Genomic DNA, 56,653 nt, shown 5'->3' on the forward strand with positions numbered 1-56,653 from the left:
GACGTCCCACGCGTGCACGCTCACATGCGGGAGGAAGCGCGCCAGCACGATGGCGATACAGCCGCTGCCGGTTCCGATATCCAGAATGGAGATGTTTTTGTCCGGCTCCGCATAGTCGCGCGTCACCATTTGCACCAGCTCTTCGGTTTCGGGGCGGGGAATGAGTACTGCCGACGAAACGCGGAATTCGAGGCCGCAAAACTCCGTGGAGCCGATAATGTGCTGCACCGGCTCATTGTTGTTGAGGCGCTTGATGATATTGTCCCAGTCGGGCTGAGCCGTCGTATCGGCGATCGGCCGGTCAACCAGCACATCGATGTTGCGAAGCCTCATATAATGCTCCAACAGCATGAAAGCGATTGCCTGCGCTTCTTTGTCCGGGTAAACTGTGATGTTTTTAACTATATATAAATAAAGCTGGCGTGCTGAAGTCATTTTCACTGATTTTGATCCAATGTCGGAAAGTTAGCAAATTACGGGGACTCGCGAAAGTTGAGTTTGAAACCGCATTTGTATTTTTGCCACATGGAGACGGACAATCAATGGATGGAGCGGGCATTGCAGCTCGCCGGATACGGCCGCGGGGCGGTAAGCCCCAACCCGATGGTGGGCTGTGTGATCGTTCATGACGGCCGCATTATCGGCGAAGGCTGGCACCGTGCATACGGCGGGCCGCATGCGGAAGTACGCGCGATCGAGGATACGGACGCGCGCGGCAATTCGCATTTACTGCCACAAGCTACCGCCTACGTAACGCTGGAACCGTGCTCGCACACGGGAAAAACGCCTCCCTGCGCCGACCTGCTCGTGAGCCGGCGCCTGAAAAGAGTGGTGATCTGCAACAACGACCCGAATCCGCTGGTTTCCGGCAGGGGTATCCGCCGCCTGCGCGAGGCGGGCATCGAAGTGGAATGCGGCGTGGCCGAAGCCGCAGGGACGGAGCTGAACAAGCGGTTTTTTACGGCGATGACGCTCCAACGGCCGTATGTGATCCTGAAATGGGCCGAAACCGCCGATGGGTTCCTGGGTTACCAGGCCGGCAGCCCGTTGCAGATCAGCGGCACATTGTCCAACATGCGGGTGCATCAGTGGCGTACCGAGGAAGACGCGATTATGGTGGGTTACAAAACCGCGCTGATGGACAACCCCCGCCTGAACGTCCGGCATTGGGCAGGAAGAAACCCGGTAAGGATCGTGACCGACCGACATTTGCAACTACCTCCGCAACTCCATTTGTTCGACCAATCCCAAAGCACTGTCGTCGTCAGTTATGATCTCGAAACGGACATTCCGTCCGATCCGGAGCGGTATTTGGCTCCGACAACGGCCTACATGAAAATCGAGCCAAAGGTCGAAGAAATTCTACAAATTCTACAAGGTTTACACCGTCGGAAAGTACAATCCTTGCTGGTCGAAGGCGGCGCAGCGGTGATTAATGCGTTCTTCGAATGCGGTTTGTGGGACGAAATACGGCGTTGCCAGGGCGGGATTACGATCGGAAATGGCGTAGCTGCACCTGCCCCCAAGGGGATTTTCAGGGGTTCTGAGCGTGTTGGAGACGATTTGTGGACGTTTTACAGCAGGATTTAAATACTCCAGAGATTTTCTTCGGTCGTCCAGATATCCCAGGCCTTTTCCGCCTGCAATTCCAGCATTTTCAGGCCATTCATCGTCGCAGCGCCTTGTTCCGTGCCCTTTTTAAGAAACAATGTCTCGGCTGGATTATAGACGAGGTCGTAGAGATAATGGCTGCGGTTGACCCACTGGTAGGGGATCATCGGGCACTCTTCGGTGTTGGGATAAGTTCCCAACGGGGTGGTATTGATGATCAGCCGGTGGCTTCCCATCATGTCTTGTGTAAGTTCCTCATAGGGCAGACAATCGTCGCTTTTCTGGCGCGAAACCTGCATATATCCGACGTTGAGGTCGGTCAATGCTACCTGCACCGCCTTCGCCGCGCCGCCATTTCCGAGGATCAATGCTTTGAAATTGGCACAATTTTCACCCCGGCGGTCGAGCCATTCTACGAGTGATTGCTGGAATCCGTAATAGTCTGTATTAAAGCCTTTTGTGCTTCCGTCAGCGTAGATTTTGATCGTATTCACCGCACCTATTCGCTCGGCTGATGCGTCATCGAGGTCGTCGAGATAGGCGATTACATCCTTCTTATAGGGGATCGTCACATTCAGTCCGCGCAAGTCCTGCTTTTTTTTCAGCAATTCCGGCAATTCTTCCAGCGATTTCATCTCAAAAAGCTCATAGCTGCTCTCCTTGATTTTCTCGCGCAGGAATTTGTCAGTGAAATATCGCTTCGAAAAAGAGTGTGTCAGCGGGAATCCAATCAGGCCGTATAAGTTCATAGGAATGCTTAGAGATTAAGATCGCTAAGTTAAACCAGCCACCAGCTAATTACAAATCACATAAAATGAAACGCCTCCTAGTTTTGCGTATAGGGACGGCGGTGATGTTGATAGGGGCTTCTATTCGCTTGTATATCAATTAGTTTATCGTTACGGCTAATTTGTATTCGACTATAAACGAATTAATTTGTATTATTAGCGCAAATGGAGTAGAATTACCTATCCTTTATCTGTACCAGATTTTATGAAGTGGAAAAATCTTTACTACACACTATTGCTGACTAGCTCACTGATCGGCAATGCAACTGCGCAGCAGCGCAAAGACTACGAAATCCTCCTGCGAAGCGGCTCTTTTGTGCCGCAGCAAAACGTCGCGTCCGCCGGCAGTCGGACCAGCGCGGCGTTCAGGCTCGCCAACGATGGCCAGAAGTCGTTCGTGATTATTCAGTTCGACGATATTCCGACCGAGGACGAGCGGCGCGAGCTGAAACGGGAAGGGATAGAGCTGCTCGAATATCTGCCGAACTATGCTTACACCGCCACAATCGGGGCGGGAAGCAATCCCGGCGCATTGGCCAGGACCAGGGGACGGGCCATTATCGAGCTCAATGCCGAACAGAAAATGGAGCCCTCACTCGCCAATGGCCGCATTCCTTCCCACGCGTTCGTCAGCCCCACAACGGTAGACTTGTGGATCAGCTATCCCAGGTCGTTCAGCTATGAGGAAATTAAGGCAGCTTTGCAGGCCCGCGGCGTTGAGATTGTTGCCGACGACTTCAAAAAATACCAGGTGCTCACCGTGCGGATTCCCGCAAAAGAGCTCAAAAGCCTCGCCAGCCAGCCTTTTATCCAATATGTGCAGGCATTGCCGCAGCCCGACCGTCAGCTGAACAGCAAGAGCACGGTCAACGGCCGCGCCAATGTTCTGAAATCGGCCTTACCCGGGAACCGTAACCTTTCGGGTGCGGGCGTAGTAGTCGGCATTGGCGACGAATCCAACCCATTGCGGCATATTGACTTCAACACGAGGATCATCAACCGCGCGCCGATCGACGGCGGGTCGCACGGGCTTCATGTGATGGGCACGATGGCGGGCGCCGGCATTATGGAAGAGCGAAATGCAGGTTATGCACCCAAAGCGACGGTTGTAGCGCAAAGCTATTCGTCCATTTTGGCGTATTCTCCGCAATATGTGCAGGATTTCGGTATGGTGATTACCAACAATTCCTACGGTTCGGATGTGGTAACCTGCGAGACAAACGGCGTTTATGACCTGTACTCCTACATTCTGGACCAGCAGGCATTTGATATGCCGTACTTGCAGCACGTTTTTGCGGCAGGTAATAGCGGAAAAATCACTTGCGCCCCTTTCGCAGCGGGATTTGCCACGGTTCTCGGCGGGTATCAGACGGCCAAAAATGTGATTACGGTCGGTGCAACCAATGAAACCAGTGCCATTTATTCCGAATCGAGCCGCGGGCCGGTGAAAGACGGACGGGTAAAGCCCGAGATTACGGCACAAGGTTCGGTAATCGTTTCAACTGTACCTACAAACTTATATACCAACGGCAGCGGCACGAGTATGTCTTCGCCGGCTGTGTCGGGTGGTCTGGCGCTACTGTACGAGCGCTACCGCCAGCTGAATGGGAACCAGAACCCAAAGAATGGCCTGATGAAAGCCCTGCTCGTGAACGGGGCAGTGGACCGGGGTAATGAAGGACCGGATTACCGTTTCGGATTCGGCTGGCTCAATCTGCTGCGATCGGTGAAAATGCTCGAATCGCAGAGTTACAAAACGGACCAGGTGTCGCACCAGGGAATCAACAATTTCGCTATTGATGTGCCCGCGGGTACGGCTCAGCTAAAAGTAATGCTGTACTGGAACGATCCCGCCGGTTCGATGCTCGTATCCAAAAACCTTGTCCACAACCTCGATTTGCAGGTTATTAATCCTTCGTCCAATGCAGTGAATCCGCGGATACTCAATCCCGCCGCGGCTCAGGTGAATGCGGTTGCCGGTACGGGTGTGGATAATGTGAATAATATGGAGCAGGTAGTGATCAACAACCCGGCGCAGGGAAGTTATACGATTTCCGTCAAAGGCAGCACCATAGGACAGTCGCCGTCACAGGAATACTTCGTTGTTTATGACATTATCCCCAATTCCATCACCCTGACAAACCCCGTTGGAGGCGAGCGCATGAAAGATGGTGACGCGACTCTCATCTCCTGGGATGCATTCGGGAATAGCAACAGCACATTCACGGTCCAATATAGCGTGAACGACGGACAGAACTGGACGAACATTTCAACCTCGGTAGCCGCAGGAACGAGCCAGCTCAACTGGGTGGTGCCAGCCGGTACGAAATCCGAGAAGGTGCGCGTGCGCGTTACCCAAAACAGCACCGGGGCGCAAAGCGTTTCTGAGCCATTTACGGTGATCGGCGTGCCCGGCGTTACCCTTTCCAGCTTGCAATGCGAAGGCTATATTTCGGTAGACTGGACGGCGGTTTCGGGCGCCACAGACTACGAGGTGATGGTGCTAAAGGGCAGCGAAATGGTGCCGGTAGCCACCACCACGGGCGTTAATTATACATTCAGCGGACTGTCAAAGGACTCCACGCATTATGTTTCGGTGCGGGCGCGGATCAATGGAAAGCCAGGCAGAAGAGCCCTGGCTATTTCTCGCAAGCCGGACACCGGAACCTGCGCAGGATCGATTTCCGATAATGACCTGAAAGTGGAATCGATTCTGACACCGGCGTCTTCGGGGCGGAAAAATACTTCGTCGGCACTCACCAGCGCCGTTTTTGTGAAAATCAGGATCAAAAACCTCGATGATGTCGATTTTAACGGGCCACTCGATGTCGGATATCTGCTGAATGGCATGGCCGTTCCGGTTGAAACCATCAATCCTTTTATCGAAAAAGGAAAGACTTACGACCACACTTTTGCGGTAGGGGCGAATCTGGCCGATGTCGGAAACTACACTTTCAAAGTATATATCCACGGAAACCAGGACCTGGTTGCGGCGAACGATACAATCACGAAAACGTTCAGGCAGTTGCCTAATGATCCGATTGCACTGCCGTATGAAGACAATATGGAAAACCTGCCCGTTCAGAGCGTAACCCTCACCCAAATGGGCCTCACCGGCGACGGGCGCTACGATTTCAGCGCGAGCAGCAACGACGCAGGAAGGATCAGGACGTTTGTCAACTCCGGTTTCGCGGCCTCCGGCCAGAAGGCGCTCACACTCGATACCAACCGGCCATTTCCTGTCGGCAACACGACCTATCTCACCGCGACCTACAATTTGGGCGAATACGATATCAACACACATGACCTGCGCCTGGTATTTTCGTATAAGAACCATGGTCAGAAGTCAAATGACAACAACAGAGTATGGATAAGAGGAAAGGACTCCGATACCTGGATTGAACTGTACAATCTTTTTGCAAACCAAAACCTTTCTACCGAAGGCTACAAAACCACGGTGCCGCTGGAAATGAGCGGACTGCTTGCCGCGAATGCCAAAAACTTCTCTTCCAGCTTTCAGGTGCGCTGGGGGCAATGGGGCAAAATGCTCACTTCCGATTACAGCAACGGCGCCGGCTACTCCTTCGATGACATCCGTATCATTTCGGTAACGGACGACATTCAGATGATCAGCCTGCTCGCTCCGCCCACGGAAAGCTGCGGCCTCGGCAATGCCGAATCCATCGCCGTGAGGATTCGCAACAGCTCCGCACGAGACATTAGCGACATTCCGCTGGTACTATCGCTGCCCGACGGCACCGTGATCCTCGACACCATTCCGCTGATCGCGAAACGAAGCACGATCGATTTTACATTCAACCAAAAAGCGGATCTCTCGGAAATCGGCGCTTTGGACATCAAGGCCTGGGCCGCATTGCCGACAGACAGTTTCCGCGACAACGACACGCTTTCCGTGAAAGTTTTCAATGCACCGGTACTGAGCACATTCCCTTACCTGGAAGATTTTGAAAACGGCGACGGCTTTTGGAGCGCCAAAGGAACCAACAGCTCATGGCAATACGGAACGCCGGTTTCGAGCGTGGTAAACAAGGCTGCGAGCGGTACGAAAATCTGGAAAACAAATTTGTCCGGCGGACATAACGACAAGGAAGAATCTTACCTGTATTCCCCTTGCTTCAATGTAAGCAGTCTCACGTCGCCTACATTGAGTTTCAGTGCGGCAATCGACCTCGAAGTGTGCGAGCCTACGCCCTGCGACTATGTATATGTGGAATATTCGGGTAACAACGGTCCCTGGACGCGCCTCGGTGCGGTAGGCCAGGGTACCAACTGGTATAACAAAACATATTCGGGGAAAGGCGCGTGGGCGTTGCAGAACTATGTGCGCTGGCACGTGGCGAGCATGGCCCTGCCTACCGGTTTTACCAACCTGAAAATACGCTTTGTATTGATTTCAGATGGCTTCACGCACCGCGAAGGCATCGCGCTGGACGACATTCACATTTTCGACAACGTGTCGCCTATCCACGACAGCAGCAACGGCGTGGCGACCCAGCAGGTATCGGGTTCGGGATGGGTCAATTTTGTCCAGAATGGCAAAATGCTGGCCTCCATCAATGCAAATGGCCAGAGTATGGGCAATACGGAGGTACGGAGCTATGTGAACACCACGGGAGTGAGAAACGGAAATGGCCATTACTACCTCGACCGGAATTTCACGATCAAGCCGGCCAATGCCAACCTTGCCAATTTCGCGACAGTAAGGTTTTACTTCCTCGAAACCGAAAGCGAGGCGCTGATTAATGCCGTGGGCTGCGCGAGTTGCGGCAAACCGGCGAACGCATTCGAATTGGGTATTTCTCAATACAGTAACCCGATCAACACTTCCAAGGAGGACGGCTCGCTCATTAACAGCACCGAAGGCGGCTGGACCTACCACCCCGCGGAAGAAGTAAAGCTTGTGCCTTACGACAAAGGATACTATCTCGAAATGAGCATGAAAACTTTCTCGGAGTTCTGGATTGCCAAGGGATTTGTCGGAAACCCGGGGGCTCTGCCGGTGGAACTGGTGAATTTCAATGCGCGCAAAAAACAGGATGCTGAGCAGTCAAAAGATGTGATAGTGGAATGGGAAACGGCTTCCGAAGAGAATTTCGACCATTTCGCCATCGAAGTTGCGGCTGGTGACGACGCGTACCGGCAGGGGCGTTTTGTGCCATTGGTCCAGATAGCTGGCGGCGGCGGACTGAAAGACGGCAAAAAGTACGAATATACCGACGAGACGCCAGGCAAGTGGGGCAACAGGTATTACCGCCTCAAAATGGTCGATATTGATAGCACCTATCAGTATTCCCGTGTACGTACGGTCGCTTTCGATGCGCAATCGCAATGGGCTGTTTATCCTAACCCGTCGAAGGGAGTTTTCTACCTGGGCAATGAAGTGCCGTCGGGGCAAGCGACTTCGGTGAACGTTTACGACTTGTACGGCAGGATACTCAAACAGGTAAAAGGCGAGTCGCTGAATGCGGAGGCGAAGCGGAAAATTGATATTTCAGGGCAGGAATTCGGTGAAGGAATTTATGTATTGGAAGTGGTAAATGGCGAAACAAAACAGGCATTTCAGGTGTTGAAAAACTGATGTAACCCTTCAAACCCGCTTTAAAACGCCTTCCATGCAGCATATCAGGAAGGAAAAGCGAATAGTTTTTACAACAGATCGCATTTGAAAATGAATGTCATGAACAAAATTCTATTGCTCCTTTGCCTTTTTGGATTAACCAATACTTACGCTCAAAACAGTGGAACCATCAACTCGCTCATCCTCGATACCGACATCGGGCCCGACTATGACGATGTGGGCGCGATGGCAGTCATGCACGCTCTGGCCGACAAAGGCGAGGTGAAGCCGCTGGCGGTTATTTCTTCCAATAAAAACGAGCTGGTAGTGCCTACGATCGAGATATTGAACACGTATTTCGGTCGCCCGGAGTTGCCGACAGGCGCGCCGAAGGGAAAAGGGCCGGATTTTGGTGCCACGCAGAAATGGCCGGAAATGCTGGTCGAAAAATACCCGCACAAGATCGCCAAAACTTCCGACGCGCCCGATGCCGTGGAAACTTACCGCCGGATACTGGCCAAGCAACCCGACCAGAGCGTTACCATCGTGACCGTTGGCTTCCTGACCAACCTCGCCAACCTGCTCGATTCGGGACCGGACGGCCATTCGCAGCTATCGGGCAGCAGCCTTGTACGTAAAAAAGTGAAACACCTCGTTTCCATGGCCGGCGGATTTCCCGCTTTCCGCGAGTACAATGTTCTGGTGGACTCCGTGGCGTCGGCCAAGGTATTTTCAGAATGGCCTACCGAAATCCTTTTCAGTGGATTTGAGATCGGGAAGGAGATCAAAACAGGCAAGAGAGTGATTGCGAACGAGCATTTAAAAAGCCCGGTAAAAGACGTATTCGCTATGGCAATGCCGTTGTCCAAAGGAGATGCCGACGGCCGCATGAGCTGGGACCAAACGGCGGTGCTGGTGGCGATCCGCGGCGTACAGCCCTATTTCGGCGTGAAGCGCGGGAAAATCATCATCAATGGCGGCAACAACAGCTGGCAGGACGATCCCATGGGCCCGCACGCGTACCTTACTCCCCATATGCCCTTCGAACAGCTCACCGCGCTCATCGAAGGACTGATGATGTGGCAAGGCAAATAAACCATTACACGATCATAGCTTCACCATTTTCGGCAGCCGAATCACCGGCTGCCGATTTTATTTTGCGGAAATCGGCAGTCAGTTTTTGCACAAAAAGCGCCACGTCGAAACTGTGCACGACGATGTTTGCACCCTCTTTCATCCATTGAATCTGACGCTCCGGTTCCAGTGAGAAATGGATGCCGATAGCCAGTCCTTTGGCGCGGGTGGTGCGGATGATGTAGGAAACGGCCTTTTCAAAATCGGGGTGATCGTATTGTTCCGGCAGTCCGAGGCTTACCGACAAATCGTGCGGACCGATGAACACCGCATCGAGCCCCGGCACCGACAGCAATGCGTCGAGATTCTCCATCGCGGGCACACTTTCGATATTGGCAATGCAAATGTTTCCTGCATTGTAATGCGCGACGTATTCCTGTAAATTCTGAGGCATCGGGACGTCGCCGCTGAGATAACCTTGCAGGACCTGCCCTTTGAGCGGCCGGTATTTGGTAGCCCCCACCAGTTCCATGATCTGCGCGGTCGATTCGAGGTATGGTGCTACAATGCCCTTCGCGCCGGCATCAATGGCCTGACAGGCCAGGTAAGGATCTGGGCACGGAATGCGCACGATGGGCGTAATGCCGAGGTGCCTGAACTGCTGGCACAGCGCAGCAAGCTCAGTCCGGCCCAGCGGCACGTGTTCGGTATCCAGAAACACAAAATCGACGCCCGTTCGCTTCACCGCTGCGGGCCACATCGGGCTTGTGGAGGTAATGCAGGTGCCGTATACATTCTTGCCGGCTTTGAGTTTTTCGAGTAAGGTAGGTTCCATTCGAGACGTGTTATTATTGTTTCATCAACCAGATCTCCGTCACCTGCGAGCCGCGTTCACCTTCGCCGCAAGTCCATTCGAAGGTAACTTTACCATCCGCAGTCGAGCTTTTGGGAATGTTGAATTCAAATGTCGGTTGCTCGCCGGTTTGGATAAAATCATGGATCGTCATGCCGTCGTCGGTGGTCATTTTCATGCGCGAGCGGAAGCGGCCCGTGTAGGAAATGCGCATGCGGTACGTCGCATCGGGATCGAGGGTTTCGTAGCGGATGCGCAGCGGTTGGTCGTACAGCGTTTTGGCCTGCTTCATCCACACGCGGGGCGTGACCTGTCCTTTAAAGCCCGTCGCCTGAATTTCGTCCACCCACTCTTCACCCACCAGGCCCACCCCGAAGCCGATCCGCGGCGACTGTAAACTGCCCGGATCTTGTTCCCACGGCAGGCCGGGCACCACGCGGTACCAGCTCTCCGGATCGCCGAAATGGTCGTAAAAACCGCCCGGGCCGGGATCGGTGCGATGCAGGAGCTGGTCGATCTCCCGCAGCATTTCCGCCTCGCTGCTTAGTCTTTCTATTCTTTTGAACTGATCCAGCAAATAGGGCGCATCGTTCAGCGGCATGTTGATCAGATCCATAAAGTTCCCTCTTCCTGACATTGCACCGTGCTTCTGCATCGTCAGCTGCGCGCCGATGCTTTTGTACAGCGAGTCTGCCAGATTCTGGCATTTTTGCTGGTAATCGGGCAGGATACGCTCTTTCCAGGCTTTTTGCAAAATTTCATCCGCATCGCGCATTGCTTTCACTGCTCCCGACTTACCCGCCGAGGCTAATGCGCGCCGGGCTTGTTGTTCCAGTTCGGTTTCGTAAATGAGCCGCTGGCGGGTGTAAGCGTCGAAATAGGCGCGGATCAGGCCCATCTGGAAGCGCGGGTTTTGAAGTAGGTCCAATGGGGCATTGTTTTCCAGCAGCTGCCATTGGCGGAGCGTCATATCAATGGCGTCGTTGGTGAGCACTTCGCCGCGCCAGTTTTTTTCGAGCGCCGCGATGGCCTGAGCGCCTGCTTCTTTGTATTCAGAACCTAAAAACAAGCGGCTGTAATCGCGCAGCGTCTCCATTACCGGCATTTCGGGGTCCCAGTCCTGGTCGCTCCATACAAATTTGTTGACGTCGTCGTTGGTGCCCTCCGAATAGCTCACGCTGCCGATTCCATATTCGTCCAATGCATTGTGAATGGCTTTTTCGTCCATCGGGCGGGGATTAATGCTCTCGCGCCCGAGCGTCATCGCCCACGTGAGGTCCCAATGCGGTACCGGGTACTGCGCGGAGTAATTGTGGGTAATGTCGGGATAATGGCGAATTGGGATGGAAGGTTTAAGCATTTCGCGGATCTTCTGCACCGGGATTTTCACCCAGGGCCCGAAAACCACCCCGCCAAACCACGGATAGCCTTTATTGGCATGATTAAAAAACGCATCGAACCACTTTTGCGTGGGCCGGAAAACCTGGGGCGATACCCATATTTTGGCATTGGGATGGTATTTCTGCAACACCGCCGCTTCTTTTTCGAGCCAGGTGAAAAGCACGTCGGGTTCCAGTTCGCCCGGGTCGCCCGCGGGCACGAATACGCCATCGAGCCTGGGCAGGCTCGCGAACACCTGGTCGCGTTCCGCCAGTTCTTTCGCGACGGAATCCGGATGAACATAGTTTTTGCCCATGTTGGGATACCATATCGACACGTCCAGCCCGTAGGACCGGCAAATGCGCGATTGCTCGACGATCATTTGCGGGGCGGGGGTTTTCATGTGGCGGCTGGTCGCGTCGTCGTCCGTGCGGGGAGGGAGTATTTCTATGGTATTGGCACCAAATAGTGCGAGTTCGCGAATGTATTGGTCGAAAGCGGCAACCGTAAATGCATCGTAAGCGTTCGTTTTGGGGCGGTAACCGAGTTGGTGGCCGCGCATCGGGTAGCGCGGACTGGTACTGAGCGCAATGTTTTGGCTTACCTGCAACTTGCCGGGCGTCATGTCCGCTTTTCGCAGGAATCTTCCCACGCCGTACAGAATCCCCCGCGCATCTTTTCCCGCAATAATGATGGAATTGGCGGGCGCTACGGCAATTTTAAAACCTTCGCTTTTCGTTTCGGGCAATGGGGCTATCGCATTTCGGTATTGCGCGGGCAGCTGCGTGGCGTCGCTTTCGAGGGCTACTACGATAACATTGCCGGCTTTGGGAAGTTTTTTCGCTACGGATAGCCGGATGCCCGTCCGCTTTTCCACCTCATTTTGCAGTATTTCAATGCTTCGGAGCAGGGTAGCCTTGCCGGTTGGACTGTAAATCTGGCTTTTGGAAAGGTCAATGGACTGCGGAAGGGCAATGCCGGTCCGAAAGGTCAAGATCAGCAGGATGAGCAACCACTGTGGTGTTCCGTAACGCATGGGTCAGAGCTTGATGAAAATTCGTTTTTTGTACAGCAGGTAAACGGGGATGAAATTGATGCACACAAAAAAGAGTGCGTAAATCATGCTCGCCAGCCGCGGGTCCGGGCCGACTTGCGTGAGGATATGCACCGCGCGGTGGTTCAGGGTGTCGCCGCCGACGGGCATGATGTAGAAAATGAGCGCCAGCAAATCGGCCAGCACATATGCGGCAATGGCATTGGCCCCGAAAATGACGCCCGGCGCAATGCCCGCCGTTCGGCCGCGGATATCGATAAGGAAGTATAGCGCCCCGAACAGCATGGAAGCGAAGCCGGACGTTACCAGCACGAACGAGCTCGTCCAGAGGTTTTCGTTCACCGGGAAAATCAGGTTCCAGAAGTAGCCCAGCGCGGCCGTGGCGAAGCCGGCAGTGAGGAGGAAATTGCTTTTTTCGTTCGGAGAAAAGGGTAAGAGCATGAGCCTGCCCGCCAGGATGCCTGTGATGGTGGTGGCGATGGCCGGAAATGTGCTGAGAATACCCTCGGGGTCCCAGTTGCCCTGCCACATTTTACCCGGCAGATATTGCTGATCAACCCAGGCTGCAAGGTTCACGCCCGGTTCCAGCATTACTTTGCCGATCCCCGGGGTGGGAATGCCCGTTAATGCGAGCCAGTAGAGAACGAGAATGCCAACGGCAATACCGAGCTGCTGTTTCCAGCTGGTGTTCAGAAAGAGGATCGCGCACACGAGGAACACGATCGCGATACGGTGTAGGGTGCCGGTGTAGCGCAGGTCGGAAAAATTGAAGTCGGGCAGCATGTTGAGGAACATGCCTACCGCGAATATTTTAAGCGAGCGGATGACGATCTTACGGTACAATCCGCTTTTCGGCGCATTGGAAAGCCGCTTTTTGGAATAAGCCAGCGTGATCGACACGCCTACGATAAAAAGGAATGTGGGCGCAATGAGGTCGGTAAACGTGAGGCCGTTCCATTTCGAATGCCGGAGCGTTGGAAAAACGTAGTCCTCGTGCCCGGGGAAATTGACCATAATCATGGCCGCGATCGTGAAACCGCGCATTGCATCCAGCGAAAGTAATCTCGACGACGGGACCGAAGGATTTTCCATATCAACCGTTTAAGGGTTAAGTACGGACAAGGCCGCTGAATGGGCTATCCGTGACGCTTTTTGCACCCTTCACTAGTATATTTTGCGCAATTGTCAGTAATTAGGAAGTTGTATTCCGAACACCCGGAAAATCATCCAAGCCTTTTTGAACCCTATGAAGAAGTTATTCCCGCTTTCCCTGATCCTGTTTGGTGCACTGCTGTTGGCGAGCTGCAACAAATCGGGCAATGTATCCAAAGAACAGGCCGAAAAAATTGCGGTTTCCTGGAAGCTCGTGAGCAATTTTATCGAACCCGAGGGAAGGTTTGAAGCGCAGTTTACGATCCGTAACGGCAGCGATTTTACACTTGACGGCTCCAACTGGCGGCTGTTCTGGAACATGTCGCCGAGGCCCATTCAATCCAATCAAACACCTCAGCCGGCTGTGATCGAGCATATCAATGGCGACTGGTACCAGATGCTCGCGGCCAAAGATTTCAAACTCGCGCCGGGCGATTCGGTGGTGATCAAATACACCGGTACCGAAGGGGTGATTAAGGAAACGGACGCGCCGCTGGGCCTGTATTTTGTGTTTTACGACAATGAGGGCAAGGAAAAGGACATTGTGCAAGTGGCTGATTACACCATCGAGCCATTCACGACGAAGGAGCAGATCCTCCGCGGCAAAATGGATTTGAAAGAAGTCCCGACTGCCGAAACGCGGTTTAAAGCCAATGCCGGATTTACCAAAATAGGTGAGGAGCAGCTTCTGAAAATCATCCCAAGTCCTGTGAAGCTGATTCCGGGCGCGGGCACATTTACGATGACAGGCAAAACCAATGTGTATTACCAGGAAGGGCTTGAAACCGAGGCGAGATATCTGATCAGTAAATTGAAGACATTGACGGGAACAGACCTGCCCATTCAGGCGGGACTTCCTAACAAGCCTTCGTCGGAAGAGGCGGCCATTGTGCTGAAAACCGGCAAAGTGGCCGTGAACGGCATTTCCAGCGAAGCTTATACCCTGAATATCGCTCAAACGGGCATTACCATCGAAGGCAGCGACGCGGCGGGCGTGTTCTACGGCGTGCAAAGCCTTTTGCAACTCGCACCAACGGATTCGTACCAGAAACCCGTAGCGTCGATCGGCTTTGGGTTCGTGCAGGTACAGGATGCGCCGCGTTTCCAGTTCCGAAGCCTGCATCTGGATGTGGCACGTAACTTCCAGACGAAGGAATCGGTGAAGCGGATTATCGACCTGCTTTCGAGCTACAAGGTGAACCACCTGCTGCTTTATACCACGGAAGACGAAGGCTGGCGGATCGAGATAGACGGCTTGCCGGAGCTCACACAGGTAGGCGCGCAACGCCAGCACACATCGGGTATGAACGCGAATGCATTGCATCCGGGCTACGGGTCGGGGCCTGTTGCCAATGAGAAAGGCAAGCACGGAAGCGGCTATTATACCAAAGCGGATTTCATTGAAATACTCAAATACGCGCACGAGCGGCACATCAAGATCATTCCCGAACTGAACTTCCCCGGCCACGCGCTGGCGGCGATCAAATCCATGGAGGCGCGCTACGAGCGGTTGATGAAGGAAGGCAAGGAAAAAGAGGCCAATGAATACCGTTTGATCGACCCGGACGACAAGTCGGTTTACATTTCGGCACAAGGATATAAGAATAACGTCGTGAGCGTCGCGCGGGAATCGACCTACAATTTCTTTGTGAAAGTGGTAGATGAAATCGCGAAGCTCTACGAGCAGGCAGGTTTGAAAATGGATACATTCCACACTGGCGGCGACGAGGTGGCGGATGGCGTATGGACGAAATCACCGATGGCTGCCAAATTGTTGCAGGAACATCCCGAGATCAAAGGCCCGCGCTATTTGCAGAGCTACTTTTTCGGAAAACTGCTCCCGATGCTTGAAAAGCGTAACCTGAAGGTGCACGGCTGGGAAGAAATCGCATTGAATAAGACGGAGAAAGGCGCCTACCTGGCAAATCCCGAGTTCGTAGGGCACCAGGTGTATCCATATGTTTGGAACAATGTGTACGATGTCGATCTGGGTAACCGATTGGCCAATGCGGGTTATCAGGTGGTGCTTTGCAATGTGACCAACTTCTATTTCGACATGTCGTACAACAACGATCCGAAAGAGCCGGGCCTGTACTGGGGCGGATTCGTAGACACGCGCGATAACTGGGCATTTGCGCCATTCAATATGTTCCGTACGACCGAGGAAACCTCCATGGGCAAGCCGATGAAAGAGGAATTTGCAGGAAAGCAGGCGATGAAGCCCGAAGCCCGCAAAAATGTGTACGGCATAGAAGCGCAGCTTTGGAGCGAAACGATCAAAGGCCGCGATATGATGGAATATTCGATCCTTCCCAAACTGCTGGGCTTCTCGGAAAGCGCCTGGGCTGCCGAGCGGAAGTGGGAAAATGTGGCCGACGATGCCGCCAGAAAGGCGATGATGGCCGAAGGCTGGAATATTTTCGCCAACTCGATAGCCCAAAAGCACCTCCCGAGACTAAAGTATATAAACGGGGGCTACAATTACCGCCTGCCTCAACCCGGCGCGGTCATAGAAAACGGAATGCTGAAAGCGAATGTGGAACTGCCCGGCCTGGCGATCCGCTACACCACCGACGGCTCCGAACCTACCGAACAATCACAGCTGTATGAAAGCCCTGTGAAAGTTTCAGGTACCGTGACGCTCAAAAGCTTCGATCTGGCCGGACGATCGAGCCGCAGCAGCGTAGTCACAGCCCGTTAACTGAACAGATCGTATCACGCAGCTAACAGCTCAACTCCTCACCGTCGATGAACATTGGTGTAGATATCGGTGGCACGAACATCCGTGCCGGTATCGAATCGGGTGGCCATATTACCCGGCAAAATCAGACATTACTGGCCAACAAACATTCGCTGTCGGCAACGCTCGACCAACTGATGGACGTCATACGTCCGTTGACGGCCTTTCCCGTAAAGGGCATCGGAATCGGTGTGCCGTCGGTGGTGGATATTAGCAAGGGCATTGTGTACAACGTGCTGAACATCCCTTCGTGGGAGGAAGTTGCGCTGCGCGATATTGTGGAAAAGGAGTTCAATCTGCCGGTTTCGGTGAACAACGATGTGAATTGCTTCGTCCTCGGCGAGCATCGGTTCGGGCTGGCGCGGAAATTCCGGTCGGTGATCGGGATGGCAATCGGTACGGGGCTGGGCTCGGGCATTATCATCGACAATCATTTGTACGCAGGCAAGAACTGCGGCGCCGGCGAGATCGGGATGCTGCCCTACAAGGATTCGGTGCTCGAAAATTACGTCTGCAACCGTTTTTTCGAAGATTCACTCGGCATAGACGCCTATGCGGCGCACGAGGCGGCCTTGCAGGGGAATAGGAAGGCGATCGAAGTATGGGAGGAATTTGGCGTGCATTTGGGAGCGGTGATCAAGGCGATTATGTACACCTACGATCCCGAAGCCATCGTGATGGGTGGCTCCATTGCCCAGGCCAACCGGTTTTTCCAGGAAAGTATGCTGGAAAGTATCCAGGATTTCGCTTATCCCGAGTCTTTGAAGAAGTTGACATTGCTGATATCCGAAAACAAAAACATCGCTTTGCTCGGTGCGGCAGCATTGCTGGGCGATTGATGCAATCCGGATTTATACATAAACATTAGGTAACCAAATCAGGCGCTGCCCTATGCAAAGAAACATTTTCATCGTAATCCTGATCTTCCTGATCTTTTTCGTCATCTCATTCCTGACCAACATCCTCGGTCCGATTATCCCCGATATCGTCAAAAGTTTCGATCTGAGCATTGGTCTGGCTGGTTTCCTTCCGTTCGCATTCTTCGTCGCTTACGGCGTGATGTCGATCCCGGCAGGCTTGATGGTGGAGCGGTTTGGTGAAAAAGTGATGCTGATCGGTGCGTTTCTGTTAGCATTCGGCGGCGCATTACTCTTCGCGTTGATCCCGGGCTTTGCCATCGCATTGTTCTCGCTCTTTCTGATTGGCATTGGAATGGCCATTTTACAGGTGGTGATCAACCCTTTGCTCCGGGTTTCGGGCGGGGAAGAGAAATTTGCATTTTACTCTGTGCTGGCGCAGCTTTTCTTCGGCGCCGCGTCGTTTTTAAGCCCGCTGCTTTACAGTTATTTGGTTTTAAATGTCCATTCACCAAATGGCGATTCCGGTTTCCTGATCGGCACGCTCAATGGGCTGGTGCCGGAAAGCCTTAAATGGGTATCGCTATACTGGGTGTTTGCGGTGATTGCGCTGGCGATGGCCGCCGTGATCGCGATGGTGAGATTTCCCAAAGTGGAATTGCTGGAAGACGAGCGGATCGATGTCGGTAAGTCGTTTGCCGAGTTGGCGAAAAACCGGCTTGTTTGGCTCTTTTTTCTTGGCATATTCTGCTACGTGGGCACGGAGCAGGGCATTGCCAACTGGATCTCGCAATTTCTCCAAACTTACCACGGGGTAGATCCGGCCACGACCGGCGCTTCGGTCATATCCTATTTCTGGGGCTTGCTTACGATCGGATGCTTCCTGGGACTGCTGCTATTGAAAATCTTCGATAGCCGGAAAGTCCTCGTATTTTTTACTTGCGGAGCCATTGTTTCACTGCTAATGGCCTTGTTTGGGCCACGGGAAATGGCGTTTATCAGCTTCCCGATGGCAGGCTTTTTCGCTTCCGTAATGTATTCGGTGATATTCTCATTGGCGCTGAATTCCGTTCCGCGGCACCATGGCACCTTCTCGGGCATTCTTTGCGCGGGCATTGCCGGCGGCGCCGTAGTTCCGCTGATCGTCGGTGGGCTGGGGGAGCTGGTAGGGCTGCGTTTCGCGATGCTGTTCCTGCTCATTCCCCTCGGTTACATTGCAAGCATTGGTATTTGGGCCAAGCCGCTTGTAAATAATGAAACCGTTTCCAGTGTGAAGGAGCTGTTCAAAATGAGTTAATTGCAGGCGGGCAGTAACCTTTCCATTACTTTCTTCCGACTTCTATGTACAAAATCATACTCCTTCTCGATTTTGCCGAAGAATATAGCAAGAGCCTCATGAAGGGCATTAATGCGTATTCGAAGGAATTCGGGCCGTGGATTTTCTGCCGGATGCCGCTTTTCCACCGCGAAACGATCGGTATTGACGGTATTCTGAAATGGGCCCTCGAATGGGGCGCGGACGGGATCGTAGGTCAGTTGTACAACAAGGAAATCGACAAGATCCTGCGGGCTGGCATCCCGGTCATCGCGCAGGACTTCAAGGAACGCTTCACCGAAATCCCCAACATTACCGGCGCCTACCACGAAGCGGGGCAAATGGGGGCCGACTATTTTCTGAAAAAAGGGTTTACCAACTTCGCATTCTACGGTTTCAACGACATCGTGTGGTCACGCGAGCGTGCGGAAGGATTTGAAGAGCATTTGCGTAAAAAAGGTCATAAAGTGCATTACTTCGAGCATAAAAAGTCGCGTTCTACGGAGCTTTGGTATTACAAGCCAAGCTCGCTGAGCCGCTGGTTGAAATCGCTGCCGAAGCCGATTGGCCTCATGACCTGCGACGACAACCAGGGCCAGCATATCACCGAGGCGTGCCGGCACGTGGGTATCCGCATTCCCGAGGAAGTGGCGGTGCTCGGCGTGGATAATGACGAAATGATCTGCGACCTATCCGATCCGCCGCTTTCGAGCATCGCGCTGGATGTGGAAAAAGGAGGATACGACGCGGCTAAGCTGCTGGACCACATGATCAGGCACGGAACCGCCGGCTTTTACGATGTGGTGGTGCGGCCTACCCAGGTTATCACCAGGCATTCGACGGACATTTACGCCACCAACGACGACCATATCGCGTCTTCATTAAAATACATTCACCAAAACATCGAAAAGAACCTGCATGTGGATGAGGTGGTGAAACAGGTCCCGCTTTCGCGCAGGGCATTGGAAAAGCGTTTTTTGGAAATCACCGGTTACCCGATTTACAAGTACATTTTCAACCTGCGCATCGAGAAATTCACACAAAAACTGCTAGATACCGACATGTCGGTGTTCGAAATAGCGCTGGATATGGGGCTGGGGGATAGCAAAAATATAGCCCGCCAATTCAGGCAGGCCAAAGGATGTAGCCCGAGTGCTTACCGGAGCAAGTATCTGGCTGGTAAATGAAAAATAGTTGTATTGGTGTGATTAAGCTGTCAGGCTGACAAATTACCAGATCACGACCCGTGCGGAATCCGGCAATACCATTTTGCTTCCGGCACCGCAGCTCCATGCTGCCTGGAATTCTTTCAGATGCGGCAGCGGGCCGTTGATACGGTCGCGCGCCGGCGAATGCGGATCGGTTTGTACCTGGTTACGCAATGCCTCGTCGGTGGTGTTCATGTGCCATACTTGTGCCCAGCCGAGGAAGAACCGCTGTTTCCAGTTAAAGCCGTCGATCGGCTCCGGCTCTTTGCCGTTGAATGATTTTTCCAGCGCGTAGTAGGCCAATGTCAAACCGCCCAGGTCGGCTACGTTTTCACCGATGGTCAATGCACCATTGATCTTGAAACCGGGCAATGCTTCGATGCCGCTGAAATAGTCGATGTAACGTTTGGTAAGCTTGTCGAAGTTGGCGCGGTCAGACGCGGTCCACCAGTTTTTGAGATTACCCTCGTCATCGAACTGCGAGCCCTGGTCGTCGAAACCGTGCGTGAATTCATGGCCGATCACCGCGATAATGCCTCCGTAATTGATCGCATCATCCGCATTCCGGTTATAGAATGGCGGTTGCAGAATGCCGGCCGGGAACACCACCTCGTTGTTGAGCGGGTTGTAATACGCATTCACCGTTTGCGGCGTCATGAGCCACTCCTTCTTGTCTACTTCCTTCCCGATTTTCTCTACTTGCTCCTTATGCTGGAAGAGCGAGGCCGCGATGACATTCTCGAACAGCTTGTCGGGCGCTATTTCGATCGACGAATAGTCTTTCCATTTATCAGGATAGCCGATTTTGTAGGTAAATGCTTTGAGTTTTTTATGCGCTTTCGCCTTGGTGGAGTCGCTCATCCAGGTCAGCTTGTCGATGCGCTCGCCGTAAACCGAGCGTACGTTCTCGATCATTTCCGACACTTTCTTCTTGTCTTCTTCCGGGAAATATTTCTTCACGAATAACTTACCCAGCGGCATACCCAGCAAACCATCGGTTGAACGGATGGCGCGCTCCACGCGGCCTTTCTGCTGTTTCGTGCCCCGCATAACGGTTGCGAAGAAGCGGAAGTCCTCCTGATCGAACTTCTTGGGCAGGAATCCCGCAAAGCGTGATAGCAGCTGCCATTTGGTATACAGCTTCAATGTTGCAATGGGGGTCGCTTTGAGCAGTTTGTTCAGGTTTTGCAGGTAAGGTTTATTCTGAACAATGAGCGTGTCGGTTTTCACGTCCTGCTTGTCGGCAAATGTCCGCTGATCGAAATCGGGGATCAGTTTCTCGAAATCCGCGAAGGCCATTTTGTTGTAAGTCTTCACCGGGTCGCGGAGTTCGACGTTGGTGAGTTGCAGCTTGGCAAGTTTGGTTTCGAAGTCGAGAATGGTTTGTCCGGGCTTGGCGTCGGTGAATCCGGCCATCGTGAACATTTTGTCGATATGCTTCACGAACTCGCCGCGAACTTTCACGGTGCTCGAATCGGTGCGGTCGTAGTAGCTGCGCTCTCCAAGGCTCAGTCCATCCTGGCCCTGGTAAAGGATATTTACCTTGCTGTTTCTCAAATCACCTTCCACGCCGAAGCCGGTGACCGTTTCGACGCCCACTTTCTGCATCTCGCCGGCCACAGCCGCGAGGTCTTTCAGTGACGCCACCGCATTGATCTTGTCGAGGTAAGGCTTTAATGGTTCCAAAGCACGCTTCTCAACCGTCGCGGTGTCGAGGAACGACTGGTAGTAATCGGCGATCTGCTGCTCTTCGCTCCCTTTTTTGCGGTCTTTTGCCTGGGCGATTTCCTCGATAATGCCTTTCAGGCGTACTTCCTTGTTCTCTTTGTCAAGAATCCCGAATGCGCCCCAGCGGCTTTCGGTGCCCGGGATCGGGTTTTTCTTTTTCCAACCGCCGTTCGCGTAGGTATCAAAGTCGTCGCAGGCTTTGGCCGTCGAATCGAGCGAGCTGACATCGAAGCCGGGTACTTTGGTGGCGTCGGTTTCTTCCTTTTCTTTTTTACATCCTGCCAGGGTCACCACAAGGGCCAGCGCGGCAGCGCGGAATGCAGCTGATTTCATTTTTCCGGTGTATTTGTTTTTGAAGTATATATAATGATTTAGTGGATTCCTCCCATCCAGCTCTTGATCGGCTTCCAGAAGGCGAGCAATATGAGGCCGAAGACGGTGGTCACAATGGCGACCTGATTGAACAATGCCGGCATTTGCAGGATATTGGACTCGTCGAACCCTCCCGCGAATATTCCGGCGATGAGGTTGCCGAGCGATGCGCCCACGAACCAGATGCCCATCAGCTGGCTGAGGTAGCGCTTTGGCGCCAGTTTGGTATAAGAACTCAACCCTACAGGGCTTACGCAAAGCTCTCCGATTGTGTGCAGGAAATAGGTAAATGTGAGGAAAAACGGCGATGCCAGGTCCCCTTGTACGGCAATGTTGGAGGCCGCTACCATCACGAAAAAGCTCAATCCGAGCAATATCAGGCCCATCGCGAACTTGACGGGGATGGACGGGTTACGGTTCCGGGATGAAAGCGAAATCCAGAGACTCGCGAGTACGGGTGCAAAAATCAATACAAATGTAGGCTGGAAATTCTGAAACCAGCTCGATGGCACTTCCCAACCGCCGATGTTCCGTTGGGTGTGGCGTTCGGCGAAGATCTGTAGTGAGGTGCCTGCCTGTTCATAACCCGCCCAGAACAATGCGATAGCCAGGAAGAGAATGATCAGTACGCCCACGCGGTATTTTTCCACGCGTGTAAGCCCTCCCGCCACGAGAATGAACAGGAAGTAAGCGGCGGAAATGGACACGATGATAATGCCGGCTCCCTGTGCAAGGCCTTGCGCGGTCGTCATGTCAATGGTTCCCGACGATTGCAGCACTACCAGGAACACCACGAGCAGGGCGATCAGGCCGTAACCCAGCATTTTGTTGCCTCCCGACGGCGATGCGGCGGCTTGTTCGCCAGCCTCTTCCGCGGGCGGTACATCACCGAGCCCTTTCAGGTGGGTGGCGCTTCCATAACGGAACACGATCAGGCCGAGTAACATGCCCACCGCAGCCGCACCAAAACCCATATGCCAATTGACTTTCTCGCCAAGGTAGCCTACAATGAGGATGCCGAGGAATGAGCCCAGGTTGATTCCCATATAAAAGATAGAGAATGCCGCGTCGCGCCGTGCGCCGCCTTCCGGGTAGAGTTCACCCACAATGGAGCTGATGTTGGGTTTCAAAAGTCCCGTGCCGACGGCGACAATGCTCAATCCCAGAAAAAAGATGGCCGAGCCGGCCGGTATGGCCAGTATAATGTGGCCGAGCATGATGATGATCCCCCCGTACCAGATCGCCTTTTTCTGGCCCAGAATGTTATCCGCCAACCAGCCGCCGGGCAATGTGAGCAAGTAAACGGACGCCGTATAAAGTCCGTAGATAGCCGTGCCTTCGGCTGCACTCATTCCCATTCCACCCTTGATATTATCGAGTAGGAAAAGCAGAAGAATGGCCCGCATTCCGTAATAGCTGAAACGTTCCCACATTTCGGCAAAGAACAAGACATACAGTCCTTTGGGGTGTTTTTGGGAAATCTGTGAAGACATATAAGGAGAAGTGTTTTATTTGGTTTTTGGGGTCGTAAACGAATGTTTTTATCGTGCAAGATAGGAATTATGGGTAAATTTCAATCAATCATAAAAATAAAAGCGGCAGCAGTCTGAGTTGACTGCCACCGCTTTGCAAACGGGCCGAACGGCCGGATTATTTAACTGAAAACGATCCTTCGCCGATCGAAAAGCCTTCCGAATATAGTTCGATCGTATACTTGCCCGATGTGAATGGGGCATCGCGGTCGTACATGATACTTACGTCCTGGTTGTTGTTGGAATAGCTGATGTCCTTGCTGATGGTATAGCCTTGTTCCTGTCCGTTGTATTGGAACACGCCGGAGCCTGTTTTGGTGTCTGAAATGGTCGCGCCGCTCGGGTCGATGATGCGGAGATAGATGGTCTTGTCGTCGGTTGCGGTGAGCGGGTTCTTTTCAAGGATGAAGTCCACACGGACCTTATCTATTCTTTTGGATTTCACATTTTCGCCTTCACGCACTTTCCCTTTAGACGATACAGCGTACACTTTCACATTACGCGCACGCAATGCGGCAGCCATCGTCACTTTCGATTCGAGCTCGGTGTTTTGGGCCTGTACGCCGGTGAGTGAGTCGCGCACCGCCTGGCGACTGGTTTGCAATTCGTTGCGCTCCTGAGTAAGGCCTTCGTTCTGGCTGATGAGCTGCTGGTTTTCCTCACGCAGTTGAGCGATCTCGGTATCTTTCTGAGTCAGGAATTGTTCATATTCCTTGATTTTGCGGCCCATGGATGCATTTCCTTTGCGCAATGCAGCCCGGTCGCTTTCGAGGGAGGCTTTTACTTTTTGCAGCTCAGCTACATCCCCACCGAGGTTTTGTACTTCCAGTATGCGGGCATCGAGCTGCTTGGCAATAGAGTCCAGCTTGATTTCGGAGGCTGCCAGTTCCCGTACCCTTGTTTCGAGGTCGGTACCTTGCTTTTGTGTGATGTTGTGTTCTTTATAATAAAGGTATCCGAACACCGCCGCCAGAATAGTCATCAGGATCATTCCAACGACCAAACCGGTATTACTTTTTCTTTCCATAAATCATGTTTAGGTTTTGGTGATATAGTTTATGGTTTATGTACAAAAAAGCGTGCCACTAATATACGTAATGCCTTCCGGTATAAATGCGAAAGCGGGTGGAAGATAGGTTCCTTCCACCCGCTTTCGCATTCTGGTTTTCAAATGGTATGTATCAATGATTAATAGTCGCCGCCTGCGCCTCCTCCTCCGAAACTACCACCGCCAAAGCCTCCGAAGCCTCCGCCGTCGCCACCTCCGAAGCCGCCCCAGTTGCCCGATGAGCTCCCGCGGCCGGAATGTGTGGTGTAGGGGAAGAATATTGGCGGAATGCCTGTATTGCGATAGCCGCGGTTACCTCCTCCTCCGCCGCCCCTGTTGCGGAACATGATGATGAGGATAATAATGAATACGATCAGGACAATCAGCATGGGAGGGAAGCCGTCGCCTTCTCCGCTATTCTCCTTCGGATCGGCCTTGTATTCACCCGATGCGTATTTGAATATCATATCGACGCCATCACTCAGGCCCTGGTAGAACCGCCCGGCTTTGAACTGCGGCGTAATCACCTGCGAAACGATGCGTTTGGCAATGGCGTCGGGCACGGCGCCTTCGAGGCCGTAACCTGTGGCGATAAATACTTTTCGTTCCTTTGGCGCCCATAACAACACGATCCCGTTGTTTTTGCCTTTCTGCCCCACACCCCATGCGGTACCGAGTTTGAATGCATAGTCGGCAATGGGGTAATCGCCCAATGTGGGCACGGTCACGATCACGATCTGGGAGGATGTGGAGTCGTTGTAGGCCACGAGTTTCTGTTCCAGCATCTGCCGTTCGTTCGGACTGAGCTGATTGGCGAGGTCGTTCATGAGCCTCGGCGGATCGGGTTTGGGCGGAATATCCTGCGCCTGCACGCCGGCCAACGCCGCGATCACAAGCAGTAGGTAAATGATGAATTGCTTCATAGTTTAATGGCCGAACGAGATATCGTCCGGAAGTTCATTGATGTCGCCGGATTGGTAGGGAAAGTGTTTTTTCAGTTGCAGGCCCGCTTCCAGGATTCCGTGGCGAAGCCCTTCCTTGAACTCCCCGGCTTTGAAATGGTTGCGGAGCAGCTCTTTGGTACTGTCCCAAAAATCGGCGGATACTTTTTCGTTAATCCCCTTGTCGCCGAGCACGGCAAACTTACGGTCTTCGTAAGCAAGGTAAAACAGCACCCCGTTGCGCTCGGCTGTTTCGTGCAAATGCAGGAACAGGAACACTTCCTTGGCCCGTTCCACGGCATCGGGTGTAGGGCATTTCTTTTCGATATGCACTTTTACTTCCCCGGAAGTCTGCTTTTCCGCTTCCTGAATGGCAGCAATAATGTATTGCTGCTCTTCTTCCGTGAAAAATAGGGGTTCGGTTGCCATGGGGCGTTGTGGATACGGATTGGATAAAAACACAGCGCCGGGCTTTTGAATGGGCCCGGCGCTGATGGTTAGAATTGTACAGTCGGCGCTTTGTCGGACCCCGCGGCGGCTGTGAAGTAGCCTTTCTGAGCGAAACCGAATACCCCGGCGAAGAGGTTGTTCGGGAACGTGCGCACTTCCTGGTTGTAGTCTTTTACCACAGTGTTGAAGTTGCTGCGCGCTACACCGATCCGGTTTTCAGTACCTTCGAGCTGGGCCTGCAATTCGAGGAAGTTCTGGTTGGCTTTCAGTTGAGGATATTGCTCAACTGATACGAGCAGCCGCGACAGTGATCCGCTCAGTTGGTCCTGCGCCGCCTGGAACTTGGCGATGTTTTCCGGAGTAAGCTGGTCGGCGGCAATGGTTGTCTGGGTCGCTTTGCTGCGCGCCTCGATAACGGCCGTCAGGGTGCTTTTTTCAAAATCGGCTGCCCCTTTTACTGTATTTACCAGGTTGGGGATCAGGTCGGCGCGGCGCTGGTACTGGCTTTCCACCTGTGCCCATGATTCTTTTACAACCTCATCTTTTTGTACGAGGCCATTATATTTACCGCAGCCAACGAATCCGAGAATCAGAACAACGACGATAACTGCAATGAGTCCTTTTGACATTTTAATATTCAGTTTAGTGTTATTGAATGTGGTTCAAAGTTGACCAAAGCTAGCAAAATCTTTAAGAAAAACTACATAACCGGTTCCCAGAGCCAATATGGGCATGGCTGAGCGGGATGGCGGGTTTTGAAGTAAAATTCTGGTTAATTAGTCTTCACCCACTCCTGCGATATGGTTCCAGCGGCCCCAGTTCACAGATGCTTCGTAGTCCATCAGCAGGCTTTCGAAATACATAGCACCCCAGGTCCAGTTGATATCCAGGTCGTCCACCAGGTACCGCGCGGCCGACTCGCGTTCAGCGGCGGTAATGAAGCCGGTTGCGGTTAGCCTGCGGATGATGTCATTTATTGACTGGTCGCCGGTTTGCCCATTGATCCATTTTTCAAACGCTGCATTATCATTTTTCCAACGGCGGTTGAAATGATGTTTTACACCGCTGGGTTTGAACATCCGCGGGCCGAAACGGAGCAATGTCCAATGCAGGAATTCCCTTCTTAGCAGGTTGGTAATGATCGGATCTTCCACTACGGCGTGCGATTGCGCGGTTTTTACGCTGCGATAGATGTACGATGCCGAAACGCATCCCAGAGAAAGCCAGTCGGACAGGCGCGTGTCGGTAAGCGGCTCGGCGGAAGGGTAGGCGATGTCTTTTTTAACATATTCCTCCACATATTCTTTGAGAACAGCCAATGCACGCGCTTCACCTCCGGCCAAAGGGCCTGTTGTTCCCGCCGGGATCTCGTTCGGGTCGATACCCAGCTCGGGAAGGCCAGGAATGGCTCCTGCTTCTACGTCGGCGGGTAAAGTAATGCTTGCCGGCGTGGGAAACTGGTCTTTGATTTTAAGATCGTTGCTCAGCAGCCGCTCGAATTCCGCAAAGCCCGAGGGGAGCTTCGATACCGGAAACGGCAGGTCGGTTGCATTGATCATCGTGTCCATCCAGAACAGCTTAATGTCCACATTGGCTGTTTTGAGGTTTTTGCTCAATGACGATTCGATGCGCGTTTCCTGCGGCGCGATTTCCTTGCTTGTGTACACGTAGTCGGCATTGTAATCTTCGGCGAGCTGGGCTACGATGGCTTCGGGCGCGCCTGTGCGGATGATCAGATCGCCGCCCTTTTGCCGGATATTTTCGCGGAGTTCCGCCACGGATTCGATGAGGAAGCGTGCGCGTAATGCGCCCGTGCGGCGGAAGCCTAGTTTTGTTTTTTCAAATTGACGGGGATCAAAAACATACACCGGTATGATCTCGTCGGCGGAGCCAACGGCGGCAGAAAGCGCCTGGTTATCTTTTAACCTCAAATCATTCCTGAACCAATAGATAATGCGTCGGGCCATTTAAACTAACTGATAATTACACTTTGGGAAAAATAGAGATTGCAAGTATACAAAAAAGCCCGCTGCCAAACCGATCGGTTCGCAGCGGGCTTGCTATGGCTGGGGAAAATCAGTAACTCAGGATCGTGAATTCAGTGCGGCGGTTGCGCTGGTGTTCTTCCTCGGTTTTGGCGTTTGGAATGATGAGCTCTCTTTCACCGTAACCCTTGGCTTCCATTCGGTCGGCCTCGATGCCTTTGGAGTTGAGGTAAGCCACCGCCGATTCGGCGCGGTTTTGAGAGAGCGTCATGTTATAGGCATCCGTTGCGCGCGCATCCGTGTGCGAGCTGAGCTCGATGGTCATCGTCGGGTTGTCTTTGAGGATCTGCACCAGTTTGTCAAGCTCTATGGCCGCATCGGGGCGGATATTGTATTTGTCCAGATCGTAATAGATATTTTCCAGCACGAAGGTCTTGTTCAGTTCCAGCTTGTCGAGCTTGATCGTCACATTGAATGTCGTATCGGTCAATTCTTTTGTCAGGAATATCGGCGGGATGTTGCGACCGGCCATTGAGAATGGCTCGCGCTTGCTGATGTAACCTTTGCGCTGTACCAGCAATTGATACGATTTGCCTTCTTCCACCGACTGTTTGCCGAATTTCCCGTCTTTGGCCGTTGGGTACTCGGCGATTTGTGTGTCCGAGGTGTCGGGCAGAATGCGCACCACCGCCGAATCGATCGGGCTTGGGGTTTCGCCATTTTCCACCACGGTTCCGGCGAGGAAGTAGCGCACCACTTTCGGCTTGCCGTTGATATAATTCGGGTTGTTCGGATTGAGCGGGTCGTTCGGGTCGGTGTGTTTCGCGACGGTCGTGGTATCCTCGTCCTCCGGTGCGGCGAAGTAGTAAATGTCATCGTCACCTTTGCCGCCATCGCGGTTCGATGCGAAGAAGCCTTTTTTCAGGTTTTGGTAAAATACCAATCCGAAATCATCCTGCGGACTATTGAACGGCAGTCCCAGGTTTTCGATCGTGATTACACCCTGTGTTCTGGTGGCAGAGAAAAGGTCGAGCTTTCCAAGGCCGGGGTGGCCATCCGATGCAAAGTACAGTTTTCCGCCTTCTGCCACGTAAGGGAACATGTCGTCGCCAGGCGTGTTGATATCGCGGCCCATATTTACCGGGCGGCTAAACCGGCCCGAGGCATCCATGTTGGTGCGGTAAATGTCGATGCCGCCCACACCGCCTGCGCGGTTGGATGCGAAATAGAGTGTTTTGCCGTCACGCGAGAATGCGGGCGAGCCGTCCCAGGCGAGGGAGTCGTTGATCGGCAGCGGGGCGGGAGCCGACCACTGGCCATTGATGTTACGGCTCATGTAAAGGTCCACATCGGGCGATTTGTCCTTCTTTTTGCCGGTATTACTTCTGGCGAACACGAGTGTTTTGCCATCCGGCGAAAATGCGGGCGAAGCGTCGTGGGCTTCCGGTTCAAATACTTCCTGGCTGAACAGAACAGGGTTACCCTGCGTATTGCCGGGATCGGAAGCGATATTGATTTTATATAGCCCCAGCATTTGCTGGCCGTTGTTGGTATAAATCTTGTCTTTTTTGGAAGCTGAAAACACCAGCTCATTGCCTACCACGGTCGGAGCGAACTCGGAGCCGGCGGTGTTCAATGGCAAGTCTTTCAGTTCTACGTCCATTTTATTGGCTTTCAAACGGTCGGCAATGCGGATGATCTCGACTTCGCGCAATGCCCTTTCCTGCAAGTTTTGCGGGGCATTCTGGGTTTTGGCAAATTCAGAGAACTGCGCGGAGGCGTCGGCGTATTCACCGGTTGTTTTTAATGCGTAAGCATACTGGAAGCGGGCATCGGGATTGGTAATGCCGCCGTCAAGTGCTTTTTTGTAGTAGGGGATAGCTTCTTTGAAGCGGTTGGATAGCCTGTACGATTCCGCGATGAGATAGCTCGTCTGCACGGGCTCGATGTTGGCTTCGGCAGCTTTCTGGAAACCCTTGATCGCGAGATCATATTCGCCGTTTGCAAATTTCTTCTGGCCATCCTTGTAAGCCTGCATCGCCGAGTTGCAGCCAGACAAGTATAAACAGATCGCAAAACAAACTATGAGAGTAAAGTAACTCCGGAAAAGTTTCATAATGTAGAGTATAAAATCAAACGATTCGACGCGCACGCTGGGTTTCTGAAAAACAATACTAATAAACAACGTTTGGAAATAAAATTCGGGATACTATATAGGAAGAATTTTATTCGAAAAATGAGCATTTCACGATTTATATCTGCATTTGTGCCCCATAACCGCGCATTCGTCCGGAACCCAGCGGTTACTTCCCGACTATTTCCTGACGACTTCCTGACAACACCCGGCCACTAATGGTGCGAAACAGATAAAAAAGTCGTTAACGGTTTGTAAATCAAGGACGGTTTATTACTTTTGCAGTCCGATTTTTCGGGAAAAGTGTTTATATAACAAACGGCCGATTAGTTAATCGTGTCAAAATCAAATTGTTAAATGCCTACTATTTCACAATTAGTCCGTAAAGGTAGAGAGACCATTACATGGAAATCCAAGTCTCCGGCTTTGGATTCATGCCCTCAGCGCAGGGGCGTGTGCACCCGGGTGTACACTACTACGCCTAAGAAGCCAAACTCGGCGCTTCGTAAAGTAGCCCGTGTTCGTCTTTCGAACAACAAAGAGGTGAATGCCTACATCCCAGGTGAAGGCCACAACCTGCAAGAGCACTCGATCGTATTGATCCGCGGTGGTCGTGTGAAGGATTTGCCAGGTGTTCGTTACCACATCATCCGTGGTGCATTGGATACCGCAGGTGTTAACGGACGTAAACAACGTCGTTCCAAATACGGTGCTAAGCGCCCGAAACCAGGACAAGCTCCGGCAGCACCAACAAAAGGTAAGAAAAAATAAAAAGTAACTCTCTCTGCTTTTATTAAGTAATTCAATCTTATAAAAGGGAAGTAATCCTGATCATTACCTCAGGGTGAATAAGTTGCAAAACGAAACCTCGTTAAAAAAACAAGACAAAATGAGAAAGTCGAAACCTAAGAAAAGATATATCCTTCCTGATCCGAAGTTCAGGGACGTACAGGTTACCAAATTCGTTAACAACCTGATGTACGAAGGAAAGAAGAGCATTGCGTTCACTATTTTCTACGATGCATTGGAACTGGTTGAGAAAAAAACCAGCGAAAATGGTCTGGAAACATGGAGAAAAGCATTAAACAACGTGACTCCATCCGTAGAGGTGAAGAGCCGTCGCGTAGGTGGTGCTACTTTCCAGGTTCCTACCGAAGTTCGTCCTGAGCGCAAGCAGTCACTGGGCATGAAATGGTTGATCAACTACTCCCGCAAGCGTGGCGAGAAGACAATGGTTGACCGTCTGGCCGGCGAAATCATCGCTGCTGCGAAAGGTGAAGGTGCTGCTGTGAAGAAGAAAGACGATACGCACCGTATGGCAGATGCCAACAAAGCGTTCTCGCACTTCCGTTTCTAATCAGGAGCGCAGCCATATTTGGTCGGGAATCCGGTTTATCCGGGTTCCCGATTTTTATTTTAGTGGTTTTGAGAAAAATAACTTTCCCTTAATTGTTTTTATAATCAACAATTTATACTTTTGCGCTCTGAATTTTGAAAACCAGCGATTTGCGCTGAGCGAAAAATTCAAAACAGCTTCGCATTGAATTGCACTTTGAATATAAAAAAACACATCACCATCTGTCATGGCACGTGATTTAAGATTAACAAGAAACATAGGTATTGCTGCGCACATTGATGCCGGTAAAACGACTACAACGGAGCGTATCCTTTACTACGCTGGGGTTAGCCACAAAATCGGAGAGGTGCACGATGGTGCTGCTACGATGGACTGGATGGAGCAGGAGCAGGAGCGTGGTATCACTATTACTTCCGCTGCTACGACAGTTAACTGGAACTACCGCAACGAAAAATACCACATCAACATCATCGATACCCCGGGCCACGTGGACTTTACCGTAGAGGTAAACCGTTCACTCCGCGTATTGGATGGTCTTGTGTTCCTTTTCAGTGCAGTAGATGGTGTTGAGCCTCAGTCTGAAACAAACTGGCGCCTTGCTAACAACTATAATGTAGCACGTATCGGTTTCGTGAACAAAATGGACCGTTCGGGTGCTGACTTCCTGAAAGTTTGTACCCAGGTAAAAGAAATGCTGGGCAGCTACGCTGTACCTCTTCAATTGCCTATCGGTGCAGAAGATACTTTCCGTGGTGTGGTTGACCTCGTTAACTTCCGCGGTATCGAGTGGAACGAAGCTGATAAAGGTATGACTTTCACCGAGGTGCCTATTCCTGACGATATGCTGGAAGAAGCTACCGAGTGGAGAGAGAAATTGCTCGAAGCGGTTGCTGAGTTCGACGATACTTTGATGGAGAAATATTTCGAAGATCCTAACTCGATCTCGGAAGACGAAATCCTTGCTGCATTGCGCGCTGCAACTATCAGCATGAAGATCGTTCCAATGGTGTGCGGTTCTTCTTTCAAAAACAAAGGCGTTCAAACCATGCTGGATTACGTGATGGCTATCCTGCCTTCACCACTGGATCGCGAAAACATCGTTGGTACAGACCCACGCACAGGTGCTGAAATCAGCCGTAAGCCTTCTGAATCAGATCCGTTCTGTGCATTGGCATTCAAAATTGCAACTGACCCTTACGTAGGTCGCCTTTGCTTCATCCGTTCTTACTCGGGTGTACTTGAATCAGGTTCATATGTATTGAACAACCGTTCAGGCAACAAAGAGCGTATCTCCCGTATCTTCCAAATGCACGCTAACAAGCAAAATCAGATCGATAAGCTGGAAGCAGGTGATATTGGTGCGGTAGTAGGTTTCAAAGATATCAAGACAGGAGATACCCTTTCAGAAGAGAAATCACCGATTATCCTCGAATCAATGGTGTTCCCAGAGCCGGTAATCGGTTATGCGATCGAGCCTAAGAAAGCGGCTGACAGCGATAACTTCTCGAAAGCGATCACTAAACTGATCGAAGAAGATCCGACTCTTCAAGTTGAATCTAACGAAGAGACCGGTCAGACGATCATTAAAGGTATGGGTGAACTTCACTTGGAGATCATCATCGACCGTATGCGTCGTGAGTTCAAAGTGGAAGTAAACCAGGGTGCTCCTCAGGTTGCTTACAAAGAGATCCTTACCAAGAACTTCGAACACCGCGAGGTTTACAAGAAACAAACGGGTGGTCGTGGTAAATTCGCCGATATCGTATTCGAAATCGGACCACGTGACGATAACGAAGAAGGCAAAGAGCCGAAACAAGGTTTGCAGTTTGTGAACGAAGTTGTGGGTGGTGCTATCCCTCGCGAATTCATCGCTCCTGTACAGAAAGGTTTCGAAGCTGCGATGATCAACGGTGCGCTTGCAGGGTTCCCATTGGATTCGATGAAAGTGCGTTTGTTCCACGGTTCATTCCACGATGTCGATTCAGATTCACTCTCTTTCGAATTGGCTGCCAAGCTTGGTTTCAAAGAAGCTGCGCGTAACGCCGGATCGAAATTGCTTGAACCGATCATGCACGTTGAAGTTCTGACCCCGGACGAGTACACTGGTCCTATCACAGGTGACTTGAACCGTCGTCGCGGTATCATGCGCGGTATGGACACCCGTAACGGTGCGCAGGTTATCAAGGCTGATGTACCTTTGTCTGAATTGTTCGGTTATGTTACTGACCTTCGTACAATGTCATCAGGCCGTGCTACTGCTTCCCTGACATTCGCTTACTACGAAATCGTACCGAATAACATCGCTGAGGGTGTTATCGAGAAAGCGAAAGGTCTCGTTAAAGCTTAATATAAATGAATGCGTTGCAGAAGCGATTCTGCAACGCATTGTTATGATATAGCCTGTGAAGTAAATGGTTCTTTCGCAGGTGTAATTGCCGGGTAACGGCGAGACTTTCTGAACCGGAAACAAACAAATACAATGAATCAAAAGATCCGTATCAAACTTCGGTCATTCGACCACAACTTGGTTGACAAGTCAGCTGAGAAAATTGTAAAGGCAGTAAAGGCAACAGGCGCGGTAGTAAGCGGTCCTATTCCTTTGCCTACAAAGACAGAGAAATTCACTGTTCTTCGTTCGCCGCACGTTAACAAGAAATCGAGAGAGCAGTTCCAGCTTTGTACTTACAAGCGTTTGGTGGATATCTTCTCTACAAGTGCAAAAACAGTAGACGCCCTGATGAAGCTCGAATTGCCCAGCGGTGTTGATGTAGAGATCAAAGTTTAGTAATACCGGCTTATTCAGTTAAGCAACTACATAAATTGGATGAAGGTCCGGGTTCCTCTGGAAACCACATCTGAGCTCAGAAAAGCCTGACAGGCACAGGGTTAACGCCGGAATCAGTCAGCTTCTTCAAAATTGAGGTCAGATGTTCATTCATCTGACCTTTTTTGCTGATTATCAGCGAGAAATATTTTTAGGCTGTTAGGATATAAAATTCGTTTTTTCTACCTTTGCAGTCCGTTTTAAAGAATAAGGGTTTTTACCTGCTAAATTTAAATTTCAAACATGTCTGGTTTAATTGGTAAAAAAATCGGAATGACTAGTTTGTACAATGCTGACGGGCAGGCTCTGGCATGTACTGTGATCCAAGCTGGTCCTTGTGTTGTTACACAAGTTAGGTCCGAAGAAAAGGATGGCTACAAGGCTATCCAGTTAGGTTTTGGTGAGAAGAAAGAAAAGAACACCTCCCAGCCTCTGATTGGCCACTTCAAGAAAGCCAACACGACTCCCAAGCAAAAATTGGTTGAGTTCAAGGAATTCGAAGTGGAACATGAACTTGGAACTTCACTGTCCGTTCAGGACATCTTTGAAGAAGGCGAGTTTGTTGACGTAGTAGGATCTGCCAAAGGTCGTGGTTTCCAAGGTGTTGTAAAACGTCACGGATTCGGCGGGGTAGGTGGTCAAACTCACGGTCAGCACAACAGGGCCCGTCACCCAGGTTCGATTGGTGCTTGTTCATTCCCATCACGCGTATTCAAAGGTATCCGTATGGGTGGACGCATGGGTAACAATCGTGTAAAGATTCAGAATTTGCGTATTCTGAAAGTGATACCTGAGCAGAACATTCTCGTTGTGAGTGGCTCAGTACCGGGTTCAAAGAATTCATTTCTAATCATTGAGAAGTAGTACGATGGAACTGTCCGTATTAAATATAAAAGGAGAAGATACCGGCAAGAAGGTAACTGTGTCAGAGGAAGTATTCGGCATTGAACCTAGCACGCACGCGATCTATCTCGATGTGAAGCTTTACCTGGCTAACCAGCGTCAGGGAACGCACAAATCAAAAGAACGTGCAGAGGTAAGTCACTCTACACGCAAAATCAAACGCCAAAAAGGAACCGGTGGAGCTCGTGCAGGTAGCATTAAGTCTCCAGTGTTCGTAGGTGGTGGTCGTATTTTCGGTCCACGTCCCCGCACATACGGTTTCAAACTGAACAAGAAAGTAAAAGCTTTGGCTCGCCGTTCGGCACTTTCTGTGAAGGCGCAAGCTAACGCCGTTTCGGTTTTGGAAGCATTCACTTTCGATGCACCTAAAACGAAGTCTTACCTGAATGTTTTGAATTCCCTTTCACTGGCGAACACCAAAACATTATTGATCCTTCCTGAGATCGATAACAATGTATACCTGTCGAGCCGTAACATCCCGAAAGCGAAAGTTACTACTGTTGACTCGGTAAATACATACGACCTGATGAATGCAGACCGTCTTCTGATAAGTGAATCTGCGATTTCTATTTTGGAAACCCAATTGAACAAATAACAATGAGTGTACTGAAACGTCCGATTATTACTGAAAAGGTAACGGCTCAGGGTGGTCAAGGTAAATACGCTTTCGAAGTCTCCCTTACTGCAAACAAGGTAGAGATCAAGAAAGCTGTTGAGAAACTGTTCGGGGTTACCGTAGAAAGCGTTCATACCATGCGCAGCATTGGTAAAAGCAAATCCCGCACATCGGGAGGTAAGTTTGTCACTGGAAAAACGTCAACGATCAAAAAGGCGATCATCACAGTAGCCGAAGGCGAAGCGATCGATATCTACGGAGAAGCCTAGTTGAACGATTTCAAATCATTAGACGAGTTAATAGCAAATGGCAGTTAAAAAATTAAAACCTACAAGTGCTGGTCAGCGTTTCCGCTCGGCTCCTACATTCGAGGAGATCACCGCGTCGAAGCCTGAGAAGAGTCTTCTGGAACCCATCAAAAGAACAGGTGGTCGTAACAGCCAGGGACATCGTACCATGCGATATATTGGTGGCGGTCACAAAAGAAAATACCGCGTTATCGACTTCAAAAGAAATCGTTTCGACGCTCCCGCTACTGTCCTTACGATCGAATACGATCCAAACCGCTCAGCGCGTATCGCCCTGATCCAGTTTGAGGACGAAGAAAAACGTTACATCATCGCTCCGAACGGCCTGAAAGTTGGACAAGTTATCGTGTCTGGCAATTCAGTAGCTCCTGAGGTTGGAAATGCCCTTCCATTGGGATCTATGCCTGTCGGTACGATCGTTCACAATATCGAATTGACTCCTGGTAAAGGTGGTCAGTTTGCAAGAAGCGCCGGCGCTTATGCTCAGCTGGTAGCGAGAGAAGGCGGTAAGTACGCAGTATTGAAAATGCCATCAGGCGAAATGCGTATGGTACTTGCAACTTGTATCGCAACCGTTGGAGTTGTTTCCAATGCTAGCCACATGAACGTTTCGCTTGGAAAAGCGGGCCGCAGAAGATGGTTGGGACGTCGTCCACGCGTACGTGGTGTTGCTATGAACCCTGTTGATCACCCGATGGGTGGTGGTGAGGGCCGTTCGTCAGGAGGTCAGCCTCGTTCTAGAAATGGTCAGTTCGCGAAAGGTCTCAAGACACGTAACCGCAACAAGCATTCTGAGAAATTGATTATCAGCCGTCGTAAAAAATAAGCAGTAAACATGGCACGCTCATTAAAAAAAGGACCATATATCGACTTCCGTCTCGAAGCAAAAGTTGAAACGATGAACAACTCATCGCGTAAATCTGTCATCAAGACCTGGTCGCGGCGCTCAATGATTTCGCCTGATTTTATCGGGCACACATTTGCAGTTCACAACGGGAACAAGTTCATTCCGGTTTACGTGACTGAAAACATGGTAGGACACAAACTGGGCGAGTTCTCTCCAACCCGTAACTTCCGTGGCCACACCGCAAAAAAAGATAAAGGAAGAAAATAATTTGTCGACGTAGCTGGTCCTAACGGACGAGCCGATATCTGAAAAGAAACATGGAAGCAAGAGCTATATTAAAAGACGTGCCTACCTCTCCTCGCAAGATGAGATTGGTGGCCGACATGATTCGCGGACAGAAGGTCAGCAAAGCGTTGGCACTTTTGAAATTCCAACCGAGAGCTTCATCGCCGGTTTTGCACAAAGTTCTTCTTTCTGCCGTTGCCAACTGGCAGCAACAGAATGAGGGATCGAAACTGGAAGACGCCGACCTGATCGTTAAAACCGTTTTCATCGACGGTGGACGCATGTTGAAGCGTTTGCGCCCTGCACCGCAAGGACGGGCACACAGAATCCGTAAGCGTTCCAACCACATCACTATCGTGGTAGACGACGCATCGGTGTCAGTAAATGAAGCATCAATCGAATCATAAGTAAAACGATCTATTTCGAATGGGACAAAAGGTTAATCCGATAGGTCTAAGACTAGGAATTGTTAGAGGATGGGAATCTAGCTGGTACGGAGGAAAAGACTTCTCTGACAAACTGGTTGAAGACGAGAAAATCCGTAACTACATCAAAGCACGTATCCCGAAAGGATCGATTTCAAAAGTAGTTATTGAACGTACATTGAAGCGCATCACATTGACGATCCACACTGCCCGTCCGGGTATTGTGATCGGAAAAGGTGGTAGCGAAGTTGATAAAATCAAAGAAGAGCTTAAAAAGATTACAGGCAAGGATGTTCAGATCAACATCTACGAAATCAAACGTCCTGAAATCGATGCGAAACTGGTAGGCGAAGCGATCGCTCAGCAATTGCAGGCTCGTATTTCTTACCGTCGTGCGATGAAGCAATCGATCGCTTCTGCAATGCGTGTAGGAACACAAGGAATCAAAATTCGTTTGGCAGGTCGTCTGGGTGGTGCTGAAATGGCCCGTACAGAAGAATACAAAGAAGGACGTATTCCTTTGCATACATTGAGAGCGGACATCGATTACGCTATCTCCGAAGCACAAACTATCTACGGTAAGATCGGTATTAAAGTATGGATCTTCAAAGGTGAATTGTACGGAAAGCGTGACCTGACTCCAAGCGCAGCTACTGCGGCATCCGACAGGGCTGAAAGAAGCGCACAAGGCGGCGAACGTGGTGGTAACGATCGCGGCGGACGTGGCGACAGAAGAGGCGGCCGTGACAGAAACGACGGAGCTCCTCGCGGAGAAGGTGGTGGCGGTGATGCAGATCGTCGCAAACGCAACAAGAACAAGAAGAAGTAATCAGATACTTTCCGGTACCACACCGGTTCAAATAGATTAGAATCATGTTACAGCCGAAAAGGACAAAATTTCGCAAACAACAGAAGAACAAAGGTTCGCACCGTGGTCTGGCGACCCGCGGACATGAGATCGCTTTTGGATCGTTTGCAATAAAAGCACTGGAACCAGGTTGGTTGACTGCTCGTCAAATCGAAGCAGCACGTATCTCGGTAACCCGTGCAATGAAACGCGAAGGTCAGGTATGGATCCGTGTATTCCCTGACAAACCGATTACCAAAAAACCTGCTGAGGTTCGTATGGGTAAAGGTAAAGGTGCCCCTGAATATTGGGTAGCTCCTGTTAAGCCTGGAACTATCATTTTCGAAGCGACTGGTGTAGCGCTGGATACTGCAAACGAAGCATTGCGTTTGGCTGCACAAAAGTTGCCAATTAAGACAAGGTTCGTCGTACGCCGGGATTATCAGGAAGCATAAGCCGAACGTATTAAGAACCGCTAATTATCAAAAGCAATGACTAGTAAAGAAATAAAGAATCTGTCGCAGGATCAGCTCAAAGAGCAGATCGCCCAAGAGAGAGAGCGCTTACTCCGGTTGAAATTTGCGCATGCTATTTCTCCAATCGAGAACCCTCTGCGTATTCGCGCCTCACGTAAGGAAATTGCAAGACTCTTAACCGAGCTGTCGGCTAAATCTAACCAACAGTAAACAGTTTAGAAATTATGGAGGCAACAGTAAGAAATTTACGTAAAGAGAGAATTGGCAAAGTGGTGAGCAACAAAATGGACAAGTCCTGCGTGATCACCGTAGTGCGTAAAGTGAAGCACGAGAAGTATGGTAAGTTTATGACTAAAACTACCAAACTGATGGTTCACGACGAAACAAACCAGGTTGGTATCGGCGATACTATCCGTGTAATGGAAACTCGTCCGCTTAGCAAAAACAAGCGTTGGAGATTAGTAGAAATCCTTGAAAGAGCGAAGTAATCATGGTACAACAAGAATCAAGACTGTCAGTAGCCGATAACAGTGGCGCGAAAGAAGTACTCGTAATCCGGGTATTGGGCGGAACTGGAAAGCGTTATGCTTCGGTGGGCGATAAGATCGTCGTGACGGTGAAATCCGCTCTGTCTTCGAGCAACATGAAAAAAGGAACGGTTTCCAAAGCCGTGGTTGTACGTACTAAAAAAGAGGTACGTCGCAAAGATGGAACTTACATCCGGTTTGAAGATAATGCGGCAGTTTTATTGAACAACAATGACGAACCACGTGGTTCACGTATTTTCGGACCAGTTGCCCGCGAGTTGCGCGAGAAGCAGTTCATGAAAATCGTATCACTGGCACCAGAAGTGTTGTAAGAAACATCAGTATTTCTTTAAACTGTTAAGAAGAATACCTCAATGGAAAGTACAAATAAAAAAGCACCGGCAAAATTGCACGTTCGCAAGGGTGATACCGTGAAAGTGATTTCAGGTAACGCAAAAGGCGAAACAGGCGTGATCACCAAGGTGCTTGTAGAAAAACAGAGAGCAACCGTGGAAGGTGTGAATATGATCACCAAGCACATTAAGCCAAATGCGCAAAATCCACAAGGAAGCATCGAAAAACGCGAAGGCGCGATTCACATCAGTAACCTGATGGTGGTAGATCCTAAAACAGGTGAAGCTTCAAGAACCGGCCGTAAAGCGAATGACAAAGGAAAACTGCAACGCTTCTCGAAAAAATCCGGAAACTTATTGTAATCCGGATTTGCCGAAAGCAGTTCAATTTTTATAAAAGCGCGTGGGTCGGCAATCCACATAATCACTTTCAAACATGGCAACGCCTAGATTAAAAGAGAAGTACGTAAGCGAAATCGTTTCGCAATTGAAGGGGAAATTCCAGTACAAATCAAGCATGCAGGTTCCCCGCCTGACAAAGATTGTTATCAACAAAGGTATCGGAGCTGCTGTGGCAGACAAGAAGCTTGTTGACACCGGTGTGGAAGAGTTGAGCCTGATCACAGGACAGAAAGCGATCGCTACTGTTTCTAAGAAGGCGGTCTCTAACTTTAAGTTGCGTGAGAACATGCCTATCGGAGCAAAAGTAACGCTTCGTGGTGACAAGATGTACGAATTCCTTGACCGCCTTACTACCATTGCAATGCCGCGTGTACGTGACTTCAAAGGTATCAGCGACAAAGGGTTCGATGGACGTGGAAATTATACGTTCGGTGTGAAAGAACAGATCATTTTCCCTGAGATCAGCATCGAAAAAGTGGCGAAAATCACTGGTATGGATATCACTTTCGTGACCTCTACCAACTCTGACGAAGAGAGCTACGAATTGCTGAAAGCATTGGGAATGCCTTTCACCAACGCGAATAAATAAGAAAATACTACTAAGATTATTTACCGACAATGGCAAAAGAATCAGTAAAAGCACGGGAGAGAAAAAGACAAGCGCTAGTAGAGCGCTACGCTGAAAAACGTAGCAAGTTGAAAGCTGCCGGTGACTGGGTTGGTCTTGACAAGTTACCACGTAACTCTTCTCCTGTACGCCTGCACAACCGGTGCAAAATCACCGGAAGACCTCGCGGTTATATGCGTAAATTCGGAATTTCCCGGGTACTCTTCCGCGATATGGCGTCAGATGGAAAAATTCCAGGAGTTACAAAATCAAGTTGGTAAGAATACTTTCAATTCTGATTTCAATTACTTAACTTTGCACTCCCGTTCAAAAGGGGGTGTTTAAACTTGGCATAAACATGTTAACGGATCCCATAGCAGACTATCTGACGAGACTCAGAAACGCTATCAAAGCGAAGCACCGGGTTGTTGAGATACCTGCATCCAACATAAAAAAAGAGATTACAAAGGTACTTTTTGACAAGGGGTACATTCAAAGTTATAAATTCGACGAGGCTGGTCCTCAGGGAGTTATCAAGATCGCTTTGAAATACAATCCTGTGACAAAGCAATCTGCAATTGTGAAATTGGAGAGGGTTAGTAAGCCTGGACTACGTAAATATTCAGGTTCATCAACACTGCCACGTGTATTGGGCGGCTTAGGAACAGTGATCATCTCTACATCGAAAGGTGTAATGACAGATAAAGAAGCTAAGACACTGAATGTGGGTGGTGAAGTGTTATGTTTCGTGTATTAATATTTAAAAGTTATTCAGGAAATGTCACGAATAGGAAATAAAGTTATCACGTTGCCGGCGGGAGTATCCGTATCGGTTGCAGACGATAACGTAGTATCTGTAAAAGGCCCGAAAGGCACACTTACCCAGGCTGTCGACAGCGATATTACTGTTGAAGTTGAAGGTAGCGAGCTGAAAGTAAAGCGCCCTACAGAGCAAAAGCGTCACAAAGCATTGCACGGCCTTTACCGTTCCCTGTTGAACAACATGGTAATCGGTGTAGGCGAAGGTTACAAGCGTGAGCTTGAAATTATCGGGGTAGGTTACAAGGCGAGCTCGGCGAACAATGTTCTCGAACTTCAATTGGGTTACTCGCACAACATCTTCATGGCGATCCCCGAAGAGATCAAAGTGGTGACGACCTCAGAAAAAGGTCAGAACCCTAAGGTGATCCTGGAAGGTATCGACAAAGAACTGATTGGTGCAGTAGCGGCGAAAATCAAATCCCTCCGCAAAGTTGAGCCTTACAAAGGAAAAGGTATCCGTTTTGTTGGTGAAGTGGTCCGTCGTAAGGCAGGTAAGTCTGCTTCTAAGAAATAGTGCGTAGCCACCGATCAATGTTATAAACAAGTAAGATAAGATTTAAGATGGCTAACGCAAAAGCAGATAGAAGAACACGCCTGAAACTTCACATCCGTAAGCGGGTGAAGGGAAGCGCAGAACGCCCGAGACTGTCAGTCTTCCGTTCGAACACAAGCATATATGCACAGATTATCGACGACGTGAAGGGGATTACCCTTGCAAGCGCATCTTCGGTAGATCTGGGAGGCAGAAAAGAAAACACTAACGTGGAAGTAGCTGCCCAGGTAGGTAAAAAGATCGCTGAAAAGGCGCAGGAAGCAGGTATCCAGGCAGTAGTTTTCGACCGCAACGGATATTTGTACCACGGTAAGGTAAAAGCATTGGCCGACGGAGCTCGTGAGGGTGGCCTGAAATTCTAAGTATAACAAAGACTATGTCTACAAATACAAGACCTTCAAAGGTTAACGAATCAGACCTGAAAGAGCGCGTTGTAGCGATCAACCGGGTGGCAAAAGTAGTAAAAGGTGGTCGTCGTTTCTCCTTCTCTGCCATCGTGGTAGTAGGAGACGGAAACGGAGTTGTAGGTTACGGATTGGGCAAAGCCAACGAAGTAACTGACGCGATCGCCAAAGGAATTGACGATGCTAAGAAAAACCTGATCCAAATTCCGATGCTTAAACATACCGTTCCTCACGAAATGGAAGGTAAGTTCAGCGGTGGTTTCGTTCTGATCAAGCCGGCTGCTCCTGGTACGGGAGTACTGGCAGGTGGCCCGATGCGTGCGGTATTGGAAAGTGCAGGTATCAAAGACGTACTTGCGAAATCCAAAGGTTCATCGAACCCGCACAACGTTATCAAGGCTACAATTGACGCTCTTTTGAAAATGAGAGCTCCGCATCAGGTTGCTTTCCAACGCAGCGTTAAATTGGAAAAAGTATTCAACGGATAATCCTTCGGGATTATCCTCAATCTGAGAGTAATCATGTCAAAAGTACGTATTACACAAGTTAAGAGCACAATTGACCGCCCTGAGAAGCAAAAGCTGACGATCAAAGCGTTGGGTCTTGGTAAACTGAACCGGTCTGTTGAGAAAGAAAACAGCGATGCCATCGCGGGAATGATCCGCAAGGTAAGCCACTTGGTTAAAGTTGAAGAAATTTAATATACGAATAGTATGAATTTAAGTTCATTAAAACCGGCTGCTGGTTCCGTTAAGGTAGGAAAGCGGGTTGGACGTGGTCAGGGTTCCGGAAAAGGAGGCACTGCTGCACGTGGACACAAAGGAGCGCAATCGCGTTCAGGTTACAGCCGTAAGCTGGGCTTCGAAGGTGGTCAGATGCCTCTTCAAAGACGTTTGCCGAAATTCGGTTTCAATAACATCAACCGCGTTGAATACAAGGCGTTGAACCTGGATGCAATCCAGGCATTGGTTGAAAAAACCGGAGCTGCGGTAGTAACGTTGGATCTGATTCGTGAAAATGGTCTCAGCGCGAAGAATGACTTGGTTAAGATCCTTAACCGTGGTGAAATCACTTCTGCGGTTGAAGTTCAGGCTCATGGGTTTTCTGCTTCGGCTATCGAGTCGATCGAGAAGGCAGGCGGTAAAGCAGTTAAATTGTAATTTAGCTGCGATACCCGACAGAATTTGTTTACTTTGAACAGAGTGTTGTAAGCCCAGAAGATGAAACGATTTTTAGAGACTATTAAACACATATTTGCGATTGAGGAGTTGAGAACACGTATTCTCAACACTCTTTTGTTTATAACGATCTTCCGGTTGGGGTCTTACGTTGCGTTGCCAGGTGTTGAGCCTGATCAAATGAATGTATCCTCCGCAGGATTGTTGGGGTTGCTCGATACTTTCTTAGGTGGCGCTTTTAGCAAAGCGTCCATTTTTGCGTTGGGTATCATGCCTTACATTTCTGCTTCCATTGCAATCCAGCTTCTGACCATGGCATTGCCGTATTTCCAGAAGATGCAGAAGGAGGGAGAATCAGGACGTAAGAAACTGAACCAAATTACCCGGGTTCTGACTATCGTTGTTACACTTGTTCAAGGTACTGCTTATTTGAATACGACTGTACCTGACGAGGCTCTTCTGGTTTCCAGAAGCATGTTCACCATCTCGTCTGTATTCGTATTGACGGCTGGTACAATGTTCTGTATGTGGCTTGGTGAAAGAATCACAGACAAGGGTATTGGTAACGGTATTTCGATGCTGATCATGATCGGTATCGTTTCGCGTTTCCCTGGTGCGATCTACAAAGAGTTCGTATCAAGAGGCAGCGGCCAGATTCTGTTGTTCGTATTGGAAATCGTTGCCCTCTACTTTGTAATTATGGGCGCGGTAATGTTGACCCAGGCTGTTCGCCGTATTCCTATCCAATATGCCAAGCAGGTGGTAGGTAACCGCGTAATGGGTGGTCAGCGCCAGTATTTGCCATTGAAATTGAATGCAGCAGGTGTGATGCCGATCATTTTCGCTCAGGCTTTGATGTTTATTCCTTCACTGGGAGCATCTTACTTCGCCGAAAAAAGTGATTTTGCCAGCAACGTAGCAACGATTTTCGCTAACTACACGACCTGGCAATATAACCTCCTGTTCGCAGTATTGATTATTGTATTTACGTTCTTCTACACCGCGATTTCGGTGAATCCTCAGCAAATTGCTGATGACATGAAGCGCGGCGGCGGATTTATCCCGGGTGTGAAACCAGGTCAGCAGACATCTGAATATATCAGCTCTGTGCTTGACCGTATCACCTTCCCAGGCGCGTTGATGCTCGCAGTAGTTGCTACTCTGCCTGCATTCGCAAGCCTTCTGGGTATCTCGACCGACTTTGCTCACTTCTTCGGAGGAACTTCATTGCTGATCATGGTAGGTGTGGTTCTGGATACTTTGCAACAAGTTGAAAGCTACTTGCTCATGCGTCGCTATGAAGGTCTGATGAAGTCGGGACGTGTAAAAGGACGCACCGAGAGCGTAGCAATCTGAAATGATTTATCTTAAAACAGAAGAGGAAATCAACCTGATAAAGGTTAGTGCTCAACTGCTCGGCAAGGCACATGCGGAAGTCGCTACCTGGGTAAAACCGGGTGTTACAACCGGAAAGTTGGATGCGGTTGCTGAGGAATATATCAGAGATAACGGTGGAATCCCTTCATTCAAGGGATTCAACAAATTTCCGGCCTCTCTTTGTATATCGGTCAATGAAGTAGTAGTCCACGGGATTCCCGGGGGCTACGTGCTAAAAGAGGGGGACATCGTTTCCATCGACTGCGGGGTTAAGCTGAATGGCTATCATAGTGACAGCGCGTACACTTACCCGGTGGGAGAGGTTTCCAAAGAGGTGATGAACCTCTTAACCGCAACCAAAAAATCCCTGTACAAGGGAATTGAGCAAGCGGTGGATGGCCTTCGGATCGGCGATATCGGCCACGCGGTTCAGAGTTATGTTGAAGACCGTGGCTATACAGTCGTGAGAGAGTTGGTAGGACATGGAGTAGGCAGGGATCTGCACGAAGCTCCGGAAGTACCCAACTACGGTAAAAGAGGCAAAGGAATACGATTGAGAGAAGGCATGGTTTTGGCTATCGAGCCGATGATCAACCTTGGAACGAAAGCAGTAGTGCAGGAGCGCGACGGCTGGACAATCCGGACCAACGACAGAAAGTATTCCGCGCATTTCGAACATACCGTGGTAGTGAGAAAAGGAAAGGCCGAAATTCTGACCACATTCGATTACATTGAAAAAGTGACGGCCAACACCAGCCTTATGGTTGAAGTACAGTAACAGAAAGCTACGAATGGCAAAACAAGCATCAATCGAACAAGACGGAGTAATTCTCGAAGCATTGTCAAACGCAATGTTTCGTGTTGTATTAGAGAATAAGCATGAAGTGATAGCGCATATCTCTGGTAAAATGAGAATGCACTATATCAAAATATTGCCGGGTGACAGAGTAAAGCTGGAAATGTCTCCTTACGACCTATCGAAAGCCCGGATTACATATCGTTACAAGTAAGGGGATTGATTACCTTAAATTAACACTTAGTTTAATCAGATGAAAGTCAAAGCATCAGTAAAGAAACGCAGCGAAGACTGCAAGGTTATCCGCCGGAAGGGTAAAGTGTACGTTATTAACAAGAAGAACCCACGGTATAAACAAAGACAAGGATAATAATTATGGCACGTATTGCAGGAGTAGACATTCCAGATCGCAAAAGAGGCGAAATCTCATTGACTTATATTTTCGGGATCGGCCGTAGCTCGGCTAAGAAAATCCTCGAAAAGGCAGGTGTTGATTTGAATAAAAAGGTGATCGACTGGACCGACGACGAGTCTGGTGCGATCCGTGGGGTTATTGCTGGGGAATACAAAGTAGAAGGCGCTCTTAAGTCTGAAGTTCAGTTGAGCATTAAGCGTCTTATGGATATCGCTTGTTATCGTGGCCTCCGTCACCGTAAAGGATTGCCTTTGCGTGGTCAGAGAACGAAAAACAACTCACGTACTCGTAAGGGTAAACGCAAAACTATCGCGAACAAGAAAAAGGCTACTAAATAATAAAATGAGCGGTGGAGCGATCCACAACTTATTCCAACAGCAATGGCACAGAATAAAAGAAAAGATAAAGCTAAAAAGAGAGTGGTGGTTGTGGAGCCTGTTGGTCAGGTTCACATCAAAGCTTCTTTCAATAATATCATCATCTCAATTACCAACAGCAACGGACAAGTTATCTCTTGGGGTTCTGCCGGTAAAATGGGATTCCGTGGTTCTAAGAAGAACACTCCATACGCAGCACAAACTGCTGCTCAGAGCGCTGCACAAGTTGCGTTCGACCTCGGAATGCGTAAAGCTGAGGTTTTTGTGAAAGGACCAGGATCAGGCCGTGAGTCTGCGATCCGCACGATCCAGAATGCAGGTATCGAAGTGACCACTATCCGTGACATCACTCCGCTTCCGCACAACGGATGCCGTCCTCCAAAACGTCGTAGAGTATAGTAATAGTTAGTACCGAAAGGTACCCATTCGTAATTTGGACACTGGGGTTACAGAATGGTATTTATCAATTTTTAGTTAACAAATAGTTTTAATGGCACGTTATACAGGTCCCAAAACCAAAGTCGCAAGACGTTACGGAGAGCCCATCATGGGCCCAAGCAAAGCGCTTGCAAAGAAAAATTACCCTCCCGGAATGCACGGAAAGGGTCGTCGGTCAAAGAAGTCGGAGTACGCTCTGCAATTGGCTGAGAAACAAAAAGTGAAGTTCATCTACGGCATCCTCGAAAGACAATTCCGTAGCTTGTTTGAGAAAGCTTCGGTTAAAGCTGGTCTTACCGGTGAAAACCTTTTGAGATACTGCGAAGCTCGTCTTGATAACACAGTTTACCGTTTGGGTATCGCTCCTACGCGTCGTGCTGCTCGTCAGCTCGTTTCGCACAAGCACATCCTTGTTGACGGTGAGATCGTGAACATCCCTTCTTATTCATTGCGTCCAGGCCAGGTAGTTACCGTTCGTGAGAAATCAAAATCTCTCGAAGCCGTAACCGACAGCCTTGCAGGACATAGTTCAAAAGGTTTCAGCTGGTTGGAATGGAACGGTCAGGAATTGTCTGGCAAGTTCATTTCTTACCCAGACCGTGAGTCAATTCCAGAAAACATCAACGAGCAGTTGATCGTTGAATTGTATTCTAAATAATAATCTTCATATTACATGCACTCCCCGGATATCCGGGGTAGTGCTTTTTTTGCTGGTAACAGCGCAATTTTTGCGATCGCAAAGGTAAGGTAGCGTGATCAACTATCATTTACTACTATAAAAGGAGCAAGGACTATGTCAATATTAGCTTTCCAAATGCCTGATAAGGTCGTCATGGAGAAAGCAGACGACTTTCACGGGTTGTTTGAGTTTAAGCCTTTAGAGAAAGGATACGGCGTAACCATTGGTAATGCGTTGCGTAGGATTCTCCTTTCATCTTTGGAAGGCTATGCCATCACGAGTGTGAAGTTCCCAGGCGTGCTTCACGAATTTTCTTCTATCGAAGGTATAGTTGAGGATGTTACGGAAATCATCCTGAACCTTAAAATGGTTCGTTTTAAAAAAGTTTCTGACCTGAGTGAGAGTAGGATCGTAGTAAACCTGAAAAATGTTTCCGTCATCACTGCCGGTGACATTGGCAAGTTTACAAGCGCATTTGAGGTTTTGAACCCAGATCAGGTCATTTGCCATATAGATGATCAGAAGGAGTTCGAAATGGAACTTCTCCTGGATAAAGGCAGAGGCTACGTGCCTGCAGACGAACCACGGGCTAATGAGCTTCCGTTCGGCTACATCGCGGTAGACTCGATTTATACGCCTATCAAAAATGTGAAATACAGCGTTGAAAACACGCGTGTGGAACAGCGTACCGACTACGAACGTCTTTTGATCGACATCCAAACCGATGGTTCAATCCACCCGGAAGATGCATTGAAAGGCGCTGCCAATATTCTGATCCAACACTTCATGCTGTTCTCCGACCAAACTATGACGTTTGAGAAGCAGAAGGCGGAGGAAGACAATCAGGTTGATGAGGAAATGCTGCGTATGAGAAAACTGTTGAAGACTTCATTGTCTGAACTGGATCTTTCAGTACGCGCTTACAACTGTTTGAAATCTGCGGATGTGAAAACTTTGGGTGACCTGGTAAGACTGGAAATTTCTGATATGATGAAATTCCGGAACTTCGGTAAAAAGTCACTCACCGAGTTGGAACAACTCGTAGCCGACAAGCAGCTCACATTTGGAATGGACGTGTCGAAGTACCGTCTGGACGAGGATTAATTAAATTCCATCATAAGTATGTATTCTGTAGCGCGCTGACCGCGCCGCTCGAAGCAACTAAACAACAAAACAATGAGACACGGTAAAAAGGACAATCACTTGGGAAGAACCGCATCACACCGCAAGGCGATGCTTTCAAATATGGCTTCCTCATTGATCCTTCACAAAAGAATTGAAACAACCCTGGCTAAGGCAAAAGAGCTTCGCAAGTTCGTTGAGCCTCTGCTGACTCGTGCGAAAGAAGATACTACCCACAACAGAAGGGTAGCATTCTCTTACCTGAACGACAAAGAATCTACGAAAGAACTTTTCGGTGTCGTTTCAGACAAAATCGCATCTCGTCCGGGTGGTTACACTCGTATTATCAAGTTGGGTAACCGTTTGGGTGACGCGGCTGAAACTGCATTGATCGAGCTGGTTGATTTCAACGATGCACTGTTGCTTGCCAATGCCGACAAACCTGCTAAGACTCGTCGCAGCAGAAGAGGTGGTAAGAAAGAAGGAGCTGTTGAAGCTGCTCCTGTAAAGAAAGAAGATCATCCGATCGTAGCGGAAACTGAGGCTCCTGCTGAAGAGGAAGCTCCGAAAACAGAAGAGACACCAGGCGAAACTGAAAAGGAATAGTTTTGGTAATCGGAAATAGAAATATAGGAAAAGGGTTGAACGGTTTCGTTTAACCCTTTTTTATGAGTGAAAAATTGTATTTTTGCACCAAAATTGATCCGGTAGTCTCAAAAACATATAAAATCGCCGGGAAACAGATTTAAACCATAATATGAATCAGAAAAAGGAAGCTCTGTTGTTGCTAGAAGACGGAACAGCATACAAAGGACTCGCTTTGGGTAAAAGTGGAACCACCGGTGGCGAAATTTGCTTTAATACGGGCATGACCGGCTACCAGGAGATTTACACAGACCCTTCCTATTACGGTCAGATTATCGTGAATACCAACTCGCACATCGGTAACTACGGCGTGCAGCTGGAAGACGAGGAGGAATCTGGCTCGGTTAAGATCCGCGGGATGGTTTGTAACACATTCTCACAGATCTACTCGCGTGACACCGCTGATTTCTCTCTGCAAGAGTATTTCGAACGTGCCAACATCGTTGGCATCAGCAATGTGGACACACGTCACCTCGTGCGCCACGTACGCGAGAAAGGTGTGATGAACGCCATCATCTCTTCCGAGATCCTCGACGAAGTGGAACTCATGAAAGAGTTGAAGAAAATCCCTTCCATGGACGGATTGGAGCTTTCTTCGGAGGTGACGACCGAGGAGCCTTACTACATGGGCGACGAGGCCACTGCGAAATGGCGCGTTGCGGTAATGGATTATGGTATCAAGAAAAGCATTCTGCTTAACCTGACTTCAAGAGGCTGCTACTGCAAGGTTTTCCCTGCGAAAACACCTTACGAAGAGGTGCTGGAATGGAAACCCGACGGCTTCTTCATCTCGAATGGCCCCGGCGACCCTTCGGCCATGGAGTATGCGGTTGAAAACGTAACGCAGATGGTGGAAACAGCGAAGCCGCTCTTCGGAATCTGCCTCGGTCACCAGTTGCTGGCACTTTCAAGCGGCATTACTACTTATAAAATGCACCACGGCCACCGCGGTTTGAACCACCCGGTGAAAAACCTGATCACAGGACTTTGCGAAATCACTTCGCAGAACCATGGTTTCGCAGTGAAGCCGGATGAGATCGAAAGCCACCCGGACATCGAGGTGACGCACATTAACCTGAACGATAAGACGATCGAAGGTATCCGCAGAAAGGACTATCCTGCGTTCTCGGTGCAATACCACCCGGAAGCGTCGCCAGGTCCGCACGACTCACGTTACCTGTTCGACGAGTTTATCAAATTGCTAAGCGAAGCGAAGTAAGAATACATTAAATCCCTCTGCCTGAGCGCGGAGGGATTTTCTTTTGATACGGCTTAACGCATTCTTCATCCACCGAAAATCGTCCGGAGTCTATGGATGACGATTTTTTTTGCGTTATTTTGTATCGTTAACCATATTCCAATTTTTAATCAAAACACAAGCTGCAAATGAGTACGATTCAGTCAGTACATGCAAGACAAATTCTGGATTCAAGAGGAAACCCTACAATAGAAGTTGATATTCGTACCGAGAATGGTTATCTGGGCCGCGCTGCTGTTCCTTCCGGAGCTTCTACCGGTAAGCACGAGGCAGTTGAGCTTCGCGATGACGACAAGAGCGTTTATGTTGGAAAAGGAGTTTTGAAAGCGGTAGAGAATGTAAACGACATCATTTTCCCTGAACTGATCGGTTGCTCCGTATTTGAGCAGAACCTCATTGATAAAATCATGCTGGAACTGGATGGCACGCCTAACAAAGCGAAGTTGGGTGCAAATGCTATCCTGGGTGTTTCCCTCGCTGCTGCGAAAGCTGCTGCACAGGAAGCAAACCTTCCATTGTACCGTTACGTAGGCGGTACCAACGCCAACACATTGCCTGTGCCGATGATGAACATCCTCAACGGCGGTAGCCACGCGGATAACTCCATCGATTTCCAGGAGTTCATGATCATGCCTGCCAAAGCAGATACATTCTCTCAGGCATTGCGCATGGGCGTTGAGGTTTTCCATACTTTGAAAACCGTTTTGAAAAGCAAAGGCTACTCGACCAACGTAGGTGACGAAGGTGGTTTTGCTCCAAACATCAAGTCCAACGAAGAGGCGATCGAAGTTGTACTTCAGGCGATCGAAAAAGCAGGTTACAAGCCAGGCGAAGAAATCTTTATCGCAATGGATGCTGCTGTTTCTGAATTCTACGAAGATGGTCTGTACCACTTCAAAAAATCGGATGGCCGTAAACTGAGCTCTGACGAAATGGCTGACTACTGGACTCAGTGGGTAGCTAAATATCCTATCATCTCGATCGAAGACGGTATGGACGAAGACGACTGGGCTGGCTGGAAGACTCTGACAGACTCAATCGGCAAAAAATGCCAGCTGGTAGGTGACGATTTGTTCGTAACCAACGTAACCCGTCTGCAACAAGGTATCGAATCACAAATCGCTAACGCGGTATTGGTGAAAGTAAACCAGATCGGTTCTTTGACTGAAACGATTGATACTGTAAACCTCGCGAAACGCAACAGCTATAAGAGCATTATGTCGCACCGTTCAGGTGAAACGGAAGATGCTACGATCGCTGACCTCGCGGTTGCATTGAACACAGGCCAGATCAAAACAGGTTCGGCTTCTCGTTCTGACCGTATGGCGAAATACAACCAGCTTCTCCGCATCGAAGAAGAACTGGGCGAAAGCGCTTATTTCCCAGGATTGAAATTCTAATTCAAACCATGTAAGAGCCGGAGCCCAGCGCTCCGGTTCTTGTTTAAGGGTGTTTCAATATGAAAAACCACTCATTCTGGTCTTTGCACACATTAAAGAACTTCTATATTGCCACATTCGTCGTGTGGCTGATATGGATATTGTTCCTCGACAACAACAATTTCCGGATCGTGATGTCGAACCGGATGAAGATGAAGGACCTGGAAAAGGAGAAAGCAATTCTTCAGGACAAGATCAGGGACGTTAAAAAGGAGCGGAATGAGGTTTTCGGGAATCCTAAAATGCTCGAAAAATGGGCGCGCGAGAAATTTATGATGCGGCGGCCCAACGAGGAAGTATATGTGATTGTGGACGAAAACAATCAGCCTGTCGAAAGCAAAAAGCGGGAGTAAACGAATACTCTCAACAATATCATCTTAATTCAGCATACATTGAGCAAGAAAGTCATCCTCATTATCATGGACGGCTGGGGGATCGCCAAAACCGGCGAGGAAAACCGTTCCGCCATTCTGGCTGCCAACACCCCATTCTACGATTCCATTCTTCAAAAATACCCGCATAGCAAACTCGAAGCGAGTGGTCTGGCTGTCGGCCTTCCTGACGGACAAATGGGTAACTCCGAAGTAGGCCATACCAACCTCGGCGCAGGCCGCGTGGTGTATCAGGATCTGGTAAAAATCAACCTCGCCGTTTCGGAAGGCACGCTGGGCCAGGAGCCCGCGCTGACGAATGCATTGGAATATGCCAAAACGGAAGGCAAGAAAGTGCATTTCATCGGACTTGTTTCGGATGGCGGCGTGCATTCGCATATCGACCATTTGAAGGGCCTTTGCAAAATCGCAGCCGATCGTGGTTTGAACGACGTATTCATTCACGCATTTACCGACGGCCGCGATACCGATCCCAAAAGTGGGTTAGGTTTCCTGACCGAACTGAACGAATCCATGGCGCAAAGCACCGGCCGCATTGCCAGCATTACCGGCCGCTACTATGCAATGGACCGCGACAAGCGCTGGGAACGCGTGAAATTGGCTTATGACGCCATGGTACACGGCGAAGGCAAGCATGTTCCGTCCGGCGATGTTCTGAATGCAGTAAAAGCATCTTACGAAGAAGGCGTAACGGACGAATTCATCACGCCGATCATCGCTACCAATGCCGATGGCTCTCCGCTTGCATTGATCCAGGACGGCGATGTGGTATTGTGCTTCAACTTCCGCACCGACCGCGGCCGCGAGATTACCGAAGTGCTTACCCAGCAGGATTTCCACGAGCAGAACATGCACAAGCTCAATTTGAAATACATCACCATGACCAACTATGATGATACTTTCAAAGGCGTGGATGTGATTTTCGACAAAGACAATCTGAACAATACATTGGGCGAGGTACTCGAAGCTGCCGGCAAAAAACAAATCCGCATTGCCGAAACGGAGAAATACCCGCACGTGACGTTCTTCTTCTCAGGCGGCCGCGAAAAGCCGTTCGAAGGAGAGAGCCGCCTGCTTTGCCCGTCGCCGAAAGTGGCTACTTACGACTTGCAGCCCGAAATGTCGGCATTCGATATTCGCGACTCGATCGTTCCTGAATTGGAGAAAGAAGAAGTGGATTTCGTTTGTCTCAATTTCGCTAACCCTGACATGGTAGGCCACACCGGCGTTTTCGAAGCGGCTGTGAAGGCGTGCGAAACGGTAGATCAGTGCGTGCAGGCGGTGGTTACCACCGGTTTGAACCACGGCTACTCATCCATCATCATAGCCGACCACGGTAATTCGGATTACATGTCCAACGACGATGGATCGCCGAATACCGCGCATTCATTGAACCTCGTGCCATGCATTCTGGTGGATAGTGAATACCAAAAGCCGATCCATAATGGAAAGCTAGCCGACGTGGCGCCAACCATTTTGGCGTTAATGGGAATCGCGCAGCCGGCAGAAATGACGGGAACCAGCATTCTCTAAAACTTTCGGACATCCGTTGATGTTAACCAGCAGAGAGTCCTTCGGGCTCTCTGTTTTTTTAGCCACATATTCAAATCCATGCTTTACCGCTTCCTTACGATCGTTCTACTGCTCTGCTCGCTGGTTTCCTGCACGCCGGAAGAATCCCGCGACGATGCTCCCAAGGTCTATTATGATTTGAAAGGGTTTGTCGAAAACCAGATTACTTATTTGAACGACAAAAAGCCGGAAGTGCGGAAAACGGCAGTTTTGGGATCAAATCGTGAAGTGTCGAAAAGCCGGAACGTCGATTGGAAGAAAGAACTTGAACTTTTCGTGCAGGCGGACATTAACAAGCCGTCTTACCGCCAGGCCTATGAAACGGTTCATAATGGCCCGCTGCGATTTGAATACCGTCTCAAACCCGGCAACGACCTACCTGTAAGCTACCTGATTATCGAAACCGATTCGGTGTTGAAACAGCCATTGCGCGTGGAGGCGCTGCTCCGCGCGGAGAACAAGATTTACAATTCCGAAAAGAAGATCGTACTCGAATGCGCTAAGCGGGACAACCTTATCGGAATAAGCGCTTATGATGTAGCCGGTTACCAAAAGCTGATCTTCGTGGAGAAGAAGGTTTTCAGCATTCACGGCGAAATAGGATTTTAGCAGGTCGATTGCATTATTTTCTCTGTACTCTTACACCATATTTTGTGGTAACATTACCCAATTTTCCAGATGCATATTTGACTTAGCCATCGGTATGAAGGAATTTTCAAAATCATAACATATCCATCAAAAAGAGCCAAATTGATCGCAATGCGGCTCTTTTTTGCATTTCAGAGGGATGCGAAAATTCCGATCGCGCGGTGACTTTGGCTTGGTGGCAGAAAACGGCACAAAATTATTTGATGTGAAATCAGAACATGTAGACCCGGATTTGATTTTTTAACCTGTCGCATGAGAAACTAAATCACACAAGTAAACTTAATATCAATGCAACAAGAACAGAAAAATAAGCAAAGCATAGCGTGGGCAATGGTAGTTGTCCTGGGGCTAGCAACAGCCATGTTTGGCTACCTGTTTACAACTCAGAAACAAGAGTTGACACAGCAAGAATCGATGGTAGTCGAAAAAGCCAGAGAGTTGGCTGTAACCAAAACTAAATTGGACTCCATTTCAACAGTATTGGATGCCAAGATTGCAGAAGTTGAAAAATTGGGAGGTGATGTTACAGAGCTGACCAAAATGAAAGAGAAACTCGAAGCTGACAAGGTAGCATTCAGCCGCAGCAGAAGAGTAGAAACCAACAAATATCTCGGCAAGATCAAGGAATACGAGAAATTCCTGACAGAAAAAGACGAGATGATCGCTCAGCTGAAAGCTGAAAACGAACAACTGGTAGCAAGCAACGACTCCCTGCACACACACGTGGGAACGCTTACCAGCGAACGTGAACGACTGGTACAACGCCAGGCGGAATTGACAGACTCAGTAACGACTTTCACAGCGGAAAACAAAGAACTGAGCGCGAAAGTGAGCAAAGCAGCTGCTTTGAGAGCACAAAATCTGAAAGTGCTGACTGTTAACTCACGCGGTAAAACCAAAGACAAAGACGAATACAAAGCCAGCCGTGTTGATAAGCTGAAACTGGTGTTCAACCTGCCGGAAAACGAGTTAACTGCTCAGGAGCCAAAAGACATCTATGTTCGCGTACTGGATCCGGATGGAGCGGTTGTAGCTGACGACGCTACTGGCTCAGGAGAGTTCGAAGTCGATGGCGCGCCGTCTAAATTCACAACCCGCGAGTCAATTGCTTATCAGAACAACAACCAGAAAGTAGAGATGTTGTATGATAATGCCAACAAGTTCCGCCCAGGAAAATACAACGTGGAGCTCTATGCCGAAGGCTACAAAATTGGTGGCGGCAACTTCACCATCAAGAAATAAGACATAACTTCACACCATGCATAGCTATAAGGCCGCCGATCATCGATCGGCGGCCTTTTTTTGCATTATGGCTGGTTCGTTTGGGCATTGATGATGTCGATGAAATGCCGGAGCTCCTCGGTCCGCTGTGGGCCCGATTCGGGGTATTTCATGTGCATCTTCTTCAATTCTTCGGCGACGATCTTGGCCACCGTCAGGCGGAGGTTCTTCTTGTCGTCGGCGGGAATCACGAACCATGGTGCTTTTTTGGATGCGGTGGCATTAATGCAATCTTCGTATGCCTGCATGTATTCGGCCCATTGGTCGCGTACTTTTACGTCCTGCTCCTCGAACTTCCAGTTTTTGGAAGGGTCCTCAATGCGTTCGATCAGCCGTTCGGCCTGTTCTTCCTTCGATACATTCAAAAAGAACTTGATCACGCGAATGCCGTTCCGGTAGAGGTATTTTTCCAGGTTGCGGATGTCGGTGTAGCGGTGTTTCCAGAGCTTGTCAAGATCTTCGGTCAGCTCCGTCGGAAGGCGCTGCGATTGCGTGAGGATTTCCGGCTGCACTTTCACGACCAGCACTTCTTCATAATAACTGCGGTTGAAGATCGTGATCGTGCCGCGCTGAGGCAGTACCAGGTTCGTTCTCCACAAAAAATCATGTCCAAGCTCGGTATCGGTAGGCCTTTTGAACGAATGGATTTTTACCCCCACCGGGTTTACGCCTGAAAGCAC

General features: G+C 49.8%; 60 protein-coding genes (2 of these 60 cut by a window edge). 46 read left to right on the forward strand and 14 right to left on the reverse strand.

Annotation, left to right across the window (positions count from 1 at the left end; genetic code table 11):
* A protein-coding gene (gene prmC, locus DFER_RS21525) for a peptide chain release factor N(5)-glutamine methyltransferase (protein WP_015813764.1) crosses the window boundary here: on the reverse strand, positions 1-435 show its 5' portion. The gene continues 426 nt to the left of window position 1, outside the view; 435 of the gene's 861 nt are visible here — the first part of the coding sequence; its start codon is at positions 433-435; the stop codon falls past the left edge of the window.
* Positions 436-525: 90 nt separating this feature from the next.
* On the opposite strand from prmC, the gene ribD reads away from it, so the two are divergent.
* The gene (ribD, locus tag DFER_RS21530) at positions 526-1,590 is read left to right on the forward strand and encodes a bifunctional diaminohydroxyphosphoribosylaminopyrimidine deaminase/5-amino-6-(5-phosphoribosylamino)uracil reductase RibD (protein WP_015813765.1); all 1,065 of its coding nucleotides are present in this window, start codon (positions 526-528) and stop codon (positions 1,588-1,590) included.
* Here the strand turns inward: ribD and DFER_RS21535 are convergent.
* The gene (locus DFER_RS21535; protein WP_015813766.1) at positions 1,587-2,360 is read right to left on the reverse strand and encodes a shikimate dehydrogenase family protein; all 774 of its coding nucleotides are present in this window, start codon (positions 2,358-2,360) and stop codon (positions 1,587-1,589) included. The genes ribD and DFER_RS21535 overlap by 4 nt on opposite strands.
* 244 nt (positions 2,361-2,604) lie before the next feature.
* Between DFER_RS21535 and DFER_RS21540 the strand changes: the two genes are divergently transcribed.
* Positions 2,605-7,998, forward strand: a complete 5,394-nt coding sequence (locus DFER_RS21540) for a S8 family serine peptidase (RefSeq protein WP_015813767.1) — start codon at positions 2,605-2,607, stop codon at positions 7,996-7,998.
* A gap of 99 nt (positions 7,999-8,097) precedes the next feature.
* Entirely contained in the window at positions 8,098-9,072 is a 975-nt protein-coding gene (locus DFER_RS21545) for a nucleoside hydrolase (RefSeq protein ID WP_041736580.1), read from the forward strand.
* 4 nt (positions 9,073-9,076) lie between these two features.
* Here the strand turns inward: DFER_RS21545 and DFER_RS21550 are convergent, their stop codons facing one another.
* The 3 genes from DFER_RS21550 to DFER_RS21560 are packed head-to-tail and all read right to left on the reverse strand — an operon-like array spanning position 9,077 to position 13,430.
* Positions 9,077-9,886, reverse strand: a complete 810-nt coding sequence (locus tag DFER_RS21550; protein ID WP_015813769.1) for an HpcH/HpaI aldolase family protein — start codon at positions 9,884-9,886, stop codon at positions 9,077-9,079.
* A gap of 13 nt (positions 9,887-9,899) precedes the next feature.
* Positions 9,900-12,320, reverse strand: a complete 2,421-nt coding sequence (locus tag DFER_RS21555) for a beta-N-acetylhexosaminidase family protein (RefSeq protein ID WP_015813770.1) — start codon at positions 12,318-12,320, stop codon at positions 9,900-9,902.
* A gap of 3 nt (positions 12,321-12,323) precedes the next feature.
* The gene (locus DFER_RS21560) at positions 12,324-13,430 is read right to left on the reverse strand and encodes an acyltransferase family protein (protein WP_015813771.1); all 1,107 of its coding nucleotides are present in this window, start codon (positions 13,428-13,430) and stop codon (positions 12,324-12,326) included.
* A gap of 154 nt (positions 13,431-13,584) precedes the next feature.
* On the opposite strand from DFER_RS21560, the gene DFER_RS21565 reads away from it, so the two are divergent.
* The 4 genes from DFER_RS21565 to DFER_RS21580 are packed head-to-tail and all read left to right on the forward strand — an operon-like array spanning position 13,585 to position 19,589.
* Positions 13,585-16,191, forward strand: a complete 2,607-nt coding sequence (locus tag DFER_RS21565; RefSeq protein WP_015813772.1) for a family 20 glycosylhydrolase — start codon at positions 13,585-13,587, stop codon at positions 16,189-16,191.
* Positions 16,192-16,238: 47 nt separating this feature from the next.
* Entirely contained in the window at positions 16,239-17,069 is an 831-nt protein-coding gene (locus DFER_RS21570; RefSeq protein ID WP_015813773.1) for an ROK family protein, read from the forward strand.
* Positions 17,070-17,121: 52 nt separating this feature from the next.
* Positions 17,122-18,384 (forward strand): MFS transporter, encoded by a 1,263-nt coding sequence (locus DFER_RS21575; protein WP_015813774.1) that lies wholly within the window; start codon positions 17,122-17,124, stop codon positions 18,382-18,384.
* Between the two features lie 44 nt (positions 18,385-18,428).
* The gene (locus tag DFER_RS21580; RefSeq protein ID WP_015813775.1) at positions 18,429-19,589 is read left to right on the forward strand and encodes an AraC family transcriptional regulator; all 1,161 of its coding nucleotides are present in this window, start codon (positions 18,429-18,431) and stop codon (positions 19,587-19,589) included.
* Between the two features lie 42 nt (positions 19,590-19,631).
* On the opposite strand, the gene DFER_RS21585 is transcribed toward DFER_RS21580, so the two are convergent.
* The 8 genes from DFER_RS21585 to DFER_RS21620 form a co-directional block, all read right to left on the reverse strand.
* Complete coding sequence (locus DFER_RS21585) at positions 19,632-21,671, reverse strand: M13 family metallopeptidase (protein ID WP_015813776.1); 2,040 nt, start codon at positions 21,669-21,671, stop codon at positions 19,632-19,634.
* Between the two features lie 38 nt (positions 21,672-21,709).
* Entirely contained in the window at positions 21,710-23,203 is a 1,494-nt protein-coding gene (locus DFER_RS21590; protein WP_015813777.1) for a peptide MFS transporter, read from the reverse strand.
* A 157-nt stretch (positions 23,204-23,360) separates the two neighbouring features.
* On the reverse strand, positions 23,361-24,269 hold the full coding sequence (locus tag DFER_RS21595; RefSeq protein ID WP_015813778.1) for a DUF8428 domain-containing protein: 909 nt from the start codon (positions 24,267-24,269) through the stop codon (positions 23,361-23,363).
* Between the two features lie 161 nt (positions 24,270-24,430).
* On the reverse strand, positions 24,431-25,213 hold the full coding sequence (locus tag DFER_RS21600) for a TPM domain-containing protein (RefSeq protein ID WP_015813779.1): 783 nt from the start codon (positions 25,211-25,213) through the stop codon (positions 24,431-24,433).
* 3 nt (positions 25,214-25,216) lie between these two features.
* Positions 25,217-25,660, reverse strand: a complete 444-nt coding sequence (locus DFER_RS21605; protein WP_015813780.1) for a TPM domain-containing protein — start codon at positions 25,658-25,660, stop codon at positions 25,217-25,219.
* 68 nt (positions 25,661-25,728) lie between these two features.
* Positions 25,729-26,310 (reverse strand): LemA family protein, encoded by a 582-nt coding sequence (locus DFER_RS21610; protein WP_015813781.1) that lies wholly within the window; start codon positions 26,308-26,310, stop codon positions 25,729-25,731.
* A gap of 147 nt (positions 26,311-26,457) precedes the next feature.
* Positions 26,458-27,648 carry a deoxyribodipyrimidine photo-lyase gene (locus tag DFER_RS21615; RefSeq protein ID WP_015813782.1) on the reverse strand — a complete coding sequence of 397 codons (1,191 nt, stop codon included), beginning with the start codon at positions 27,646-27,648 and terminating at the stop codon, positions 26,458-26,460.
* 109 nt (positions 27,649-27,757) lie between these two features.
* The gene (locus DFER_RS21620) at positions 27,758-29,782 is read right to left on the reverse strand and encodes a CHU_0125 family OmpA-like outer membrane integrity protein (protein WP_510185860.1); all 2,025 of its coding nucleotides are present in this window, start codon (positions 29,780-29,782) and stop codon (positions 27,758-27,760) included.
* Positions 29,783-30,157: 375 nt separating this feature from the next.
* Between DFER_RS21620 and rpsL the strand changes: the two genes are divergently transcribed.
* From rpsL to DFER_RS21805, 39 genes are all read left to right on the forward strand, one after another.
* Positions 30,158-30,571 carry a 30S ribosomal protein S12 gene (rpsL, locus tag DFER_RS21625; RefSeq protein ID WP_015813784.1) on the forward strand — a complete coding sequence of 138 codons (414 nt, stop codon included), beginning with the start codon at positions 30,158-30,160 and terminating at the stop codon, positions 30,569-30,571.
* Positions 30,572-30,689: 118 nt separating this feature from the next.
* A complete protein-coding gene (gene rpsG, locus DFER_RS21630; RefSeq protein ID WP_015813785.1) occupies positions 30,690-31,157 on the forward strand; it encodes a 30S ribosomal protein S7 in 468 nt (155 codons plus the stop codon).
* 226 nt (positions 31,158-31,383) lie between these two features.
* Positions 31,384-33,504 (forward strand): elongation factor G, encoded by a 2,121-nt coding sequence (fusA, locus tag DFER_RS21635; protein ID WP_015813786.1) that lies wholly within the window; start codon positions 31,384-31,386, stop codon positions 33,502-33,504.
* A gap of 132 nt (positions 33,505-33,636) precedes the next feature.
* Positions 33,637-33,942, forward strand: a complete 306-nt coding sequence (rpsJ, locus tag DFER_RS21640; protein WP_015813787.1) for a 30S ribosomal protein S10 — start codon at positions 33,637-33,639, stop codon at positions 33,940-33,942.
* 282 nt (positions 33,943-34,224) lie between these two features.
* Positions 34,225-34,845 (forward strand): 50S ribosomal protein L3, encoded by a 621-nt coding sequence (gene rplC, locus DFER_RS21645; RefSeq protein WP_015813788.1) that lies wholly within the window; start codon positions 34,225-34,227, stop codon positions 34,843-34,845.
* A gap of 4 nt (positions 34,846-34,849) precedes the next feature.
* On the forward strand, positions 34,850-35,479 hold the full coding sequence (gene rplD / locus DFER_RS21650; protein WP_015813789.1) for a 50S ribosomal protein L4: 630 nt from the start codon (positions 34,850-34,852) through the stop codon (positions 35,477-35,479).
* Between the two features lie 2 nt (positions 35,480-35,481).
* Entirely contained in the window at positions 35,482-35,769 is a 288-nt protein-coding gene (rplW, locus tag DFER_RS21655; protein WP_015813790.1) for a 50S ribosomal protein L23, read from the forward strand.
* A 37-nt stretch (positions 35,770-35,806) separates the two neighbouring features.
* Positions 35,807-36,634, forward strand: coding sequence for a 50S ribosomal protein L2 (rplB, locus tag DFER_RS21660; protein ID WP_015813791.1), 828 nt, complete (start codon positions 35,807-35,809; stop codon positions 36,632-36,634).
* A gap of 9 nt (positions 36,635-36,643) precedes the next feature.
* Positions 36,644-36,922: a 30S ribosomal protein S19 gene (rpsS, locus tag DFER_RS21665; protein WP_015813792.1), complete on the forward strand. Its 279-nt coding sequence runs from the start codon at positions 36,644-36,646 to the stop codon at positions 36,920-36,922.
* Positions 36,923-36,972: 50 nt separating this feature from the next.
* Positions 36,973-37,347: a 50S ribosomal protein L22 gene (gene rplV, locus DFER_RS21670; protein ID WP_015813793.1), complete on the forward strand. Its 375-nt coding sequence runs from the start codon at positions 36,973-36,975 to the stop codon at positions 37,345-37,347.
* Positions 37,348-37,366: 19 nt separating this feature from the next.
* Positions 37,367-38,194, forward strand: a complete 828-nt coding sequence (gene rpsC, locus DFER_RS21675) for a 30S ribosomal protein S3 (RefSeq protein ID WP_015813794.1) — start codon at positions 37,367-37,369, stop codon at positions 38,192-38,194.
* A 44-nt stretch (positions 38,195-38,238) separates the two neighbouring features.
* Positions 38,239-38,667, forward strand: a complete 429-nt coding sequence (rplP, locus tag DFER_RS21680; RefSeq protein ID WP_015813795.1) for a 50S ribosomal protein L16 — start codon at positions 38,239-38,241, stop codon at positions 38,665-38,667.
* A gap of 36 nt (positions 38,668-38,703) precedes the next feature.
* A complete protein-coding gene (gene rpmC / locus DFER_RS21685) occupies positions 38,704-38,898 on the forward strand; it encodes a 50S ribosomal protein L29 (RefSeq protein ID WP_015813796.1) in 195 nt (64 codons plus the stop codon).
* 14 nt (positions 38,899-38,912) lie between these two features.
* Positions 38,913-39,176 (forward strand): 30S ribosomal protein S17, encoded by a 264-nt coding sequence (gene rpsQ / locus DFER_RS21690; protein WP_015813797.1) that lies wholly within the window; start codon positions 38,913-38,915, stop codon positions 39,174-39,176.
* A gap of 2 nt (positions 39,177-39,178) precedes the next feature.
* Positions 39,179-39,547 (forward strand): 50S ribosomal protein L14, encoded by a 369-nt coding sequence (gene rplN, locus DFER_RS21695; RefSeq protein WP_015813798.1) that lies wholly within the window; start codon positions 39,179-39,181, stop codon positions 39,545-39,547.
* Between the two features lie 42 nt (positions 39,548-39,589).
* Positions 39,590-39,931: a 50S ribosomal protein L24 gene (gene rplX, locus DFER_RS21700; protein ID WP_015813799.1), complete on the forward strand. Its 342-nt coding sequence runs from the start codon at positions 39,590-39,592 to the stop codon at positions 39,929-39,931.
* Between the two features lie 73 nt (positions 39,932-40,004).
* Positions 40,005-40,559, forward strand: a complete 555-nt coding sequence (rplE, locus tag DFER_RS21705; protein WP_015813800.1) for a 50S ribosomal protein L5 — start codon at positions 40,005-40,007, stop codon at positions 40,557-40,559.
* Between the two features lie 29 nt (positions 40,560-40,588).
* Entirely contained in the window at positions 40,589-40,858 is a 270-nt protein-coding gene (rpsN, locus tag DFER_RS29680) for a 30S ribosomal protein S14 (protein WP_015813801.1), read from the forward strand.
* 77 nt (positions 40,859-40,935) lie between these two features.
* Positions 40,936-41,334 carry a 30S ribosomal protein S8 gene (gene rpsH / locus DFER_RS21710; RefSeq protein WP_015813802.1) on the forward strand — a complete coding sequence of 133 codons (399 nt, stop codon included), beginning with the start codon at positions 40,936-40,938 and terminating at the stop codon, positions 41,332-41,334.
* 21 nt (positions 41,335-41,355) lie between these two features.
* Positions 41,356-41,913: a 50S ribosomal protein L6 gene (gene rplF, locus DFER_RS21715; RefSeq protein WP_015813803.1), complete on the forward strand. Its 558-nt coding sequence runs from the start codon at positions 41,356-41,358 to the stop codon at positions 41,911-41,913.
* Positions 41,914-41,960: 47 nt separating this feature from the next.
* A complete protein-coding gene (gene rplR / locus DFER_RS21720; RefSeq protein WP_015813804.1) occupies positions 41,961-42,314 on the forward strand; it encodes a 50S ribosomal protein L18 in 354 nt (117 codons plus the stop codon).
* Between the two features lie 14 nt (positions 42,315-42,328).
* Positions 42,329-42,844, forward strand: a complete 516-nt coding sequence (gene rpsE / locus DFER_RS21725) for a 30S ribosomal protein S5 (protein WP_015813805.1) — start codon at positions 42,329-42,331, stop codon at positions 42,842-42,844.
* A gap of 33 nt (positions 42,845-42,877) precedes the next feature.
* On the forward strand, positions 42,878-43,057 hold the full coding sequence (gene rpmD / locus DFER_RS21730; RefSeq protein WP_015813806.1) for a 50S ribosomal protein L30: 180 nt from the start codon (positions 42,878-42,880) through the stop codon (positions 43,055-43,057).
* Between the two features lie 12 nt (positions 43,058-43,069).
* Positions 43,070-43,516, forward strand: a complete 447-nt coding sequence (gene rplO, locus DFER_RS21735; protein ID WP_015813807.1) for a 50S ribosomal protein L15 — start codon at positions 43,070-43,072, stop codon at positions 43,514-43,516.
* Positions 43,517-43,576: 60 nt separating this feature from the next.
* On the forward strand, positions 43,577-44,890 hold the full coding sequence (secY, locus tag DFER_RS21740) for a preprotein translocase subunit SecY (protein WP_015813808.1): 1,314 nt from the start codon (positions 43,577-43,579) through the stop codon (positions 44,888-44,890).
* A 1-nt stretch (position 44,891) separates the two neighbouring features.
* Positions 44,892-45,689 (forward strand): type I methionyl aminopeptidase, encoded by a 798-nt coding sequence (gene map, locus DFER_RS21745; protein ID WP_015813809.1) that lies wholly within the window; start codon positions 44,892-44,894, stop codon positions 45,687-45,689.
* Positions 45,690-45,702: 13 nt separating this feature from the next.
* Positions 45,703-45,921: a translation initiation factor IF-1 gene (infA, locus tag DFER_RS21750; protein WP_015813810.1), complete on the forward strand. Its 219-nt coding sequence runs from the start codon at positions 45,703-45,705 to the stop codon at positions 45,919-45,921.
* Positions 45,922-45,960: 39 nt separating this feature from the next.
* Positions 45,961-46,077, forward strand: coding sequence for a type B 50S ribosomal protein L36 (gene ykgO, locus DFER_RS29685; protein ID WP_015813811.1), 117 nt, complete (start codon positions 45,961-45,963; stop codon positions 46,075-46,077).
* Between the two features lie 5 nt (positions 46,078-46,082).
* The gene (gene rpsM, locus DFER_RS21755; protein ID WP_015813812.1) at positions 46,083-46,460 is read left to right on the forward strand and encodes a 30S ribosomal protein S13; all 378 of its coding nucleotides are present in this window, start codon (positions 46,083-46,085) and stop codon (positions 46,458-46,460) included.
* Between the two features lie 42 nt (positions 46,461-46,502).
* Positions 46,503-46,898 carry a 30S ribosomal protein S11 gene (gene rpsK / locus DFER_RS21760; RefSeq protein ID WP_015813813.1) on the forward strand — a complete coding sequence of 132 codons (396 nt, stop codon included), beginning with the start codon at positions 46,503-46,505 and terminating at the stop codon, positions 46,896-46,898.
* Positions 46,899-46,989: 91 nt separating this feature from the next.
* Complete coding sequence (rpsD, locus tag DFER_RS21765) at positions 46,990-47,595, forward strand: 30S ribosomal protein S4 (protein WP_015813814.1); 606 nt, start codon at positions 46,990-46,992, stop codon at positions 47,593-47,595.
* Between the two features lie 135 nt (positions 47,596-47,730).
* Positions 47,731-48,720, forward strand: a complete 990-nt coding sequence (locus tag DFER_RS21770; RefSeq protein WP_041735400.1) for a DNA-directed RNA polymerase subunit alpha — start codon at positions 47,731-47,733, stop codon at positions 48,718-48,720.
* Positions 48,721-48,792: 72 nt separating this feature from the next.
* A complete protein-coding gene (gene rplQ / locus DFER_RS21775) occupies positions 48,793-49,344 on the forward strand; it encodes a 50S ribosomal protein L17 (protein WP_015813816.1) in 552 nt (183 codons plus the stop codon).
* Between the two features lie 151 nt (positions 49,345-49,495).
* Positions 49,496-50,602, forward strand: coding sequence for a glutamine-hydrolyzing carbamoyl-phosphate synthase small subunit (carA, locus tag DFER_RS21780; RefSeq protein ID WP_015813817.1), 1,107 nt, complete (start codon positions 49,496-49,498; stop codon positions 50,600-50,602).
* Between the two features lie 167 nt (positions 50,603-50,769).
* Positions 50,770-52,041, forward strand: coding sequence for a phosphopyruvate hydratase (gene eno / locus DFER_RS21785; RefSeq protein WP_015813818.1), 1,272 nt, complete (start codon positions 50,770-50,772; stop codon positions 52,039-52,041).
* A gap of 59 nt (positions 52,042-52,100) precedes the next feature.
* On the forward strand, positions 52,101-52,433 hold the full coding sequence (locus tag DFER_RS21790; RefSeq protein ID WP_015813819.1) for an FtsB family cell division protein: 333 nt from the start codon (positions 52,101-52,103) through the stop codon (positions 52,431-52,433).
* A 39-nt stretch (positions 52,434-52,472) separates the two neighbouring features.
* Positions 52,473-54,005: a 2,3-bisphosphoglycerate-independent phosphoglycerate mutase gene (gene gpmI, locus DFER_RS21795; RefSeq protein ID WP_015813820.1), complete on the forward strand. Its 1,533-nt coding sequence runs from the start codon at positions 52,473-52,475 to the stop codon at positions 54,003-54,005.
* A 78-nt stretch (positions 54,006-54,083) separates the two neighbouring features.
* Positions 54,084-54,653, forward strand: a complete 570-nt coding sequence (locus DFER_RS21800; protein ID WP_015813821.1) for a hypothetical protein — start codon at positions 54,084-54,086, stop codon at positions 54,651-54,653.
* Between the two features lie 327 nt (positions 54,654-54,980).
* Entirely contained in the window at positions 54,981-55,934 is a 954-nt protein-coding gene (locus DFER_RS21805; RefSeq protein ID WP_015813822.1) for a DUF8428 domain-containing protein, read from the forward strand.
* 65 nt (positions 55,935-55,999) lie between these two features.
* Here DFER_RS21805 and DFER_RS21810 read toward each other — a convergent pair whose 3' ends face one another.
* Positions 56,000-56,653, reverse strand: partial view of a polyphosphate kinase 2 family protein gene (locus DFER_RS21810; RefSeq protein ID WP_015813823.1) — the 3' portion only. It continues 240 nt past the right edge of the window; the window shows 654 of its 894 coding nt (coding positions 241-894); the start codon falls outside the window, past its right edge; it ends in the stop codon at positions 56,000-56,002.

The sequence above is a fragment of the Dyadobacter fermentans DSM 18053 genome (genome assembly GCF_000023125.1).
GTDB lineage: Bacteria > Bacteroidota > Bacteroidia > Cytophagales > Spirosomataceae > Dyadobacter > Dyadobacter fermentans.

Coding starts and splice junctions, on each gene's coding strand:
- ribD (WP_015813765.1), top strand. CDS start 526: ATGGAGACGGACAATCAATGGATGGAGCGGGCATTGCAGCTCGCCGGA.
- DFER_RS21535 (WP_015813766.1), bottom strand. CDS start 2,360: ATGAACTTATACGGCCTGATTGGATTCCCGCTGACACACTCTTTTTCG.
- DFER_RS21540 (WP_015813767.1), top strand. CDS start 2,605: ATGAAGTGGAAAAATCTTTACTACACACTATTGCTGACTAGCTCACTG.
- DFER_RS21545 (WP_041736580.1), top strand. CDS start 8,098: ATGAACAAAATTCTATTGCTCCTTTGCCTTTTTGGATTAACCAATACT.
- DFER_RS21550 (WP_015813769.1), bottom strand. CDS start 9,886: ATGGAACCTACCTTACTCGAAAAACTCAAAGCCGGCAAGAATGTATAC.
- DFER_RS21555 (WP_015813770.1), bottom strand. CDS start 12,320: ATGCGTTACGGAACACCACAGTGGTTGCTCATCCTGCTGATCTTGACC.
- DFER_RS21560 (WP_015813771.1), bottom strand. CDS start 13,430: ATGGAAAATCCTTCGGTCCCGTCGTCGAGATTACTTTCGCTGGATGCA.
- DFER_RS21565 (WP_015813772.1), top strand. CDS start 13,585: ATGAAGAAGTTATTCCCGCTTTCCCTGATCCTGTTTGGTGCACTGCTG.
- DFER_RS21570 (WP_015813773.1), top strand. CDS start 16,239: ATGAACATTGGTGTAGATATCGGTGGCACGAACATCCGTGCCGGTATC.
- DFER_RS21575 (WP_015813774.1), top strand. CDS start 17,122: ATGCAAAGAAACATTTTCATCGTAATCCTGATCTTCCTGATCTTTTTC.
- DFER_RS21580 (WP_015813775.1), top strand. CDS start 18,429: ATGTACAAAATCATACTCCTTCTCGATTTTGCCGAAGAATATAGCAAG.
- DFER_RS21585 (WP_015813776.1), bottom strand. CDS start 21,671: ATGAAATCAGCTGCATTCCGCGCTGCCGCGCTGGCCCTTGTGGTGACC.
- DFER_RS21590 (WP_015813777.1), bottom strand. CDS start 23,203: ATGTCTTCACAGATTTCCCAAAAACACCCCAAAGGACTGTATGTCTTG.
- DFER_RS21595 (WP_015813778.1), bottom strand. CDS start 24,269: ATGGAAAGAAAAAGTAATACCGGTTTGGTCGTTGGAATGATCCTGATG.
- DFER_RS21600 (WP_015813779.1), bottom strand. CDS start 25,213: ATGAAGCAATTCATCATTTACCTACTGCTTGTGATCGCGGCGTTGGCC.
- DFER_RS21605 (WP_015813780.1), bottom strand. CDS start 25,660: ATGGCAACCGAACCCCTATTTTTCACGGAAGAAGAGCAGCAATACATT.
- DFER_RS21610 (WP_015813781.1), bottom strand. CDS start 26,310: ATGTCAAAAGGACTCATTGCAGTTATCGTCGTTGTTCTGATTCTCGGA.
- DFER_RS21615 (WP_015813782.1), bottom strand. CDS start 27,648: ATGGCCCGACGCATTATCTATTGGTTCAGGAATGATTTGAGGTTAAAA.
- DFER_RS21620 (WP_510185860.1), bottom strand. CDS start 29,782: ATGAAACTTTTCCGGAGTTACTTTACTCTCATAGTTTGTTTTGCGATC.
- rpsL (WP_015813784.1), top strand. CDS start 30,158: ATGCCTACTATTTCACAATTAGTCCGTAAAGGTAGAGAGACCATTACA.
- rpsG (WP_015813785.1), top strand. CDS start 30,690: ATGAGAAAGTCGAAACCTAAGAAAAGATATATCCTTCCTGATCCGAAG.
- fusA (WP_015813786.1), top strand. CDS start 31,384: ATGGCACGTGATTTAAGATTAACAAGAAACATAGGTATTGCTGCGCAC.
- rpsJ (WP_015813787.1), top strand. CDS start 33,637: ATGAATCAAAAGATCCGTATCAAACTTCGGTCATTCGACCACAACTTG.
- rplC (WP_015813788.1), top strand. CDS start 34,225: ATGTCTGGTTTAATTGGTAAAAAAATCGGAATGACTAGTTTGTACAAT.
- rplD (WP_015813789.1), top strand. CDS start 34,850: ATGGAACTGTCCGTATTAAATATAAAAGGAGAAGATACCGGCAAGAAG.
- rplW (WP_015813790.1), top strand. CDS start 35,482: ATGAGTGTACTGAAACGTCCGATTATTACTGAAAAGGTAACGGCTCAG.
- rplB (WP_015813791.1), top strand. CDS start 35,807: ATGGCAGTTAAAAAATTAAAACCTACAAGTGCTGGTCAGCGTTTCCGC.
- rpsS (WP_015813792.1), top strand. CDS start 36,644: ATGGCACGCTCATTAAAAAAAGGACCATATATCGACTTCCGTCTCGAA.
- rplV (WP_015813793.1), top strand. CDS start 36,973: ATGGAAGCAAGAGCTATATTAAAAGACGTGCCTACCTCTCCTCGCAAG.
- rpsC (WP_015813794.1), top strand. CDS start 37,367: ATGGGACAAAAGGTTAATCCGATAGGTCTAAGACTAGGAATTGTTAGA.
- rplP (WP_015813795.1), top strand. CDS start 38,239: ATGTTACAGCCGAAAAGGACAAAATTTCGCAAACAACAGAAGAACAAA.
- rpmC (WP_015813796.1), top strand. CDS start 38,704: ATGACTAGTAAAGAAATAAAGAATCTGTCGCAGGATCAGCTCAAAGAG.
- rpsQ (WP_015813797.1), top strand. CDS start 38,913: ATGGAGGCAACAGTAAGAAATTTACGTAAAGAGAGAATTGGCAAAGTG.
- rplN (WP_015813798.1), top strand. CDS start 39,179: ATGGTACAACAAGAATCAAGACTGTCAGTAGCCGATAACAGTGGCGCG.
- rplX (WP_015813799.1), top strand. CDS start 39,590: ATGGAAAGTACAAATAAAAAAGCACCGGCAAAATTGCACGTTCGCAAG.
- rplE (WP_015813800.1), top strand. CDS start 40,005: ATGGCAACGCCTAGATTAAAAGAGAAGTACGTAAGCGAAATCGTTTCG.
- rpsN (WP_015813801.1), top strand. CDS start 40,589: ATGGCAAAAGAATCAGTAAAAGCACGGGAGAGAAAAAGACAAGCGCTA.
- rpsH (WP_015813802.1), top strand. CDS start 40,936: ATGTTAACGGATCCCATAGCAGACTATCTGACGAGACTCAGAAACGCT.
- rplF (WP_015813803.1), top strand. CDS start 41,356: ATGTCACGAATAGGAAATAAAGTTATCACGTTGCCGGCGGGAGTATCC.
- rplR (WP_015813804.1), top strand. CDS start 41,961: ATGGCTAACGCAAAAGCAGATAGAAGAACACGCCTGAAACTTCACATC.
- rpsE (WP_015813805.1), top strand. CDS start 42,329: ATGTCTACAAATACAAGACCTTCAAAGGTTAACGAATCAGACCTGAAA.
- rpmD (WP_015813806.1), top strand. CDS start 42,878: ATGTCAAAAGTACGTATTACACAAGTTAAGAGCACAATTGACCGCCCT.
- rplO (WP_015813807.1), top strand. CDS start 43,070: ATGAATTTAAGTTCATTAAAACCGGCTGCTGGTTCCGTTAAGGTAGGA.
- secY (WP_015813808.1), top strand. CDS start 43,577: ATGAAACGATTTTTAGAGACTATTAAACACATATTTGCGATTGAGGAG.
- map (WP_015813809.1), top strand. CDS start 44,892: ATGATTTATCTTAAAACAGAAGAGGAAATCAACCTGATAAAGGTTAGT.
- infA (WP_015813810.1), top strand. CDS start 45,703: ATGGCAAAACAAGCATCAATCGAACAAGACGGAGTAATTCTCGAAGCA.
- ykgO (WP_015813811.1), top strand. CDS start 45,961: ATGAAAGTCAAAGCATCAGTAAAGAAACGCAGCGAAGACTGCAAGGTT.
- rpsM (WP_015813812.1), top strand. CDS start 46,083: ATGGCACGTATTGCAGGAGTAGACATTCCAGATCGCAAAAGAGGCGAA.
- rpsK (WP_015813813.1), top strand. CDS start 46,503: ATGGCACAGAATAAAAGAAAAGATAAAGCTAAAAAGAGAGTGGTGGTT.
- rpsD (WP_015813814.1), top strand. CDS start 46,990: ATGGCACGTTATACAGGTCCCAAAACCAAAGTCGCAAGACGTTACGGA.
- DFER_RS21770 (WP_041735400.1), top strand. CDS start 47,731: ATGTCAATATTAGCTTTCCAAATGCCTGATAAGGTCGTCATGGAGAAA.
- rplQ (WP_015813816.1), top strand. CDS start 48,793: ATGAGACACGGTAAAAAGGACAATCACTTGGGAAGAACCGCATCACAC.
- carA (WP_015813817.1), top strand. CDS start 49,496: ATGAATCAGAAAAAGGAAGCTCTGTTGTTGCTAGAAGACGGAACAGCA.
- eno (WP_015813818.1), top strand. CDS start 50,770: ATGAGTACGATTCAGTCAGTACATGCAAGACAAATTCTGGATTCAAGA.
- DFER_RS21790 (WP_015813819.1), top strand. CDS start 52,101: ATGAAAAACCACTCATTCTGGTCTTTGCACACATTAAAGAACTTCTAT.
- DFER_RS21800 (WP_015813821.1), top strand. CDS start 54,084: ATGCTTTACCGCTTCCTTACGATCGTTCTACTGCTCTGCTCGCTGGTT.
- DFER_RS21805 (WP_015813822.1), top strand. CDS start 54,981: ATGCAACAAGAACAGAAAAATAAGCAAAGCATAGCGTGGGCAATGGTA.